Here is a 57671-nt window from a genome sequence, read left to right on the forward strand (position 1 = left end):
TTCCGGTAAAGGTTGTCTTTGGATATTTGGCTGTTTCGGCATAGCTTTCATTAAAGTGTTCTTCCATAAGCTTTACTTTGAAATGAAAGTTCTTTACAACCGAAATGGATGCTATATCCCCGGTGTCTGCATTGATTACTGCTACATTATTATCATCCTGGGCATACACATCTTCAAATAACGGTACCGATGCTTCAAAGGTTACCTTACCCGTTTTAGAGCTGTATTTCTGAGCTATAACAAGATTGCCGGATAACAGGGCAATCATTAATACTACTAATTTTTTCATTTTTTTCAATTTTAATTTTCGACAAGCCCATCAGCTTTCCATTTGATAAATAAATTAATCTGAGTCGCGGAAAGTGATCCGCCCTGTGGCATTTTCCCGGGATCTCCGTTAGGTCTCTGTATTCGATCTATTATTTTATCAATATTATTCTTCACCTGATTATAATTGGTTAGAGGCTGAAAAGAGCCCGGCCCGTTTGCAGAATGGCAACTAATACAGTTGGCATCGATAATCGGTTTTATGTCGGCTATAAACTTTACCTGTTGTGTAATAGGCGTATGATCTGAAATCTCATCATAGGTTCTGCTTTCACACGAGATCAGTAAAACGGCCGAGGATACGATGTATAATAACTTCTTCATATTAAAAAACTCTGTAAAGATTAAACCCAAAATAAATATGCCCTTTGCCCCAATTTCCCACAGCATTGGAAAGGTAGCCAATATCAGAATTAAGTTGTGAATTACTGAATACAAGCTGAAATACATGACCTCCGGTCTCTATATCCATCCCTACCGATAAAGGATTTTTATAAAAACTATGGTTATCAAAATTCACGAAATATTCAGCATTCACAGAGATTCTTTTAGAGATCTTATAACGTCCCCCAAGCCCCGTTAAGAATTGATTTTTATCTTCAATATTCTGGTCATAAAGATTTTTATGGATATAAGAAGGAGTAAGCTGAAGAGACAAACGGTCATCAAATCTTCTCGAAATCAACGCCTGAGTAAGATAAGAAAGCCTGTCACTAAAACGAAGATTTGGATAATTATCCTTATCCAAATCCGTATTCAAAGCCAAAACATTATATCCTACGACATCGACCGGAAAGTTTTCATTTTGCTTGAGAAGCTTATATTTCGCCCCAACCTCAAATGTTTTTTGGTTGGTCTCTCTTGAAAGGTTTAAAGATAGCCAATCAGTTACACCATAGATTGCTCCCAATTTTGTAGAAGCATCATCTAAGCCAAAGAAGTTTTTAAACCCGGTACTGATGTCACCGAAACGGTGCGCGACTACAATATACCATTCGTTTTTAGCAGCAAGTTTTGTGGACTGTCCTGTGACAATCTGGAGCGCCTTAAAGGCGGGTTGAGAATTTTCAGTATTTGTTTTAATGGTGTCAATGTCCTTCAACAAATCTTCCTGTGAATAGGCAAGAGTTGAAGCTAACACTGACAAAAATAGGAGAGTTTTTGTCATACAATTCTTAATAAAATATTAGTATGGCAAACTTATAGAGTTACGATTTTAAAAGTAGGTGATAAAAGTCACCTAACAAATTGTATTTATCAATTACTTTATTAAAAATAACTATTAAAAACAATTATTATTAGAATTGGCTAACATTTTCATTAACGGCAACACGTATCCCATCTTTTCCCTGCAGTATTTCTCCTTCGTTTTCAATTTTCTTAAGAACCCTGCTCACCACTTCTCTGGATGTTCCAAGATTGTTGGCAATTTCCTTATGCGTTAATTTGATAGGATGACTTCCCGTTATTGCAATTTGTTGTTTGATATAATTTAACACCCTCTTATCCAACCGATGGAAAACAGCCTCATTCACCATATTCATTACGTCAATAAACCGTTTGTCATACTCTTGATAAAAAACCCTGTTAATTGCCGGAAAACGGATTAGCCATTCGTGCATTATGGCAACAGGAATCAGCAATACTTCAGAATCTTCTTCCGTAATAGCATAAATCTTACTGATATAGTTACTGAAAATAGATGAAAAAGTCATTACGCAGCTTTCATTACGTCTTACGTAGTAGTAGATCAGTTCACGGCCATCGTTAAGGCAATATACTTTTACAGAACCTGAAATCATGAAAGGAATAAATTTGATTTTCTCCCCCTCACTGATCAGTTCAGTTTTTGCTTTGATCTTATCTGTAATACCATGTTGATGAACTTCATTTATAAAATCATTGCCTAAAAAACCGAATTTATTATTAATAAATTGATGATCTATCATATTTTATATCAAATTATATAAGAAAGCAAATATATAAAATGAATTCTTTAATAAATGTTAATTTTTTATCATTTGTATTTAAATTGTGAATAATTTACTTTATTTAAAGTCATGATAAATAAAAATTCCTTTATTGATTTAATTTAAATGAATTGGCTATTTATTTCTGAGAATCATAATCATGCGAATATTTTCACTTAAAATAAGGCATAAAAAAATGCCTCAATACATTGAGGCATCTTGTTGTTTTATGTAAGAAAAATCTTATGCTTGTACATTGTTACCACCTAATACGAAAGGCTCAACTTCTTTGATTTCTCCAAATTGCTGCTCATAGTTAGCAATGTTCTGTTGAAGAGCAGATAATACTCTTTTAGCGTGAAGTGGAGCAAGAATGATTCTTGATCTTACTTTAGCTTGCTGAACACCTGGCATTAACTGGATGAAATCCACTACAAATTCAGATGGAGAGTGGTTTACTAATGCTAAGTTAGCATAGATTCCAGCCGCTACCATTTCATTTAGTTCGATGTTGATGTTTCCGTCCTGTGGATTTTGATTTTGATTGTCCATGTTTTCTTTAAATATTTTTGTTTAAAAAGTTTCAGGCCTCTAATTTAGAATTTAAACTTGAATCCTGAAACTTTTATATACATTTTAGTTAATATCTTCGAATTCTTTTTTAGAACCTACGATAACATTCTGATACTCTTTAAGACCAGTACCTGCAGGAATTCTGTGTCCTACAATTACATTCTCTTTAAGACCGCTTAGGAAATCAATTTTCCCAGCAACTGCTGCTTCGTTAAGAACCTTAGTGGTTTCCTGGAACGATGCTGCAGACATGAATGACTTAGTTTGTAGAGCCGCTCTTGTGATCCCTTGCAATACTGGCGTAGCCGTAGCAGGAAGTGCTTCTCTTACTTCAACAAGATTTTGATCTTCACGCTTCAATTTAGAGTTTTCATCTCTCAATTCTCTCGCTGTAATCATCTGACCTGGTCTGAATTCTTTAGAATCACCAGCATCAACAACTACTTTAAGACCAAATACTCTGTTGTTTTCTTCTAAGAAATCGTATTTATGTTCTAAAGCTCCTTCAAGGAATTGAGTATCACCTCCATCAACAATAGATACTTTTGTCATCATCTGTCTAACGATAATTTCAAAGTGTTTATCATCGATTTTCACCCCTTGCAGACGGTAAACTTCCTGAATTTCATTTACAAGATATTCCTGAACCGCTGTTGGACCTTTAATTCTTAAGATATCATCTGGAGTGATTGATCCGTCAGAAAGTGGTGAACCAGCTCTCACGAAGTCATTCTCCTGAACAAGGATCTGGTTGGAAAGTTTTACTAAATAAATCTTTCTTTCTCCAGTCTTAGCCTCTACAATAAGTTCACGGTTACCTCTCTTGATTTTTCCGTAAGAAACTACTCCATCGATTTCTGTAACAACCGCTGGGTTTGAAGGGTTTCTTGCTTCGAATAATTCGGTTACCCTTGGAAGACCTCCGGTGATATCCCCTGCTTTTGCAGATTTTCTTGGGATCTTGATCAAGACTTTACCAGCCTTAATTTTCTCACCATCATTAACCATTAAGTGGGCTCCTACCGGTAAGTTATAAGCTCTTTGCTCAACACCTTTAGAATCTACCACCTTCAAGGTAGGTACGGCTTTCTTATTTCTGGATTCAGAGATTACTTTCTCTTCGAATCCTGTTTGTTCGTCAATTTCAAGTTGGAATGAAATACCCTGGATAATATCTTCATATTCTACTTTACCGGATGTTTCCGCAATGATAACCGCGTTATACGGATCCCATTTACAGATCACATCACCTTTCTTCACTTTATCACCAGGTTTTACAGCCAATACTGAACCGTAAGGTACGTTAGCAACCATTAAAGGAGTTCTGGATTCGTTGTCAGCAACCAATCTGAATTCCGTAGAACGAGATACTACAACTTCAGCTGTATTTCCGTTTTCATCTTCAGAAGTAATTGTTCTTACTTCATCCATTTCAACGATACCATCTCTTCTTGCTACGATTGATGGGTTTTCTGATACGTTACCCGCAGTACCCCCTTGGTGGAAGGTTCTCAATGTTAACTGAGTTCCCGGTTCCCCAATAGATTGTGCTGCAATTACACCTACCGCTTCACCCATGTGGATTATTTTACCTGTAGCAAGGTTTCTACCATAACATTTAGCACAGATACCTTTCTTCGCTTCACAAGTTAATGGTGAACGAACTTCAACCGCTTCCAGTCCTGCATCTTCAATTCTTCTCGCTAACTGCTCGTTGATTACCTGATCTGCTTCAGCAATTAATTCATCTGTTTCAGGATCATAGATGTTATGAAGAGAAACTCTACCTAAAATTCTTTCAGAGATTTTCTCAACGATCTCATCATTTTTCTTAAGAGCAGTAACTTCAGTACCTCTTAAAGTACCACAATCTACTTCTGTAACGATAACATCCTGAGCTACGTCTACCAATCTTCTTGTTAAGTAACCGGCATCAGCCGTTTTAAGAGCGGTATCCGCAAGACCTTTACGTGCACCGTGGGTAGAGATAAAGTACTCAAGGATCGAAAGACCTTCTTTAAAGTTTGCAAGGATCGGGTTTTCGATGATTTCCGCACCGGTAGAACCTGCTTTTTGCGGTTTTGCCATCAAACCTCTCATCCCTGATAACTGACGGATCTGTTCTTTAGAACCCCTCGCACCAGAATCAAGCATCATGTATACAGAGTTGAAACCACCTTGGTCGGTTTTCATTCTGCTCATGATCATTTCAGTTAATCCTGCGTTGGTGTTCGTCCAAACGTCAATTACCTGATTATAACGTTCTGTATCTGTGATAAGACCCATGTTATAGTTGGCTCTAATCTCATCTACAGTTCCGATTGCCTGAGCAACCATCTGCTTCTTCTCAGCAGGAACCACAATATCCCCAAGTGAGAACGAAAGACCTCCTTTAAATGCGTTAGAATAACCTAAGTCTTTCATTGCATCAAGGAATTTAACCGTTGTAGGAAAGTCTGTATCGGCAAGAATTTTACCAATAACATTTCTCAATGACTTCTTAGTTAAAAGTTCATTGATATAACCAACCTGTTTAGGTACGATCTGGTTGAATAAAATTCTACCAACAGATGTTTCAATTAATCTTGTAACCAATTCTCCATTTTCTTTAACAGGTAATCTACATCTTACCTTAGCATTTAAAGAAACTTTTCCTTCTGCATAAGCAATTTCTGCTTCCTCCGGAGAATAGAATGCTAAACCTTCACCTTTCACTTTCATATCTTCAGTAGAGCTCAATTCTTTAGTCATGAAATAAAGACCAAGAACCATGTCCTGAGAAGGTACCGTGATTGGAGAACCGTTAGCCGGGTTCAAAATATTCTGAGAACCTAACATTAATAACTGAGCTTCAAGGATTGCTTCAGGGCCTAACGGTAAATGTACCGCCATCTGGTCACCATCGAAATCGGCATTGAAGGCCGTTGTTACTAACGGGTGTAGCTGGATTGCCTTACCTTCGATCATCTTAGGTTGGAAAGCCTGGATACCCAGTCTGTGAAGCGTAGGTGCTCTGTTCAGTAGAACAGGGTGACCTTTCATCACATTTTCAAGGATATCATAAACTACAGGTTCTTTTCTATCAATAATTCTTTTTGCAGATTTTACTGTTTTTACAATCCCTCTTTCAATTAGTTTTCTAATGATAAACGGTTTGTAAAGTTCCGCAGCCATATCTTTAGGAATACCACACTCGTGAAGTTGTAAGTTTGGACCTACAACAATTACGGAACGTGCAGAGTAATCTACCCTTTTTCCTAATAAGTTCTGACGGAAACGACCTTGCTTACCTTTCAATGAATCAGAAAGTGATTTTAATGGTCTGTTTGATTCAGATTTTACCGCAGAAGATTTTCTTGTATTATCGAATAATGAATCTACTGATTCCTGAAGCATACGCTTCTCGTTTCTTAAGATTACTTCCGGAGCTTTGATCTCTAAAAGTCTCTTTAAACGGTTATTTCTGATAATAACTCTTCTATAAAGGTCATTCAAATCGGAAGTAGCGAAACGTCCACCATCCAATGGAACCAAAGGTCTTAACTCTGGTGGGATTACCGGAAGTACACGCATGATCATCCACTCAGGTCTGTTGATCATTCTTGTATTAGCACCTCTCAATGCTTCTACAACATTTAATCTTTTCAGAGCCTCAGTTCTTCTTTGCTTAGAACCTTCATTGTGAGCTTTGTGTCTCAGATCGAAAGATAATGCATCAAGATCGATTCTTTTTAATAATTCCTCAACAGCTTCAGCACCCATTTTGGCGATGAATTTGTTAGGATCGGAATCATCAAGATATTGGTTCTCAACAGGAAGGGTATCCATGATATCAAGGTATTCCTCTTCTGTTAAGAATTCCATTTTATCAAAGTCAGAACCGTCCAATTTTTTAGCAATACCCTGCTGGATTACAACATATCTTTCATAATAGATAATCATATCCAATTTCTTGGAAGGAATACCTAAAAGGTAACCGATTTTGTTTGGTAAAGAACGGAAATACCAGATGTGAGCGATAGGAACTACAAGATTAATGTGTCCAATTCTCTCTCTTCTTACTTTCTTCTCCGTAACTTCAACCCCACAACGGTCACAAACGATCCCTTTGTAACGAATTCTCTTGTATTTACCACAAGCACATTCGTAATCTTTAATAGGACCGAAGATTTTTTCACAGAACAAACCATCTCTTTCAGGCTTATGCGTTCTGTAGTTAATAGTTTCCGGTTTTAGAACCTCCCCTCTTGAATCCTGAAGAATGGATTCGGGAGAAGCTAAACCGATGGTTATTTTATTAAATCTACTTGATTTATTTTTATTTGACATAATTTTTATTTTGATTAAAAGATTAAAAGATTGAAAGATTTAAAATTACTTTCTCTCTTATCATCTCGGAGTTTATTAATTCTTTAATTTTTAGTAATTAAATCTTTAATTTACTCCTCCAATCTTACGTCTAATCCAAGACCTTGTAACTCGTGAAGCAATACATTGAATGATTCCGGAATACCTGGTTCAGGCATAGACTCACCTTTTGCAATAGCTTCATAAGTTTTTGCTCTACCAATCACGTCATCCGACTTCACAGTAAGGATCTCTCTAAGGATATTGGATGCTCCGAATGCTTCAAGAGCCCAAACCTCCATCTCTCCGAATCTCTGACCTCCGAACTGAGCTTTACCTCCTAACGGCTGCTGAGTAATCAATGAGTAAGGACCAATAGAACGAGCGTGCATTTTATCATCTACCATGTGTCCTAGTTTCAACATATAGATAACCCCAACAGTAGCAGGCTGAGTAAATCTTTCTCCGGTACCTCCGTCATAAAGGTGAGTGTTACCGAATTTAGGAAGACCTGCTTTTTCTGTGTACTCAGTAATCTGCTCAAGACTTGCTCCATCGAAGATTGGTGTAGCGAACGTCATTCCTAATTTCTGACCAGCCCATCCAAGAACTGTTTCATAAATCTGTCCGATGTTCATACGGGAAGGTACCCCAAGTGGATTCAATACGATATCTACCGGTGTTCCGTCTTCAAGGAATGGCATATCTTCTTCACGAACAATTCTGGATACAATCCCTTTATTACCGTGACGTCCTGCCATTTTATCTCCTACATTCAGTTTACGTTTTTTAGCAATATAAACTTTAGCTAACTTCATGATACCTGCAGGAAGCTCATCTCCGATAGAAATTGCAAATTTCTCACGGTTTTTAACCCCTTGGATATCATTGAACTTGATTTTATAATTATGAATCAATTGCTTGATCAATTCATTTTTATCGTTATCAACAGTCCAATCTGCTCCGCTAACGTTTACATAGTCTTCAACTGAAGTCAATAATTTATGAGTAAACTTCACTCCTTTTCCGATAATTTCTTCGTCAAGGTCATTATGAACCCCTTGAGAAGTTTTACCGCTTACAAGAGTATTTAATTTTTCAATTAAAGTATTTCTCAATTCATCAAACTTAGCCTTGTAAGTGTTTTCAATTTCTTCAAGTTTAAGTTTTTCTTCAGTTCTCTTCTTTTTATCTTTAATATTTCTTGAGAACAATTTTTTGTTGATCACAACACCTCTTAATGAAGAATCTGCTTTTAATGAAGCATCTTTTACATCACCGGCTTTGTCACCAAAAATCGCTCTAAGAAGTTTTTCTTCAGGAGTTGGGTCGGATTCACCTTTAGGTGTGATTTTACCAATCATAATATCACCAGGCTTCACTTCAGCACCAATTCTGATCATACCGTTTTCATCAAGATCCTTAGTCGCTTCTTCTGAAACGTTTGGAATATCTGCTGTTAATTCTTCCATACCTAATTTGGTATCACGAACTTCAAGAGAGTATTCGTCTACGTGGATTGATGTAAACCAGTCTTCACGAACAACTTTTTCATTGATTACGATCGCATCCTCGAAGTTATATCCTTTCCAAGGCATGAACGCAACCACCAAGTTTCTACCAAGAGCTAATTCTCCGTTTTCAGTAGCATAACCATCACAAAGTACCTGTCCTTTTTCTACTGTTTCACCTACTCTTACGTTTGGTCTCAGAGTAATCGTTGTACTTTGGTTGGTTTTTCTAAACTTAGTTAGGTTATATGTTTTAGTAGCTGATTCGAATGATACTAAATCTTCGTCATCGCTTCTTTCATATTTAATAGTGATCTTATCTGCATCTACATACTCTACAGTACCTGTACCTTCAGCGTTGATCAAAATTCTTGAGTCTCTTGCAACTTGTTGCTCAAGCCCTGTACCCACGATCGGAGCCTGTGGCTTCAATAGAGGAACAGCCTGACGCATCATGTTAGATCCCATCAATGCACGGTTCGCATCATCATGCTCCAGGAATGGAATTAATGAAGCCGAAATACCAGAGATCTGGTTTGGTGCTACGTCAATAAGATTAACCTGAGAAGGTTCAACTACCGGGTAATCTCCATCCAGTCTTGCAATAATCCTGTCTGTAACGAATTCACCGTTGTCATTCAATTCAACGTTTGCCTGAGCAATTACTTTATCTTCTTCATCTTCTGCATTAAGATAAATAGGAGCCGCATTAAGATCAATCTTACTGTCTTCTACTTTTCTATATGGAGTTTCGATGAAACCTAAATTGTTAATCTTTGCATAGATTCCCAAAGAAGAGATCAAACCAATGTTTGGTCCTTCCGGAGTTTCAATCGGACAAATTCTTCCATAGTGAGTATGGTGAACGTCACGAACCTCGAAACCTGCTCTTTCTCTTGATAAACCACCAGGCCCTAGTGCAGATAATCTTCTCTTGTGAGTAATCTCTGACAATGGGTTAGTCTGGTCCATGAACTGAGAAAGCTGGTTGGTACCAAAGAATGAATTAATTACAGAGGTTAAAGTCTTAGCATTAACAAGATCAAGCGGTGTAAAGATTTCGTTATCTCTAACGTTCATTCTTTCCTTGATTGTTCTTGCAATTCTTGAAAGACCAACACCGAACTGACCTGCTAATTGCTCACCAACAGTTTTAATTCTTCTGTTTGATAAGTGGTCGATATCATCAACTTCTGCTTTAGAATTTACCAATTCGATCAAATGTCTTACAATCGCAATGATATCTTCTTTAGTAAGAACTTCAGTTGTAGTAGGAATATTAAGACCTAACTTTTTGTTCAATCTGTAACGTCCTACTTCTCCTAATGAGTATCTCTGCTCAGAGAAGAATAATTTTTCAATAATTCCTCTAGCGGTCTCCTCATCTGGCGGATCTGCATTTCTTAACTGACGATAGATGTATTCTACCGCTTCTTTTTCAGAGTTGGTAGGGTCTTTTTGTAATGTATTCTGGATGATAGAGAATTCATTGCTGTTTTCTTTGTGAATCAAAATAGATTTCACACCAGCATCAAGAATAAGATCTAAATGTTCTTTTTCAAGAATAGTCTCTCTGTCCAGGATGATTTCGTTTCTCTCAATAGAAACAACTTCACCCGTATCCTCATCTACGAAATCTTCGAACCATGTGTTCAATACTCTCGCAGCTAATGTTCTTCCTTCTACTTTTTTAAGAGCAGCTTTAGATACTTTCACTTCTTCCGCAAGGTCGAAAATCTGAAGAATATCCTTATCAGATTCAAATCCGATAGCTCTAAGTAGAGTAGTTAATGGTAATTTTTTCTTACGGTCGATATACGCATACATTACGCTATTGATATCCGTAGTAAATTCCATCCAAGATCCTTTAAAAGGAATAATTCTTGAATAATACAGTTTGGTTCCGTTTGCGTGGTAAGTTTGCCCGAAGAATACACCAGGAGAACGGTGTAACTGGGTAACAATAACTCTCTCAGCACCATTGATGATGAAAGAACCACTAGGCGTCATATAAGGAACCGGCCCTAAATATACATCCTGAACTACTGTTTGGAAATCCTCATGCTCAGGATCTGTACAATACAACTTAAGTCTCGCTTTAAGAGGAACTGAATACGTTAAACCTCTTTCCACACACTCGTCGATTGAATAACGTGGAGAATCTACCAGATAGTCTAAGAATTCCAATACGAATTGGTTTCTTGAATCTGTAATTGGGAAATTTTCCTGGAAAGTCTTGTGAAGACCTTCTTTTTTCCTGTCTTCAGGAAGGGTATCAAGCTGAAAAAACTCCTTAAAAGACTCTAATTGGATATCCAAGAAGTCTGGAGTGATAATTTTTCCTTTTGCTGATGAGAAATTAATTCTCTGATTCCCCCTAATTGATGCTGCTGTTTTACTCATAAAACTTTTAAGAAGGGTTAAAAAATATTTTGATTTATAAAAAAATATCAGAAGAAGACAAAAAGAGAGAAGAGGTAAGAGCAAGAATAAGTGTGAAAATTTTGGCGCAATTATCGGTCTTTATTCTTTGTTCTTTATTCTAAAAGTCTTTAATCCAACTTCTAACTGCAACACTGGTATATCTTTTCACAGCGTAATGCAAAATATTTTTAATACTTTTGAGGCAGAAACGCCGCAATATCTATAAACATAAAATCCCTTTCATTACCATGAAAGAGTTGATTTACAATATTTTATAGATTTACAAACAATTATTAGCGCCAAAAGAGGAGCAAAGATACAAAAAGTTATCCACATTCACAACATTTATTCTATAATATATTAACACAAACTATATTACAGATGTCCTCAATGTAAATAAGCAGTAACAATTAGTACTCAAATCTACTCAATACTGCTTACAATAACCAGTAGATCAATCTATCTACTTGATGATTCTATTCCATAAAAAAACCCGGACCGAGGTCCAGGTTTATATTTGTAAGGTAAATTGAATTATTTCAATTCTACTTCAGCACCAGCTTCTTCTAATTGCTTCTTAAGAGCTTCAGCCTCGTCTTTAGAGATACCAGTTTTGATTGGAGCAGGAGCACCATCTACGATATCTTTAGCTTCTTTAAGACCAGCACCAGTTAAATCTTTTACTAATTTAACGATAGCTAATTTAGAAGCACCTGCAGACTTAAGAATTACGTCGAATTCAGTTTTTTCTTCAGCAGCTTCACCTGCACCTCCACCTGCAACTACTACTGCAGCAGCAGCTGGCTCAATTCCGTACTCATCCTTAAGGATAGCAGCTAATTCATTTACGTCTTTTACTGTTAAGTTTACTAGCGTTTCAGCTAAATTTTTTAAATCTGACATTGTTGTAATGTTTTTTGTTGATTATTTTATTTAATTTTTTGAGTCTAATTATTCAGCACTTGGAGTTTCTTCAGTGCTTTCTGCAGCAGGAGCTTCAGGAGCTGCCTCAGCAGGAGTTTCTTCTACAGCAGGTGCAGCAGCTTCTTCAGCTTTAGCTTCTACTGTTTCAGGTTTGTTTTGAAGAGCAGAAACAACTCTTTGAATTGGAGATTGAAGTAATCCGATGATTTCTCCGATCATTTCTTCTCTAGACTTGATATTAGCAAGTGTACCTAGATTTTCGTCTCCAACATAGAAAGTTTCCTGAAGATAAGCAGATTTTAAAGCCGGCTTTTCTTCTTTCTTTCTGAATCCTTGGATTAATTTTGCAGGAGCATTTGCTGTTTCAGCAATCATAATCGCAGAATTCCCTTTGAAAGTAGGGAACATTTCAGAGTAATCTACTCCGTCAATCTGCTCCATTGCTTTTTGTAAAAGTGTATTTTTTACCACTTTTACTTTGATATTTTGTTTGAAAGCCTGTCTTCTGAAATCTGAAGACTTAGCAGCGTTCAACCCTTCTAAATCTGCTACGTATACTACTTTTGCATCCTGAAGCAAATCTTTGATCTCTTGTATTGCTACAACTTTTTGGTCTTTTGTCATTGTCTTAAGGATTTATATTAGTTTACAGATTTTGTATCAATTGCAATACCCGGGCTCATTGTAGAAGACAAATAAATGCTTTTTACATATGTACCTTTAGCAGCAGTTGGCTTCATTTTGATCAATGTCTGGATTAATTCCTGAGCATTTTCTTTGATTTTAGCAGCATCGAAAGATACTTTACCAATACCTGCATGGATAATACCATATTTATCTACTTTGAAATCAATCTTACCTGATTTTACTTCAGTTACTGCTTTACCAATTTCCATTGTTACAGTTCCTGACTTAGGGTTTGGCATAAGACCTCTTGGTCCTAATACTCTACCTAAAGGTCCTAATTTACCCATAACAGCTGGCATAGTAACGATCACGTCAACATCAGTCCAACCATCTTTGATTTTTTGTAAATATTCGTCAAGACCTACATAATCAGCTCCAGCTTCTTTAGCTTCAGCTTCTTTATCTGGTGTTACAAGAGCTAATACTTTAACATCTTTACCAGTTCCGTGAGGAAGAGATACTACACCTCTAACCATTTGGTTTGCTTTTCTTGGATCTACACCCAATCTTACAGCGATATCTACAGAAGCATCAAACTTTGCAGTGTTTACTTCTTTCACAAGAGCAGAACCTTCTTCAAGATTGTAAGCTCTTCCTTTTTCTACTTTGCTTAAAGCTTCCTTTTGCTTTTTTGTTAATTTTGCCATTTCTCTAAGTTTTAAGCGTTAGTTGGTTTAGCTCCTGTTACTCTCAATCCCATAGATCTAGCAGTACCTGCAACCATAGAAAGAGCAGAGTCCAATGTAAAACAGTTAAGGTCTACCATTTTGTCTTCTGCGATTTTCTTTACCTGATCCCAAGATACAGAACCTACTTTGTTTCTGTTTGGTTCTCCGGAACCTCCTTTAATTTTTGCAGCATCCATTAACTGAATTGCAGCTGGAGGAGTTTTAATTACGAATTCAAAAGATTTGTCTTCGTATACAGTAATTACTACTGGCAAAACTTGCCCAGGCTTATCCTGAGTTCTTCCGTTAAATTGTTTACAAAACTCCATGATGTTTACACCGGCAGAACCTAATGCAGGACCTACTGGTGGAGACGGGTTTGCAGCCCCTCCCTTCACCTGAAGCTTTACCATTTTAAAGACTTTTTTAGCCATTTTTTGTTTTTTAAATTTGAATAATTAATGAGTTTGGAAGCATTTATTATTCAGCAGGTTACCGCACTCACATATAGTAAACCTACTTTTCGGACTGCAAAATTATAAAATATTTTTGAAATAGCAAATGGAATCGATTGATTTTTAGAAAGTTTTTACAGAACTTTCAAGAATAAAAAATTTTATTTCTGACTGTAACCCATATCAATAGAAGAAAAAAACCATATCCTTTACTAGAATATGGTTTCTTATTTTAAAATTATTTTTTTCTAAAACCCTGATGGTTTATTAATTGTTTGTGCAGATCCATTTGTTCCGCCAAGATCAGTATTAATATCGCCGATATTCTGCTTAGTGATCAATCGCTTATAAACCATTAAATAAAACTCTACAGTAAAGTTATTATAAGTTCTGGAAGGATTAGCTGATGTAAAAGCAATTAACTTGCTGTCTGTAAATCCGGCCTTCAAATGCCATGTACCATTGCTTTTAAATGCAACCACATTAGGAGACCCCTGTGCATTATCATTAATACCATTATCTTTATAATCCAAAGCAACACTGGTTGTTCCGTCATTAAGCTTAAATGAATAGTTGTGAGGAACCAAAAGGAAGTTATCGGCATCGATCTTTGTATCATAATCCGTAATTCCTGCACCTGGTACCCCTGTAAGGGTAAGTTTAATATAATTAAACAACCCGCTGCTCTCCAGATTAGGATCATATATCTGCAATGAATTTTGAGAAGTAGCCAGAAAGTGACCTCCCGTAGTGGTTGGTTCCCCCGGATTTCTCATATATAAGGAATTTGTAAAGGAATCCCCGTTTACGTCCAGTGTTTCCGTTGGAGTTGTTGTTTTGATTCCTACATTTCCGGTTTGTGCATGCATGATTATTCCCATGCAAGCCATACTGATGATATACAATTTCTTTTTCATAAGTTTTTTATTGAAGTCCTGCTGGGGTGTTAGTTGATACTCCTGAATATCCTGGTGAAGCCGAAGCTGAAACCGATCCGGTAAATGTGCCCCAGTCTTTAATCAATGATCTTTCGTATACATTCAAAGTTAGTGTCCATGTTCCATTTTTAGAAGACACAGTTCCTGCACCTTTAAAAGAAAGGTTAATGCCGTGATAAGTATTGGCTCCGCTCACAACCTTAGTTATCTCTGTAGAATAGGCTCCATATGATTTTGGAGTTGTGGAAGTATTTGCTGCTGAAACAGCGTCACTAAATACGGCACCAGTAATAGCGACTACATATTTACTAGCATCCAATCCTGTATTCAGGTTAACAACTTCATCTTGTTTCACATTTTTCAGGATAACATTGTATGTGTTTACGGGAGCTACATCTCTCAGTGAAATATCAAGCATCTTAACTTTACCAACAGGCGTGGTATCCTTTGACCTTGTAAGAAGAAAATAATTTCCTGTCGCAGGAGAATTCGTGGTATCTATAATGTAAGATTCAACCAATGTTCCTCCTACAACATCTAAAGTTCCCTGAGGATTGCTTGTATTGATTCCCACCTGAGCTTTGGTAGCCATGAAGGCATAAGCCATAAAAAAAAGTATGGTGATTTTTTTCATTATGTAAATGTTTTTATTGGATTAAAGGAGATGATGCAGATCCTGTAGTGGAAGCACCCATCGCTTGTGTTTTATTGATTTCTTTAGCATAAGCTCTGTCGAATACCAGTAAGTTAAGAGTCCACTCTCCTGCCGGCAAATTGGAAGCGGGAGCAAAACCTTGGTAGTCTGCCTTTAATTTCCACGTTCCATTATTATAGTAAGCATATATCTGGGGGACCGGAGTTATCCAGTCCGGACTGTTGGTTCGTACCGGCTGCGTAAAACCAAAAGAAGAGATAACCACCAGAAACTTATCTGAATTGATCTTCGTATCATACTGGTTAACCCAATCCTTATCTCTCGGATCACAGGCTATCTTATACTGGATAAGATTAATTGGTGCCGGTGAATTGGGTACAAAAGAATCATTGTATGCGGTAATCTTGTTTTCAGGAGCGGGAGACTTAATGATAAAAGTATAGTTTTCAGTGGCTCCTAATTTCTCTATCGGATCTTTAAAAAACATTCCGGATGTTTTCATTGTTCCGTTTACAGATAGTTCTTTTTCGGGCGTTTTAGTATTAATACCCACTTTTCCTGTAGCCTGTGCATTCATCAGTACAATGGTACTTGTACAAAGTACCATCGAAATAATTTTCGTCATTGAATTAGTGTTTAAATTAGTGTTAAAAAAACAATCCAGGAATTCAGAACAATGACCCTAACCTAGTATAAGGTTAAAAATCACCACATTAGAAAGCCATTTATGTTTTTCGGAGATATACTTCACAATAAGTATGCCACACAATTTATTTTTTAATCTAAACATTTAGTTTTAATTAAATAACTATGTGAAACACGCCTGGATAAAGCATAAAATAAACAACAAACTTATTTTAACTTAAAACAACATTATTTCTGAGAATCTATAAATACCTGAAATAAATAAAAAAAGCCACTCTAGATCTAGAGTGGCTTATATATTATAAGTATTTACTATACTTTTTCTACTTGCATGTAGCTAAGTTCCATTGGAGTTTTTCTACCGAAGATTAAAACAGAAACTTCAATTTTCTTTTTATCTTCCAGAATTTTTTCAACTGTTCCATTGAATCCGTTGAAAGGTCCGTCAATTACTTTTACGTTCTCTCCAACTACATATGGAATTTCAAGGTCCGTAGCAAATTCTGATAGCTCATCCATTCTTCCAAGCATTCTGTTAACTTCAGACTTTCTCATTGGAACAGGGTCTCCCCCTTTAGTTAAGCTTAAGAATGATATTACCCCTGGAATATTCTTAATAATGTGAGGTATTTCCCCCATTAAATCTGCTTCAACCATTAAGTAACCAGGATAGTAAGGTCTTTCTTTAGGAACCTTTTTTCCATTCCTAAGTTGAATAACCTTTTCCATAGGAATTACTACCTGAGTAACGTACTGCTCAAAGCCTAAGCGTTTGATTTCTGTCTCAATGTAGTTTTTCACTTTATTTTCCTGTCCGCTGATTGCTTTCAGCACATACCATTTCAATTCGCTCATTATGGGAAAATACTTTTTTAGTTGAACACGTTAATTAGCATTCCTATTATGTTGCTTATTGCTTTTGAAAACAATTCGTCAACTCCAAAGGTAAATAATGCCAGAATAACTGTTGCAATAGTAACTACAATTGTAGATGATTGCAGATCAGCCCATTTTGGCCATTCAACTTTATGTCTGAATTCGTTATAAGAACCTTTTAAAAAATCGATAAATGAACTCATAATTATTATTTGCACGGGCACAAGGATTCGAACCCTGATCAACGGTTTTGGAGACCGGTATCCTACCATTGGACGATGCCCGTAGATTAAAGCTCCGTAAAGAAATTCCTTACGGAAGCTTTATTTATTTAAGATATTAATCTAAGATTTCAGTAACCTGACCAGCACCAACTGTTCTACCTCCTTCTCTGATCGCAAATCTAAGACCTACGTTAAGAGCGATTGGTTGTAACAATTCTACAGTGATTGTTAAGTTATCACCAGGCATTACCATTTCTACACCTTCTGGTAAGAAGATCTCACCTGTAACGTCAGTAGTTCTTACGTAGAACTGAGGACGGTATTTGTTGTGGAATGGAGTGTGACGTCCACCTTCTTCTTTAGAAAGGATATAAACCTCAGCTTTGAATTTTTTGTGTGGCTTAACAGAGTCTTTCTTAGCGATAACCATACCTCTCTTGATGTCAGTTTTTTCAATACCTCTCAACAATAGACCTACGTTATCACCAGCTTCACCTCTATCTAGGATTTTTCTGAACATCTCAACCCCTGTAATTGTAGAAGTTAATTTTTCATCACCCATACCAACGATATCTACAGGATCACCTGTGTTGATAACACCAGCCTCGATTCTACCAGTTGCTACAGTACCTCTACCTGTAATAGAGAATACATCTTCAATTGGCATCAAGAATGGCTTATCCTGATCTCTTACAGGAAGCTCGATCCAAGTATCAACAGCATCCATTAATTCTTCTACAGTTTTGAACCACTGATCATCAGTTTGAGGAGTAGCAGCTGTAGCAGCAGTAAGAGCACCAAGAGCAGAACCTTGGATTACTGGAGAGTTATCTCCGTCATATTCGTAAGTAGATAATAGATCTCTAAGTTCAAGCTCAACAAGCTCTAATAACTCAGCATCATCCACCATATCAACTTTGTTCATGAACACAACAATTCTAGGTACGTTTACCTGACGGCAAAGTAGGATGTGTTCTCTTGTTTGAGGCATTGGTCCATCAGTTGCAGCACATACTAAGATAGCTCCATCCATCTGAGCAGCACCAGTTACCATGTTCTTTACGTAATCCGCGTGACCTGGACAGTCAACGTGAGCATAGTGTCTGTTTGCAGTTTCGTATTCGATGTGAGCAGTATTAATAGTGATACCTCTTTCTTTTTCTTCTGGAGCAGAGTCAATTGCAGAGAAGTCTTTTTTCTCAGCAAGACCTTTACTAGCCAATACAGCACTGATCGCTGCAGTAAGAGTAGTTTTACCATGGTCAACGTGACCAATAGTACCAATGTTCAAGTGTGGTTTGTTACGATTAAACGTTTCCTTTGCCATGATTTAAATTATTTATTTATTGTTTATTCAAATTTTCGGTGTGCAAATATAATGAATTTTTAAATACTAAAATCTTTTTTCTCAAAAATTTTAATATTCAAATCCAAAGAATTACAAACCTAACTATACTTCGATGTATTGAAGTGCAAATTTACACAAATTTCTCGATTGAAAAAATCCTCACAACCGTTTTCTTTAAAATCTCAACTATCTGATTAATTCTGAATATTATAGCAGATTAAAAATAATGAATAGGCGAGTAAATAAGAAAAAGATTTCATATAATTTTAGATTCTGGTTGGTGAAAAAATCACTGAAGAATATCGTAAAAAAGATTCTTATCGATTTATTGACAATAAGAAATCCCGGAAGGTTCATTCCGGGATTTTTTAAATTTTATGTAAAACCTGAAAAATATTATCCTTTGTAACCTTTTTTATCAGATATACTTCTCAACGACCGGATAAAAAGATATCCCCCAAAAAGGAAAGATCCTCCCAAAATAATTAAAGATGAAGCATAAGCAGACCCAAACAGGCTAAAGAATTGATTAAAAATGTAATTGATCGCATTACAATCAAAAAAGACAATAAGTAAAAAGTATAGAATCACAAATGCAATTCCCAACAAACTGTACTTAGGCAGGAATACAGCCTGCAAAAAGTTTTTGATTTTCATTTTAAATGTTGAAGGTAATACCCTTGTGGGAATAAACAATGCATAGAATCCTACAGCATAGGTAAATGCTATATTAAACATCAAAAGAACATTTAAATGAAAAAACAGAGTTATTAATATCATCAATCTGAAAAACTTCGGCTTTAAAAAAGCAATAATAAAAACAGATTCAAAAATTACAGTACTATAGTCCAGAAATTCCCAGAAAAACCGGGAGTTGATCTTATCAAACGTATCAGACATCAAATCATGCCACCCTACTCCATATCGGTATTGATAGAAAAAAATCTGTGTGCTCTGTATATCCGTATTAAGCCAGCCTCCTAAAATTTTAGCAAGGCCAGCCGTAAAAATTCCAAATCCCAAAAACATACTAAGCAGAAACATTGGCCAGGATCTCGAAAGTATATCGGTTTCTTTTTCAGGCTCCGGAAAAAAACTATAAGTAGTATTCCATGGTGAAAAAGCCATCACAACAATAGGTAGGGCATAAACAAAAGTATGGTCAATTTTACCAAAAGAAAAAGCGTAATTACTGGTTATAAGGTAAACGACCATATAAGTTATGGCAAATCCCCTTGGCTTAAAGCCTATTAAAATAAGTAACAGGCACAGATACATGCCGTAATAACAAACCGTAAAAAGCCATGACGCGGGAACAGTATCCGTAAAAGATAAAATGCTTATTGGTGGCTGCATCGCACTAGCAGGAATATAAGATACCCAATCCGCATTGGAAATCCCCATCCATAATAAGTACAAAGAGAAAAAAATTCTGTAAAAAGCTAAAAATTCGTAGCTAGGCTTATAGCTTGTAAAGACCAGTTTTTTAATTTTTTCAATCATTATGTTTGTTAGAACTTGAAGTTGATCAATGTGTCTTTTGTTATCCGGTTAGTAAGCTGTTTCGTCGCAATGTCAAAATCCTTGTTTTCATTGGTAACGAGGATCTCCGTGACCTCTTTATCCGGAAAATTTTCTTTCAATTTTTTGATAACAAAAGCCTTACTTTCTTCCAAATTAACTTTTTTAATATTTCTGTTAAGAATAGATTTTTTGAGTAAATACAATTCCTTTTTATAAGCTGGTAAAGAATTGATTCGTGCATCAAGTATCGGATATTCTTTGGGAAAAAGCAGATTTTTAATCAATGTAACCTGGATGGTTCTTGGAATTTTCTCTCCCAGATAACTATTTTTTACTAAAACAGTATTCGTTCCGTCTTTAAAAAAAACCTGAGCAGTGGTTTTTGTAAATGTAATATATCTTTCTTCTTTAACCGGAAGAGAAGCAAACCCAGGAAAGTTAAATGACGGATAGGGTTCTTCCAGACTTATTTTAAAAAATAATTGAAGAGGTAGAAGTATACCAAAGAATCCAAACAACAGGAGTATATTATTCTGATAACGTTTCATCAAGGGGATTATCGTGTTTTAATGAGGGAATGTGTTTATTATGTTTGCAAATATAATTTTTTTTTCAATTCGTCGAAGTAAATTGAAGCCTGTAAAACATATGTTTTACAGGCTTCAAATATTTTTCATCATATTCAGCAGTCAATTAAATTGACGTTGATTTTTTAGTTCTGTTGAAAATCCAGAAAATAATTGGAAAAATAAGTAAAGTAAGTACCGTAGCTGTAATTAATCCTCCAATAATAACAATCGCCAGTGGTTTCTGAGATTCAGAACCAATACCTGTAGATAAAGCTGCAGGTAAAAGACCTATAGAAGCCATCAAAGCGGTCATGATGACTGGTCTTGTCCTGGATTTCACTCCGGTCATTATTGCTTCATCCAATGCCAGACCATTTTTAATATTTTGGTGGAATTCACTAATAAGGATTACTCCATTCTGTATACAAATTCCCAAAAGTGCAATCATACCCACACCTGCAGAGATCCCAAAGTTCATTCTCGTTACATGAAGTGCTATGATTCCACCGATTAATGCAAACGGTACATTAGCAAGTACCAAAAGAGAATCTTTTATGTTTCCGAAGAGTATAAACAACAGGAAGAAAATCATGAGGATACTCACAGGAACTACCTGTGCCAGGCGATGAGAGGCTCTTTGCTGATTTTCAAACTGCCCGGTCCATCCTATAGAATATCCTTCTGGAAGCTCTATTTTAGCTACCTTTTTCTGAGCATCGGCAATTGTGCTTCCCAGGTCACGGTCACGGATAGAGAATTTTACACCAATGTATCGTTTGATATCATCTCTGTAAATGAATGCTGCCCCATTATTCTTAACAATATTACTTATTTCCTTTAGCGGTATTTTTGCCCCATCTTGTGTAGGAACCATCAATGAAGCAATATCATTTTCATCTTTTCTATACTCCTGGGAATATCTCAATCTTATTGGAAATTTACGCTCTCCATCAAACATTTCGGAAGCTGTTTTACCTCCAAAAGCCATCTCAAGAACAGCCTGTGCGTCAGCAGGCATTACACCGTAGGCTGCCATTTTATCTCTATCCAACACCACACTTACCTCCGGCTGGCCTATATTCTTTATGATTCCCGGATCTTTTACTCCATCTACATTTTTTATTTCTTTCAGAACCTCTTCAGCCAATCGATCCAAAGTCTGAAGATTATCCCCATAAATCTTGATCCCGTTTTCGGCTTTGAAGCCGGCTACCGCCTCAGCAACATTATCAGAAATAGGCTGTGAATAATTAAATGTGATTCCCTGATAATTTCTTAGTTTATTATCAATCTCTTTGATCAGTTCATCGTATGAAATTTTCCGCTTCCATTCTTCCCGGGGTTTCAAATTTACAGCGAATTGAACAAAACCAAATCCATTAGGATCTGTTCCGTCATTACTTCTCCCAGTTTGTGCAAGAACATCCGTAACTTCCGAAAAGCTCATAATATCTTTCTTCAAAAGATCTGCGGTCTTTAAGGATTCTTTCAGAGAAGAGCTCATTGGCATTTCGGCGGTGATCCATAAAGATCCTTCATTAAGCTGTGGCAAAAATTCAGTTCCCAGAAATTTCCCCGAAAACAAAGTAACGACCAAAAATGAAATGGCAACGATTAAGCTCATCTTCTTATGTTTAAAAGTATAACGAAATCCTTTTAAAACAATCCGGTCCCAGAAGTTCACAAAAGGATTATTTTTTTCTTTTACATTCTTATTTAAAAGGATATGGGTAAGAACGGGTACTAATGTTAAAGTAAATATTAATGCTCCTGTCAAAGCAAATCCCAATGTAAATGCCAGAGGTGAAAACATCTTACCTTCCACTTTCTGGAATGAGAAAATAGGGATCAAAGAGGTAATGATAATAAGCTTGGAAAAGAATATCGCTTTACCCAAGCCTGTTCCTGTTTGTTTTATCCATCCTCCTTTAGCCAGTTTATTGAACTTCTCCATTCCATATTTATGGGCTTTATGATCAAGCATTACAAAAATACCTTCTACCATGACGACGGCTCCATCAATAATAATCCCAAAATCCACAGCACCTAATGAAAGAAGGTTCGCACTCATTCCCGCAAGCTTCAGACATAAAAACGCAAATAATAATGACAATGGAATAATAATAGAAACAATCAACGTAGTTCTCCAATCTGCCATAAAAATCAGAACCATTACAGTAACAAGCACAATTCCTTCGATAAGGTTATGCATTACGGTACGGGTTGTGAAATCCATCAGGTTATCCCTGTCATAGAATGTAACCATCTTCACATCTTTCGGAAGAATTTTCTCATTAAGCTCTTTGATCTTGGCTTTTACACCTACCAAAACTTCACGCGGATTTTCCCCTTTTCTCATTACGACAATACCTTCCACCGTGTCTTCGTGGTTATTCAGTCCTGCCTGTCCTACTCTTGGCATTGAGCTTTCATGAACATCAGCAACATTTTTTACCAAAACAGGGTTACCGCTATCATTTTCAATCGTAATATTTCCAATATCAGCTACCGATTTAACCAAACCGATTCCCCGTACTACATAAGCCTGTCCGTTCTTTTCAATAACATCTCCTCCCACATTCAAATTGCTCTTTGTGACAGCATCGTAGACCTGAAGCGGGGTCAGGTTGTATTTATCCAATGCCCTCGGATCAATACTTAATTCAAAAACTTTATCCTGTCCACCAAAAACATTAATATCAGCCACACCTGGTACTCCTCTTAAAGCACGATCCACTACCCAGTTTTGCAGGGTTAATAGTTCCCGGGAATCTTTATTTTTACTCTCCAGTGTGTACCTGAAAATCTCACCGGTTGGTCCGTAGGGTGGTTGTACTTCGGGATCTACCGCATCAGGAAGGCTTATAGTTCGTAGTTGGTTATTAACCTGATTTCTGGCAAAAGTATCGTCCACCCCATCATCGAACAGAATCTTTACAATCGAAAGACCAAACATGGTGGTACTTCGTACACTTGTCTTTTTCTGAACCGGACTCATTGCCAATTCTATGGGTGTCGTTACAAAACGTTCTACTTCTTCTGCGCTTCGTCCGTTCCATTGGGTGATAATCACAATCTGGGTATTGGTTACGTCCGGAAATGCTTCAATCGGCATATTTTTGAAACTGATAAAACCCGAAATGGCCAAAATTGCGACCCATATGAAGGTGAACGCTTTATTTTTAAGCGAAAAAGCAATTATATTTTTAATGAATTTATTCATAATAGTTTAAATTGATGACTCGAAAAGCCGTTTAAAAAATGACTTTGATTTAGTTATTAAGAGAACGATAAATCAGCAATTGATTCTCGGTAATTACCTGTTCCCCCTCAACTAATCCATCAGATATATATGTTGTATCGCCTACTTGCTTCAAAACCTTAACTTCTTTAACCTTAAGATTAGTTCTGGATTTAAAAACCACCACAAAACTTCTGTTATCATCAAAAATAACCGCCTTGGAAGGAACCGTTAAAGCCATATCATTTTCGGAAGTTGAAACTTTGATTGTAGCTTTACTATCAGGAATCAGCAATCCGCTTGCATTGTCCAAAACAACTCTCGCCTGCATGGCGTTGGTTTGAGGATCGATAATTTTAAATATTTTATCAATTTTCCCATAAAACACCTTGTCAGGATATGACAATGTAGAAACTTCAGCCTTCATTCCAAGACTTATTTTATCAATATCCGATTCATTAACGTTCATAATTGCCCATACATTGGTTGTATTGGCTACGTCAAAAATATTATCACTCCTATCTGTTCTAAGCTGCATATCCTTATTGATATTTTTTTGAACAATGTATCCACTGATAGGAGCTAAAACATTATAGATATTTCCTTTTTTCACATTATAAACCGTACTTATCGCACTCGCTCTCTGCAGTTGGTCCTGTGCCTTTTGCAGCTGGCTCTTGGCTTCCAGAACATCTCTTTCAGTATTAAGCTTACCTTCGTACATTTCCTTGGCAACACGAAGATTGTTCTGAGCAACGACCAGATCCGTTTTTGCATCACTTACATCTTTCTGTACCTCAGCAAGCTCAGTACTCCTGATTGTCGCCAAAACCTGCCCCTTCGTTACATGATCACCCAATTCCACATTGACACTTAAAACATTTCCTCCTACCAAAGGATATACATCGATGTAACTGTTTTGATCTGCGGATATTTTACCGTAAAAATTATAATTATCTTCAATATACTTCTTCTCAACTTTTGCAAGGACGATCGATTTAAGCATAGTATTGCTTAGTTCAAAACCTTTCGGCATTGTCACTTTCTGTTCTTCTTTTTTTGAGCAGGACAATAATGCAATGGCTACCAATAATACAATTATATATTTTTTCATTTTTTTAATAGAAGATTTTAGTTTGTACTAGCTGATTAAGTTGTTCAGCCGATTGGATAATATCGTTTTTCATATCATAGATCTGAAGGGCCGTTTGTCTGTAACTTTCCATAAAGTCAGTAAACTCAATAAGGCTTACATTTCCCTTTCTGAAATTGTTTAACATCCCATTATAAACAAGATCCAGATTATTGAGATCTGTTGCTTTAATTTCTGCTAATTGATCATATTGATTTTTCCATGTCCTGTACAAGGATTGTACTTTTGTTTCCAAATTGAGTTTTTGATACTCTGCATTTTTTTGGTTCTGTTGGATAGCGTAATTTGCTTTTTCAACATTTCCCTGATTGCTTTTCCATAAGGGTAATGGAATTCCTACCATTAAGTTGATCTCATTTCTGAATGTTCCTCCATTCTGATCCCATCCGGCTCCCACATTAATATCCGGAACATTTAAAGATTTCTGCCATTGAGCATAGAGTTTGCTATTATCAATTAACTTCATGTTATATTGATAATCTGCATTATTCTCCAATGCTTTTCGCTTCAGATCTTCTTCATCTCCGATGGGTTGGGTAGCCAAAATTTCCCTGGCCTCAGCCTCAGAAAGCTCAGGTTCTATATCTTCCGTAATTCCGGTTAAAACTTTTAAATTTTGTTCAACATCCAGAATATTTTTATTGATTTCTACTTTGTCGTTATTTAGCTGAATTACAATACTCTGCAGCCTCACCTCATCTTTAAGTGATACATTTCCCTTTGCAGACTGGACCTTATAAGCGCTTAAAAGCTCTTTCATATAACCCAATTGCTTGTTGATATTTTCCAGTTTTAATTTTTGGAAGTAGAGATTGTAATAAGTAGTATGCAATTGTGTTTTGAGGTCAACGAGAAGTTGGGAAAATTGAAGTTGAGCCAGTTCTTTATTAGATTTTGCAAATGCAATCTCATTTTTCTTTTTTCCACCCATATGAATGAGCTGGGTAACCTGTGCTCCCTTTGCGTGTCCAACATCAAACATTTTCTTACCTTCAGGATTATAAGCATTGATCTGCCCGCTCAATTGTGGAAGATCCCAGATCTTAGCCTGTAAAATATCAGCATCGGCCATGTTGATATTATACTGCTGGGCGAGCAGCTGAAGGTTGTTCGTCTGGAAAGCTTTTTCACAATCCAGAAGAGACATTTGCTGTTGTGCTGTCATGAATGAGGAAATGACAACAAACAATCCTGCAATTTTGTTCATTCTTTCAATTTTATGAAAACAAAAGTGCTAAGACATGATTAAAACGAACTTAAATGAGCCTTAAAAAAAAATTAAATTTTAGAAAATATCACACTAAACTTGTTAATATTTTCCGATGGCGAAGAGTAAATAATATCTGCACCATGGTATTCTAAAATTCTTTTTACAATCCGAAGTCCCAATCCGGAACCCGAAATATTCTGTGCATTATTCCCCCTCATAAAAGCCTCAAATAATTTCGACTGTTCATTCTCAGAAATTGTACTTCCCTGAGAAATAACATCCACAATCAGTTTTGAAGCAGTTTCAGTAATGAGAACATCTACTTCAATATTATCCGAATAAACCGCCGCATTTTTGAACAGGTTAATAAATACGATGTCCAGCAATGATTGTATTCCTTTTATAGTTAATAATGCTTGTTCTGAAGTTTCTTCAGAAATTAAAAAATCCATTTTCAGATCCGGATAACTTTTTTCTACTGTTTCGAAGGAACTGAATATAACTTCATCAATCCTTACTTCTTCATATAAACTTTGAATGTTCTCTTTGTCAAATTTAGTCAGAAGCAGCAGGGAATTAGTCAGGTCAGATAATTGATAAACATCTTTCTGAATCTGCTTTAATGAAGATAAGGTCTCCGGAGAATGCTGTTCGAACTTGATCAGATTCTCCAACTGGAATGCCATTCTTGTAATAGGCGTTCGGATCTCATGCGAGGCACTCGCCGTGAAATCTTTTTGCGATTGAAAAACATCGTTCAACCGTACAATCATGGTGTTAAATGATTGTGCTAATATACTAATTTCATCTTGTGATTGTTGTACGGGCACTTGTGTAGTTAATTTATGTGCGGTAACCTCTGAAATCTCTTTATTAAGATCTTCCAGGGGACGTAAAAACTGCCCCATAAAATAATAACTGAAAAGCCCAATGAGAAGCGTACTCATTACATAAGCCGTAACAAGCAAATATTTTAAATAAGATAATTTGGATTTCCCATTGCTGTCGTAGGCACTGGTTAGAATATAGTAGTTTTCTCCTTTTATATTTTTAAGTGCAGCATATATTTCGGGAATGGTTTTCTCGGTGTATATCGTTTTTCTTTGATCCAGCTCTTTTAATAAGGCAGCATCCCAGGTAACATTCCGGTCTTTTATTGTACTATAGATTAATTCTTTGTCTGCATTAAAAATCAAGATTTTCTCATTGAGAAGGATATTATCTGCATTTTCATTGAAAAAAAGAGGAGCTTCAGCTTCGAAGTTTTTAGATTCGGAGATAAAATGAGAGGTAAACTCGAGTCTTTGGCGAAACCTTTCTTTAAATTCATCTCTTCTAAAATCATTAAAAGACATATATATAATCATCATCACTATACCAAAAAGTAGTGAGAAGGCAATACTTAAATTTAAAGCAATCTTCCTTTTTAATGACATTTATAGTGGACTTAAATAATATCCAAAGCCTGATCGGGTATGAATAAGTTTAACTTTAAAATCTTTATCGATTTTCTTTCTTAGAAAATTAATATATACCTCAACAGTATTTGTATTTGTATTAAAATTGTGTTCCCATACATTCTCCGTAATCTGTTGTTTGGATACCGTTCTTCCTTGGGCTTCTGCCAGGTAAGCTAACAATTGAAATTCTTTCAGAGTTAGGGTAATTTCGTTTCCTCCTCTATAGACTTTTTGTTCAGTCTTATTAATGATGAGATCATCAATTCTTATGATTTCCTGATCTGAAGTATCTACCGGCATTTTTCTCCTCAAAAGAGAATTTACCCTTAAAAGCAGTTCTTCAAACTGAAAAGGCTTGACAAGATAATCGTCAGCAAGTCTTGTAAAGGCATCTTTCTTATCAGAAAGATCTCCATATGCCGAAATAATGATGATAGGTGTATTTTTATCGAATGAACGAATGGTTTGGCAAACATCCAATCCGTTTATTTTGGGAACATTAATATCCAGTAAATAGAGATCGTACGAATTATTTTTTATCTGACGAAGAAAAGTCTCACCATCATAAATCTTATCACATGAAAAATTGTTTGATTCCAAAAACTTACAAAGTTCCGCGGAAAGAATGAGGTCGTCTTCTAATAAAAGTATATTCATCAAAAAATATTTATACGAATTTAACGAAAATTTTTATGATTTTTAAGGAAAATCATCTGCAGATGATTGAAATGAAAAGCATCAGAAAAAAGAATATATTTTATTAACAGAAAATACATTAAACAAAAAAATCCCGAAACAATTCGGGATTAAAGCCAGAGCCAACTACGGGACTTGAACCCGTGACCTCTTCCTTACCAAGGAAGCACTCTACCGCTGAGCTAAGTCGGCATTAAGCAAAAAAATCACACTTTAATAGCATGATTTTTTTTGAGCGGAAGACGGGGGTCGAACCCGCGACATTCAGCTTGGAAGGCTGACGCTCTACCAACTGAGCTACTTCCGCAATTTTGTTTCCAAAACTATTGGTAAACGCTGTGCAAACTTATAAAAAACCTTTTAAATCTGCAAGTTTTTTTTCAAATATAAAATGTGGGAAGAGCAGGATTCGAACCTGCGAAGCCGAAGCAACTGAGTTACAGTCAGTCCCATTTAGCCACTCTGGAATCTTCCCTCATGTTTATATTAAATTGAGCCTCCAGAGGGATTCGAACCCACGACCCCGAGATTACAAATCACGTGCTCTGGCCAACTGAGCTATGGAGGCAATTTAAACTGTCTGAGGCTATCCGAAGGCAATCTATCTTAAGCTGTATCAGGTTTAAAAAAAATCACGCCTTGTGGTGTGATTTTACTGAGCGGAAGACGGGGGTCGAACCCGCGACATTCAGCTTGGAAGGCTGACGCTCTACCAACTGAGCTACTTCCGCAATTTTGTTTCCAAAACTATTGGTAAACGCTGTGCAAATCTATAAAAAACCTTTTAAATCTGCAAGTTTTTTTTCAAATATAAACAGTGGGAAGAGCAGGATTCGAACCTGCGAAGCCGAAGCAACTGAGTTACAGTCAGTCCCATTTAGCCACTCTGGAATCTTCCCTAGTTTATATTAAATGAGCCTCCAGAGGGATTCGAACCCACGACCCCGAGATTACAAATCACGTGCTCTGGCCAACTGAGCTATGGAGGCAATTAAAAAAAGAATTCAAAAGATCACTGTTCCCTTTTTGCGAGTGCAAATATAGAACGGATTTTTTGAATTCTCAAATTTTTACGCGATTATTTTAAACTTTTTTTCTAAGCCGTTTCTTTTTTCTTGATTAATAGCTTCTTAGCAGTATCAACACAAAGATCCAAACTCTCTTCAAAACTTACAGCCGTCTTTTTTACTACGATATCATCACCTGGAACCGCCAAAATAAGTTCAGCAGTTTTGTTTGATTTATCCGAATTATTTTCAACCTTCAGAAAGATTTTGCACTCGTGAATTTTGTCATAAAACGTTTCAAGTTTGCTTACTTTTTTTTCGATGTGTGATTCCAATGGTTCGTGTGGAGTTAAACCAATTGATTGTACTGTGATCTTCATAATTCTTCTTTTTTAGACGCTCTAGGATGAGCCTGATTAAACACTTTTTTCAATTGTTCTATATTAGCATTCGTATACACCTGCGTACTGGCCAGACTGGAATGTCCTAATATTTTTTTTACTTTTGAGATCTCCGCCCCATTATCCAAAACATGTGTAGCAAAGCTATGTCTTAGAATATGAGGACTTCTTTTTTGCTTCGAAGTTATAAGACTAAGGTACTTATTTACGACTACATAAACAAATTTTTCCGTGAGTTTTTTCCCCTTCTTATTAACGAAAAAACAGTTCTGAAACTCATCGAGAGGTCTTCTTAATGTTAAATAACTTCTTAATAAAACAGTCAAATCTTCAGATATGGGAACATATCTTTCTTTGTTCCCTTTACCTATAATTTTCAACTCATTTCCATCTAAGTTTACATTCTCAAATATCAAGCCACAAAGTTCGGACTTACGGATTCCCGTCTGGTACAGAACTTCTATGATACACTGATCAAGAACATCATGCGGCTCTTCAAAAATGGTATTATTAAGGACCTCCATTTCTTCTTGTGAAATAGGAATTTGTTTTTCGGCATAAAACTTAAGAGAAGAAATACTTTCAGTGGGCGAAACAGTTATTTCACCGATCTTTAAAAGAAAAAAATAAAAACTTCGAAGAGAGGAAAGCTTTCGGTTAATACTCCTCTTGGATATATTATTTTCACTTAGTGCCACTATGAAATTCCTGACTACCCTTTTATCGGCTTTGGAAATATCATCGGAAGATTCTGTTTTGAGAAAAAAATAAGAAAAATCTTCCAGGTCTTTTTTATAGCTTGTAATAGTATGAGGTGAATACCTCTTTTCGAATTGTAAATATTCTAAAAATTTATTCAGCATCATGGATTACATATAATATAAAAAATTCACTCCTCAAATATAAGTATATTTAAGAAGTGAATTTAATATTTGTTTAAGAAAAATTTCTTAAGCTTGCTCCTCTTTGCTTAACGCTCTTTGTTTATAAGCCGCTTTTAATCTAGCTTGTCTCAAAGTTACAGAAGGCTTAACAAACTGTTGTCTCGATCTTAATTGACGAACTGTTCCAGTTTTATCAAATTTTCTTTTATATTTTTTTAGTGCTCTATCGATGGATTCACCATCTTTTACAGGAATTATTAACATACTTTACATCTCATTTTGGATTGCAAAAGTAGATATTTTTTTATTAATATGCAAAATTTATTTCTTTTAATTTAAAATAACTCTTGTTTCAGAATTGCATACATTTTTCATACCTTTGGGATATACGATTTTAAAAACACAGTTTAAATAACAAAAAACATGAAAAATTATCTATCCTTAAAAGCTTTGCCTTTAGTTTTTGCTTTGACATTTCCTGTAATAACCCTTGCACAGGTTGGCATTAATACAACAAATCCCAATACTAATGCCGTATTGGATGTAAATTCGGCAAGCAAAGGACTTTTACCTCCGCGGGTTGCTTTAACAGCCACCTCCCAGCCCGCTCCTCTTACTGCACATGTAGCCGGAATGGTAGTTTATAATACAGCTTCTGTAAACGGACTATCTCCTGGCCTCTATTTAAATGACGGAACAAAATGGGGACAATTGAATGTGGTTTCAGAAACGGAAGGTACCGTATTGACTAAAGTAAAATACAGAGGTCGAAATCTTGACACCAATGGATATGATAAACCAACACTCAAGGTTCCTTCTATGAATATGGAGTTCAGATTTGCAACAACTTCCGGATCTACTTATCTTGAAGTAAGATTACTGTCAGCACCTGCAGCTACAATCACCTACTATGCAAATGAGCTATGGTTTGGAAACAGTACAAATGGAGGCAAACAATCGGTTACCTTTACTACAACAAACTGGGATACGTGGTCCAGAAGCCTTTCCAATGGAGTTTGGAATAATTCATGGGGGTACCAATATCAGATCTCCACAGGCAGTGGCGTAGTACCGGGAAGCAATGACTTACTAGCAGGAAATTTTTATGGCTTTAATAATTATGCAAATGGTGCAGGCCCGGATAATGAGATGTATGTACTCGCATTTGAACAGTATTAATCTCATAACATTATTAAAATACAACAATGCCGGAAAAATTTCCCGGCATTTCTCATACAATAGAGTTTATGTAATATGAACTTTATTTAAACAAAAAGTAGTATCTTTGCACTCACTTTATTCATGGGGTTGACTGGTTTCGACAGCAAGATCAATGGGTAAGTAAGCATGCAGAGAACCGTAGCGCGATCTCTATAATCCCTTGCTACAAAATTTTAACTGGCAACGAAGAGTTCGCTCTTGCAGCTTAATATCGAAGTTTAGTAGATTCAAGCGCTTTCCCGAAGATTTTAGTAGGGAAGCAAGATATTCCACAAATGCTCTGTTCTGCGGCGTTTGATCCTGGGATATAGGAATGCAGAAATAAGGTTTTAGATGCTTCGGCTAAAACTCGAAAACCTCAGAAGATAAGCTGGAAGTTGGGTGTCTGCTCTCTGCCTCCAGTCGAAAACCAATAGTAGAATAAGCATGTAGAAAGCTTATGTATTGCTTGTTTGGACGAGGGTTCGAATCCCTCCAACTCCACATTTTAAACTAAAGAGAATTTGTAAATTATTGAAATTTAAATAATTACATTTTCTCTTTTTTGTTTTTGTACCCAAAATTGTACCCAAATCTTTGAAATGTACTTTTTTAAACCTGTTTGAATTTAATTAAACCTTTCTGAACTTTAGAAAGCACAAAAGAGTTTATAATGATACAAATATACTAAGATCTAAAATAATACCCATCACTACTGTAATAATCATACATCACATTTCTAGCTGTAGACTCCCAATCAATACAAATGTAGGGAGGAAGATTTTCAGGTATATCTCCACATTCTTCTAAAAGCAACTGTACGAAAGTTTCATCATCAGAATACTCACCAACATACCTATCCATTACACCTTCATAAACACCTTGAAAATCCATTTTTCCGACACAATCAATATAAGCTTCAAAAACTTCTAAATCATAGCCAGAAGAGCTTATTTGATCCATTATTTCGAATATCTCTTTTGATATATAACTTTCATTTATTAATCCAAGTTTTTCAAATAAGTCACAGTGTTCATAGTCTTGAAACATAAACTCTGGATCATCTTCATCATTATGAAGTTTATACATTGCTTCTAACAGTTCGTCATAATCTAAATAATCTGAAAAATTGAGCCATTTGCCATAAAGACTTCCGTTGTTATACTTGTAATAAGTACCACAGTAGACAGCACAGTTTTGTAGACAATTTTGTAAATTTGCCATGTTGATAAGTTTTAGGTATGTTAAAATTTATTGATTTTCGCCAAGTGGTACTCCAATACTACTTGGCTTCTTTTTTTATATATTATTGTAAAAATCTATGTAGAAAAAAGAACTTGAAACAGTTCTTTGACATACTAACAAAGTCAACATTCATGCCACTTAACAAAGATTTTAATTAAAAAATTAAAGTTTTTAGAATATTTTTAAACCCAAACCGCAACAAACAAAAACTGTCATAAAAGCTAATAATAAAACATACAGTTTGAAGAGTAGTACCAGTACAAAAGAGTAAGTGGAAAATAAAACTACATCAGCAAAAACTACTAATAACAAAACAACTGTATGAAATTTTGTTTTGCAGTTGGTAGGGGTATTGAAAAAAAAGCCTCGACAGGGTATCACCTTGGTCTTAGTAGGTTGTGTCATTACACTTATAATGAATATATTGGTGTAAAATTGTCACAAAGTCTTCTATAACGGGAGTTAATTTTTCTGAGATGTTTGGATGGGGGTACATTTGAGAATTGAGGTTAACCATTGTATTTTTTCACTCGAATAATAATGTAGTATAGCTTTTTGACAGTTTGTTTATTTTTATATTTGTAGCAAACTATAATTATGAAGAGAAATAATCTATCTATTTGGGCGTTTGGCATCTTGTCCATCTGTTTTATTTGTTCAGTACTACTATTCACATTTATTATATTTATTAATGAGGACGATTATGATAAGAGAGGAACTTTTGGTGATATGTTTGGAGGAGCCAATGCTTTATTTACAGGTTTGTCTTTTGTAGCTCTTATCGTAACAATATTATTACAACGAAAAGATTTAAATACACAGCGAGAAGAACTATCTAAACAAACAAATTCAATTCATGTACAAAATTTTGAAAACACTTTCTTTCAAATGTTAAATCTTTTTCATGGAATTGTAGATTCTTTGGAAATAAAAGAAAAAGGTGAAATAATAAAAGGTAGAAGGGTATTTGCTTTTCTAAATGAAAAAATAAAAGACCTGTTATATGAATTCACTTTAACAGAAGAATATCAAGACAGATGCGATTATGAAATCGAAGATATAATAAGATATACTTTTATCCAAAAAGAAGATGCTATTAAAGTGTATGATGAACTTTATAGTCAATATAGTGATGTTTTAGGACATTATTTTAGGGCTTTATATCACATAGTTAAGTTTACTGATAAATATCCTGACATAGATAGACAAAAGTATATTTCAATAGCAAGATCCCATCTATCAAATTCTGAACAGGTTTTACTTTATTACAATTGCCTACATTCAAATGGGGTATTGAAATTTAAACCACTAGTAGAAAAATATGCCCTTTTAAATAACATAGATTGGACATATTTTCCTGAAACAATTTTTAGTTTGTTTTACAATATTGATGCATATGTAAATAGAACATCACCTTAATTGGACTTAAATTATTCCTAAAAATAATGTTTGTTAAATTTTTAAATTCAAATAACAATACAGACACTTGTTTGAGTATAACATTGTGTAGAAATCATCCCACACCCATCAATATTAAACCAACTGTCATAGTGTTTTCAAAATATATCATTTCAATCAGCCTTATAACAGCTATTCTTTATCTCAAGTGCTTTCTCACATTATCCAAAAGTTAAAAATTTATCTAGAGCATCCCACATCTATACGTATTACATTTACTGCTCTTGTTGGTGGAGTTGTAGGAGTAGTTCTTATTGCTCTTATTATTAATTCTTCTAAGAATATAATACTCTTCAACTATTTCTCCAAGGTAGCCACCATTCCTCTACCTTACTTCATTGTTATCTATCCAACCTATATAATTTGAGTTCTGTCAAACAAACAACCATTATGATACAATCCAAAGCATTGTCCGTTTGATCCAAATATTTTAGTATTCATTTTATCTTATAAAATTTTAATTGTTAACAGTAATTTTAGCAGGTTATTTTTTTCAGATCTCACAACTAAACCACTTAATTAATTATTTTGAAAAGTTTAAATATTCTTTTCTCACCCAACCAGTCATAGCTGTATTAGTTTTTATAACTAAACACCACTTTACATTATCTTTTAAAACTTCTACTTGATCGTTTTCTTGTAAAACAAACATTTCTTTAGAAGAATTCCTAGGATAATTTCTCATTGAAGATGGTCTAATAACTTTTGCTATGACATTCTTATCGCCATAGTAATTATTAGTAACTTGAACTGCAATGGGGGTGATTTCATTTTCTCCTTTAATTTTTTCCAATATTATAGGAACAAGAATTTGCTGAATAACAAATAGGATAAATATCGCTGAATACTTTACTGACGGATTAGCCGTTATATAATTTTTAATTGTTGCTATTAAATTATTAAATATTTCGAGTGACGTCCTATCTAATTCTTCAAGATCTAAATTAATACTTTCATTATTGATTCCTAATTCTGCAGTAAGCATTCCAATTTCCCTATTCCCTCCTGATGCCTCAACAGCTTCATATAATGATATATTTGCAACCTGTCCCCAATAACCAATAGAGTTAATTTTTTCAATCAATTCATTGTCAAAAATCTGCAAATTAATATCCTGAATCATTTTAATATGAGGATTATTTAAGCTTTCCAAATCCCTGATCATTTGTGAAACATCCGGGTGTACAAGTCCATCTTTTATTCTCTGATTAAATTCATTAAAAAAATTATATGATTCACTAATTGCACTGACTTGTTTCGCCATCCCCAAAAAGGGTGAAGGTAATAAACTATTAATTCTTTCTGATAAAGATTTGAGCTTGTCAAGGTTATTTAATTTTTCCATATTAAAAAGATCATTTTCGAATATATTAAATTTATCTTAAAATATAACACAATAATATATCTCTTATAACATAGTTAATAACTATTAGTTTCTTCTAGTTTGATATGAGGAATACTTGTTTAAGTTCGTCTAAAATGATTTTCATATCAACAATGAAAAAAACAACCATACATAAACAATCATTGTAATTGTGAGAGTAAATATTCTGAGTATAGTAGTAGAGGAGTATATTATATTGATTTTTTCCATCATTTATACAAACTAATCCACTAATGCTATACCAGTTAAATAAACTGTATTTAAACTTTTCCAAAGCAGTATAATGATTTGTGAACTGCATCTGTTAGGTCAATTATGTATTAAACAGACATTTAGTAGCATCAATTTTGATATTATAAAATTTCGATTTAAATTCGACTTCCTCTAGTTACAACTAAATACAAAAGATATTTCGATCAATGAAGCTTCCTCCAGAATTAGAAGATAGTTATGTAAAAGAAGTTCTTTACAATAAATCTTTAGAAAACCTTCCTGATGAACAGTGGAAACTGATTGAAGGTTTTGAGAACTATGCAATTTCAAACTATGGACGGGTAAAGAGCCTTGAAAGAGACGCTCCTTCATTATTCGGTAGGGAAAGGACATTGCCAGAAATGATTTTGAAACCAGTTTTTACTAAACATTTTAACAAGTACCTTAATCGTTATTTTTATAATGTCAATGCTAGACTATCACTGGATGGAAAAAAGACTGAAAAACCTATATCCCGTCTGGTATATTATCATTTTGTGGAAAAATTTGATATGAATGATCAGCATATTTATATAGAAACTATGGATGATAACAGGCTTCATGTGAATAGTAGTAATTTAAAGATGATTTCTGCCAGTGAAAGGAGTTTAAAAACTTTTCGAACAAACAAAGCTAAAAATCGACATGTCTTTTATTTGCAACCTATTAGTCAATATACACTCGAAGGTGATCATATTGCTGATTTTGATAGCTTTTACGATGCTGAAAAGGCATTTGGTATTGATGTAACTGCTATTTATTCAGCAATCACTAAAAAAGCTTTAATTGCAGGAGCATACAGGTGGTTCTTACAAAGTGATCCTCCACAAAAAGATGATCTTTTTTTTCCCGACCAGCTACTTAATGAGAAACTATGGCAAAGGCTTGGCAAACCTAAAATCGATAAGAAAAATCCGCCTCCTTGTATGAATTTATCGATTAAAAACCTTATTGATGAAAATTGGAAGGCCTTACCTGGTTTTGAAGAACGTTTTTCTATTTCTAATAAGGGAAGGATAAAAAGAATGGGTAGTTGGAATACTGTCGGAAGAAAGATCTATACGAAAGAACATATTGTTCCACAAATTATAGAATTTAAGGATGATACTTTGTATACCATGCGTGTTATATTAGATGATCTAAAGGAGAGAAAAAGAAAAACTAGTATAGAAATTAGTAGACTGCTTTATTATTGTTTTATAGAACAATTTGACCTAAATAATAAAAGGCTTGTTATTGTAAGTAAAAATCATCCACAATGGAAGATAGACCTTTCAAAACTTGAACTACGATATATTAAAGATATTCCTAAGAATAAAAGATTAAAGTCGATTCGAATAGTGAATACTTCAAGAGAAGTATTTAATGATGTCCTTTGGGAAAAGTTAGGCAAACCTACAATTGATAAAAAGAATCCACCAGCCATTATGAATCTATCTTTGAAAGATCTTCAGAATGAACGCTGGAAACCATTAACAGGTTATAAAGAAAAATATGCCATTTCTAACAAAGGACGTGTAAAACGATTGAGTGGCTGGAAAGCAGGGAATATGTTTTTTGAAGAAGAACAAATATTAAATATCAATTTGATGAAGGTAAAAAATGCTTTTTATCTTTGTTTTAGATTACATGAACGGTTACGCAGAAGTTCCATAGTACTTCCCCGTATTCTTTATTATTCTTTTGTAGAGGAATTTGATCTAAATGATAAAACACTTATTGTGGTAAATGAAAATGAGCCAATGTGGGATATAGATTCCTCAAAACTTTCATTGCAGTCTTCTCAATCTGTTTTTAGAAGAAAAACTTATTAAATTTAAGAGTTTTATTGGCCTCCATAAAAGATTGTAACTGATCACAAAACAGGAAAGAACAAATTTCTTACTACAGAATTTAGTTCAGAAATAAAGATTCTATTAATATTTTGTTAAAAGAAATATAATTATATATTTTGCTTGCTTGAGGCTAAATTTGGTAATTGATTTGCAAGCAATAATTAAATATATAGTTATGAGCGAAAATAATGTCAAAAGTCTAATTGACTCATTTAAACCCCGCCCTTTTATATACATGGAATTGCCACTTGAGGTAATAGAAGGCGATCCAAATCAACCTCGCAAAGCTTTTGGTTTAGGTGTCGGTGGCGATTATGATCGTCTCCTGAAATCAATTCGGCATTATGGTATCGAAGATCCTATAAAAGTAAGTGAAGTTGAAGAAGGGCGTTTTTTAATCATGGATGGTCATAGAAGGTTTGGTTGCGCAAAAGAACTTAAACTCAAAACAGTCCCTTGTCGAGTATATCCGAAAATGAGTGATGGAGAGTTCGAAGCTCGTAGATACGAAATGCAGAATAATCGCAGAAGCTGGAAGCCAATGGAAAAAGCGAACGCAATACATAAGATAAAAGCAGAATATAGCCATGCAAGTAAAAAGGAAATAGCCGATTTAATAGGGATATCCCAAGTTCATTTGTTTCACTTTATTGAGTTACGGGATATGAGAATGGAGTATCTAGAATTAATGTCCGAGTATAATATGAAAGAGTACCAACGTATAGCTTTTATGCAGTTGCTTCCTAAATTACGAAAGATTAAAGAATATGAAATTGATGATATTGTAAAAGTTCTCTTTAAGAAAATAAGTGATAATGTAACTTATAGAGCAAGTGATTTCAAAGACTTGTCTAAAATATTCGTAAATGCATCTTTACATGAAGAAGAGATCTTATATTTTCTAACAGAGCCTTTAATGACTGTTACTGAATTGTGTGAAAGTGCAAAATTGTCTGGATTTTCAAGTCACATCAAAATTTTAATAAAAGAATTTAGTACAAAAAAAAATTCAAATATTAAACTGACAGAAAAAGAACATGAATTATTTGAGGATTTATACAATCTTATGAAAACATTTGAATAGTTAATGTTAATTAGTTCTCAGCAAATCACTAAAACAGCGATCGCATATTATCGACATTCTGCTGAAGACAAACAAGAGAATTCAGTTGCAATTCAACGTGGACATGTTGAAAAATTTGCAAATAAGCACCATATTGAAATAATACATGAGGAGGTTGACGAGGGAGTAAGTGGACTTCTTGCTAATAGGCCTGGTTTTGAACGGCTATTTACTAACTGGATAAAAAAAACTAATTCTCCTCGTATTGATTATGTTTTAGTCTATGATGTTTCACGATGGGGACGATTTCAAGATCAAGATCAAGCAGGATATTATACTTACTTGTGCAAGGAGCATGGGATAGAGGTAGTATATGTTTCTAGAGGTTTTACTGATACAAATAATCAATTATTGTCAAATTTAGAAATCAATATTCAAAGGTATATGGCGGCAGAATATAGTCGCCAATTAAGTGAAAAAGTGTTTCATGGATGTGTAAAAGTCTCACAACAGGGCTATTCAGCAGGAGGTGCACCTGTTTATGGAATGGCAAGGCAGTTACTTGATGTAAACAAAGAACCTATTCGTATTCTAGGAACTGGCGAACATAAGCAAATTGCTAATGAGCGAATTTCCTTTACACCAAAAAATGACGAAACAACTGAAACAGTAAAAAATATATTCAACTTGTTTGTTAAAGAAAGAAATTCATTATCAAAGATTGTATTAGATCTAAATCAAAAGGGTGTATTATCTGCAAATAATAAACAGTGGGATAGAACAAAAATTGTAAAGATCTTAACTAATGAAACTTATGTTGGTACTAGATTATATAATAAAACATGGAAGAGGCTGAAGCAAAAATCATATCGGAATCCCCGTTCAGAATGGGTAATAGTACCTAATGCTTTTGATGGAATAGTTGATAAACTGCTTTTTGAAGAGGCACAGAAAAGATTATATTGGTTATTTCCCAGTAATTGGCGCAAAGGAATTAATGCAATAAAGCGAGCTAGGAAAAATATTAATAATGATCTGCGAAGATGGCTTATAAATAAGGGTGCAACGGAATTTGAAGCCGATGAAATAATATTCAAATTACCTATTGTTTTTAGTATTAAACTTGAAATTAAAACCAATTCACATTGGTGTTTTCTGATTTCTGATAAAATGCGAAATAGTGATAATGTTTTAGGTATAGGCATTATTCCAGGCTCGCAGAATATAATTAATGATTTTTTCTTGCTTTCAGTAAAGGATTTTACGTGTACAAATTTTCTTATTTTATCTGAAAATAGTCTACTATATCAAAAGAGCAAAGTTGAAACTAATAATTTAGAAGCAACTATTGTTTATATAATTAAACAGATCAAAAAATCTAAGCAATGGTATAAAAGTAAATACATTTTTATAGATAGATTGTAATTATAGATTTACCTTTTAAAATTAAACATTAATTCACGGTTTTTTTCTTTCCTACTTTGAATTGGCTTTTCTATTCTGGCATCAATTCTGTAGGAGCTGTTTTTAAGATATTCTCAGATTTTTTTACCAAAGTTTAAGCCTTTGCATGGTACCGGTGGTTTAAATATAGAATTATAACAGAATTTGACAAAATTTTCTAAAGCCTGCTTAAACCTAAAAATTAAGAAAAAATAGCTTCCAATTTTTAATTAATAATTATTATTTGTAAATTTATATTAACCAAAAAAACAAATAATTATGGCAAAAAGATACAGAGATGCAGAATCTGGCGAGTACGTTACAAAAGAATATGCAGAAAAGCATAAGAAAACTACAGTTCAAGAAACTGACAAGTCTAAAACTAAAACAATTCCTAAAAAATCACCTCCTAAGAAAAAGTAATGTTTTCATCATCTATGTTTTTTAAGTCTCTCTTTTATGAGACACTTTTTGTATAATTGGTAAAAAAAACCTTAGCAAAATCGATAAGGTTTTTTTTTGATTCCTAATTAATCATAATTTTAATTATTTATAAGGAGTATGCCAAGTATTTTTGTTGGTATTGCGTTATTGTTTTGTTAACACAATTTCTTCAGGTAAGGCTTTTGGAAAAGGAGTAGTATTGTAATATTGGCAATCTGTAGTAATCATATTACTTCCTTTGTTAAACTTCCAGTTAAGTTTAGTTTTACTTGAATCTGTAAAATTGATAATAATATTTCCAGAAGTATTACATAAATCAGAGTCTATATAAACAAGAGAGTACTTAGTATTATATTTTCTAAAATTCACACCGTTAATTTTAGTTTTATCATCTGATAAATTCATATTATCATACATAACTCCTCCACTAGCATTTAATATTTTAAATTTTCCAATTAAATAATCTTTATAATATTTAAATACATTATCGTAGGCATTTGTTATTTTTTTGAAAGTTACAAAAATAGTCTTGCCATCCCAGGTTCCTTTCCAGGTTCCTTCGTAGGCGGGAAGCTCATTATTTGTATCTTTTTGATAAGAGTTTTCAGGAAGCTGAATTTCTGAAGGCCTTAATGAATAGATTTGTTGTGCCTGACAAGACATTGAAATATAAAAAAGAATGGCAAAAAATATATTTTTCATAATGTAATTTTTTTTATTTAGGGACATGGTGTTGGATTTACTGGTTTATCTTTTCCGTCAAATTTAAGTTTAGTTGTGTTACCCGTGGCTTTGTCACTTTTATAAAATTCTAAACCATTTATTTTTACTTTTTCTTCTAAAAATTGGGTGAATATTTTTTCCACAATACCTGAGTTAGCTAATTCGCTTTCTTTAAGGTTACTATATTCTTTTTCATACCATGACTGCCAATTAGCTAGTGTATTCGGTCCTATACCAAAGCTACCATCTCCTGAATATTTTAGAATATAGTTACCCTGTGACGTTATCACCATGCCAAAAGCATCTACCATTAATCCTTTATCTTGAGCGTTTCTAACACATGATGTAAGGAAAGTAAAAAGATCTGCTGGTGAAAAAATTTTTACAACACCTTCTTTATCAAGATGAACATGCATAAAACCAAAATATTTATTTCCAGGTGGGAGCTTTAAGTTATCGTTATCCGTATTTGCTAAAGATTCATAATTTATTTGAGGACCATAAGCAACAGCATATCCCGTTTCTTGTGTCTTCTTAAAAATCTCTGGCTTATCAAGTTCTGTAACTTTATTTTTAAAGTCTACACTTGAATTCTGTGTTTTCATTTTATCACATGGAGTTTCAGGGGTATCTGGATATGGATAGCCTGTACCACCTCCACCACCAGTACCCATGTCACACAGCCCTGTTACAGGATCTACTATACCTAAACAATCAGAAATTTCTATTGGAGCGTCTATAACTCTACATGTAGTAACACGGCTAGATACCCATTCCCCATCTCCTCCATCTGGATCAGGATTGGATTCATTATTAGGCAACCATACAGAAATAGTCTTGGTTGAACAGACTAATCCACCTTTATTACTATTTGATTCAGTATTTATAGCTTTTTTAACTCTTGGAGAAATATAGTTCTGAAAAAAACTAATATCATTTTGTGACTGTTTGTATATAAAATAAATTTTACTTCCGTGTCTGGGAACTTGAAGTACAGAAAGAACTTTTCCATTATCTACTACAGGAACCATCAAAAAACTTTCATCAAAGCTATCCATGGTTGTAGCATAATCCCAAAGAGGTGTTCCATTTCCTTTTTTGATTTCAGATTCATTTTCCTGATAGACTTTCATTACATTTTTAATATACTTTTCGTCTTCTTTCCAGAGGCTTTTGTTAGTATATTCTTTAGAACTAGGGTCAGATGCCGAAGTAACTTCATCATGAATACAGGAATACAGTGAGATGCTGAAGACTACTAATAGCAGTAGTTTAAGAATAATTTTGTTTTCCATTTAATGTTTATAATTTTTAGGTTACTAATATAAAGATATTTTTTAGTTCACAGTTTAGGGTTTTCCGTATTGTTTTGAATAACATTTTTCATATACAAAATACTTTTAGTAAATGACAAAATTTGTCGTATTATAAATTTTTATACCTGTCAGTAAACTCAGTATAATTGCTTGATGTGTGTATTAAGTGAAAATACCTTTGAACAAACTTGTTCTTATCTTTTATATAATCACTATAACTTATTATTTCATCCACAAGTCCTGTAAGTGCCAAAAAAAATAATATTGGAAAAGCTGGAATTAGTAATATACACCACCAATACTTTTTCAAAATTGCTGCATAAAGGTTCTCAGGAATTGGAGGAAGGGTTTTCTTTAAAAGGAAATATTCATTTTCGGATACAAGTTTATAAGGCTTATTAAAATAATACCTGTATTGTTTGACTTTGTGAATTGCCATAATAGTTCTATTATTTAATAACAGCATAGATAATTCTTGGTAGATACTTTCTTCGAAATCATTAGGTTTGATAATGACTGCCCTCGAAAATGTTCCTTTGTCAAAATTGGCATTATATTCATTTTCCATCACCTCAATAATTGTGGTGTCCTGAAAACCTGGATTAATAATATGATTATCTTTCAAAAATCGGTGAATTCTAATAAGTACGATTTTTGATCTACAACAAGTAGGTTGTGATTTTAATCTATGAATTCTTGTCTTTCAAAATATTCAGTGAAATTCTTAGAGTAGATTTTCTAAGTTAGAAAAATGCTATTTGAAATGAAAAAGTAATTTTTTTCATCATTTGTGTTTTTTAATTCTCTCTTTTATGAGAGGCTTTTAATAAAAGTTGAAATAAAAAAACCTTGACCAAATTTGGTAAAGGTTGAATTGTAGTTTTATATTAAGTAAGAAATTTATATAATTAAAACAGGAAAGCATAATGGATTAATTCATATAAATTAAGATATGTAATGTTGAATATAATTTATTTTATTCTTGTCTGTCAAATATTTGAATATGATATCCCGCATCAGAAGGATAATATAATTCTAACTTTTTATCCTTGAGTATAAAGTGATGGTCACCTCCAATTCCACGGCACTCACTAGCCTCCAATCTGAAAACTTTGTCTGGATTTCGTTTCTTTTTAAAATAGTATTTTCCTACTGACTTATTTTCTATCGTTTCTTTCCAATTACCAGTACATAAATCACGATTAGATATAAAAGTTCCATCTTTTTTTAGAGTTAGAAACATATTGCTTTCAACTTTTTGTGGAATTAAAGAGGAACGCATAGCATAAGCATCATCACTATTTACCACACTCATAAGTTTCCAATTTCCTGTTACTGAATTTCTATAAGATTTACAATTTATTAATGATAAAAGAATAAATATTAAAAATAAATATTTCATAAGATAATTATTTAAATTTAATCCATTTTTTAAAAAAACAAAAAATAACCCACGAAGAGCTTAATATAATTAGAATTGCTCTAACTATATTATCAATTCTTTCATTTCGTGCTGTAAAAAACTCTGCAGATAAATAAAATATAATTACACATAATAAAACAAAAATGTAATTAAATCGAATAATTTTATTTTTAAATAAATAAAAAATAATAATTAAGTAAATGAATACGTATATGAACAAATAAATTATAAGAATGGCAAAAAGCCAATAGATACTTATAAAAACATCCATTATATCATTATGTATAATGTTAAAATCTATATTAAAAATTACTACTAGCAATATGAGTAAAATAGATAATAAAGCAACTTTTAATATTTCCTTAATTATTTGCATCCTAATGAACTTAATGATTTATTTCCTTTTATATAATCCTTTATCTTAACCCAATCTGGTCTGTATGTTTTTGGTGACATGATTGTAGCTCCATTTTCTCCACCTCCATTATCTTTTACAAATTTCTTTAGCTTAGTTTGCATTCCCTTCCAAAGTTCATCAGCTCCATTAAAAGCAGGATTCTTTTCTGGTGGAAATGCATTAAAAATAGGTAAATTTACTCTATCAACACCTCTTGTGTAAATATACATATCTTGACCTGACATATAATAACTAAAGAATCTATTACCAGACACTGGATGTTCACTATCCCATGGACTTGTAATTGTTGTAAATACCCACGCATTAGTACTCACTCCAGAGCATATTACTGTCCCGTTATTATGACCTACTATTACTGGAATATAAATACTGATGAGTGCATTTAAAGGATTTGCTGAATTCCACAATGCAGTATCATTAACTCCTAAGTTTGTATCTACAACAGGCGTGAACTTTTCCGCGAAATCATTAAGATGTAGCCTGAAATAATCAAAAAATTCCTTTGGTGTAAATTTTTGAGTAGTACCAGGCTTATTGGGTAAATTAGATATTTTAACAGAAAATAAGTCCATATTTAATGATTTACCCTTTGCATTATCTAAATTTTGTATTATTAAATCATCTTGATACCAATGGGTTTTTGTGTTTATACTTTTTAATTTATCCTTAACACTTTGGGGTATTTGGTGATCTGCAACATTTTTCCAATCATCTAATTCACCACAAGGGATATCAACTAATAAATTGGGATTCAGTGTTAAGGCATTATCCAAATCCTTTAATCTTGTAATAAGCTGGTCATAAGTTGTATCAGGATTTTGAATAAGAAACTCAAGTGCCCAACTTACAAATTTATCTTTCTCTATGCCAGACATGGATGCATTTGCCGGATCTCTGTACCAACCTGCCAGTTGATTCAGCTTTTCAGTAAGAAAAGAATCACCACCGTTAATTTTAAAATAGCCTTTTATTGTTAAAAAAGTGTAAAGATAAGCACTCAGCATACTCACTTTTGGATTTAAGGTCAGTAGGTAAGCTTGAAGCTGAATATTAAGCTGTCTATTTTCTTGACATTGAACATCATTAGCTTCACATACGTTATATGCTTCTCCAAAATTTTGAAATATAAATGTGTTATAAAGATTTTCAGGAAGCGTGGTATTTCCTCCTCCCGTAATTCCACCTCCTCCAGAACCACCTCCTCCATTAGAGCCGCCAGGACTTGTTCCAGGATTTGAACCTCCTGGAACTGTTCCTGATGGAACACAATGGGTATCATCTACAGACATTACAATAATCTGGGGTGCTGATGCTCCTGTTAGTTCACATTGACTTGGATTAGTATGATGGTCAGAACTTACACAAGGAATAACTTCATAATTTACAACTAAACATCCTATATATTCAGAGTAAGTGTATCCACTTCCTTTATTTGAATTATTTGAGCCAATATTAAGATTATTAATTTTGTAAATACTTACTTTCCCCTTAATATCTTCAGGTTTAGTAGCATTTTGGAAATTTTGTACTTCCTGCTTTGAAAGATGATATTGAATAAGGAAACCAGAATAACTTCCATCAGTTTTTTTTCTTATTACAAGGTTTTCAATATCCTGAGAAGGGGAGATTCTATTAACCTCGAATGTGTATGTAGTAGTGCCACTTTTTTCTATCACTCCAGCATAATCTGTCATAATAACTGCTCCATCTAAAATAGGATCATTATTTTTGTTTTTAGGATTAGCTCCAAAAAGTTGCGTTTGTATTCCTGAAAGTTTTGACCAGAGCACTTCATCTTTTTTTATTTCTCCACCATTAATGACATAATTCTTAGAAGTATTGTTTTGAGATTCCTGATCAACATACAGACTTTCCTGTCTACATCCAAAGAATAAAAATACTGAAACTATCAGTAATAGAAATTTGATTTTTTTCATCCGTTTTAATTATTAATTTTAAAATCTTGCAAATTTAACATTTTTTAGCATTTAAATTCACTTTAAAAAGATTTAAATGAATTACATCATGATTTTAGTCGCTAATTTTCAAATTTTTACATTTTATATAATACAAATATATTATAGCGTAGCGACGGAACTTGTCGTGTTAAATTTATAATTCAAATAATACAATAGAGGCCGGAAATCTTTGCTATATGAATAGTGTTTTGACAGATTCTGATTATAATGGCGAGGCTTTTTAGTAATGCAACGGGAAAGGTGTCAAGTTTAATACCTGATATTAACAGATTAGATAATTCTTTGTATTTTCCTTATAATTATTCCAAATATTTAATTAATTTTATAGTTATTTATATTTTGAATTATTAAAATTAATTTAATAAAGATTTTCATTTTTTTATTTCCACAAAGCTAATAAAACCGAAACATCATAAAATTAAACATATAAATTATGAAAATTAAACAATTATTTTATCTGGGAATCTTTATGCTTTCCATTTCCCTGGGGAAAGCACAGGATTTTTTTACTACTATTAGTGAAAGATCCATTAAAGCAGATCCTAAAAGCAGAACGGTACAACCTGAAAAGTTCCTTACGTACAGCCTGGATGTCAATGGCATAAAGAGCTATTTCAGTACTGTTCCTGAACTAAAAGACAATGACCCTAAAGACAAAGCACCTATCATTGTCCTTCCAATGCCAGATGGTACAAAAGCAAAATTTAAAATCTGGAAATCTTCAGTGATGGCTCCCGAACTTGCTCAGAAGTTTCCACAGTTGGTTACCTTTACAGGGCAAGGAGTTGACGATCAATACGCTACTATAAAGCTGGATTTTACAGAGCTTGGATTTCATGCTCAGATAAAATCGATTGTAAATGGAGATACTTACATTGATCCTTACGCAAAAAACAACATCAACAATTATATCATTTATAAAAAAAGTGATCTGATTGACAGAAAACCAAGAACTTGTGCAACCAAAGACGAAGATATTGTTCCTGAAAAAAAAAGCGTACAAAAAAGCGTTACTCCAAGCGTAGGTACTCAAATTAGAATTTTCAGATTTGCAGTAGCCTGTACCGGTGAGTATGCCCAAGCTGCAACAGGATTAACATCTCCCACGGTTGCTCAAACTCTTTCAGCTATTGTTACCTCAGTAAACAGGGTAAACGGAGTATACGAACAAGAGGTTGCGGTAAGGCTCATATTAATTCCCAATGAAACTAATATCATCTTTACAAATCCAACAACAGATCCTTTTACAGGTAATGATGACGCATATACTTTGATTGATGAAAGCCAGGCTCAGATTGATGCATTAATAGGCAATGCCAATTATGATATAGGACATACTTTCAGTACCGGAGGTGGTGGACTTGCCGGATTAGGAGTAATATGCAGTACAGGAAATAAAGGAAGCGGAATTACCGGATCTTCTAATCCCGTAGGAGATCCGTATGATATAGACTATGTTGCTCACGAAGTAGGACATCAGTTTGGAGGGCCACATACATTCAATGCAACAACAGGAAATTGCGCGGGTAATCGAAGCGCTTCCAATGCTGTTGAACCAGGAAGTGGTGTTACCATCATGGCTTATGCCGGTATTTGTGGGGCAACCAATAATCTGGCACCTAATAGTATTCCTACTTTTCATACCAAATCATTTCAATCAATCACTACAAAAGTTCAATCGACAAGCTGTCAGGTAACAACTCCGGTTACCAACACAGCACCTGTTGTGAATGCAGGGAACGATTACACAATTCCCAAAGGAACTCCGTTTAAATTAACAGGTTCTGCTACAGACGCGCAGAATAACGCACTTGCTTATTCATGGGAACAAAATGATGTAGGACCGGCAGGAAACTGGAATGCACCAACAGGTAATGCTGCTATATTCAGATCATTTTTACCGGTAACAGTTCCATACAGATACTTTCCAAAACTTACAGACGTAATCAACAACGTTACCACCAAAGGGGAAATCCTGCCTTCGTATGGAAGAACTATGGAATTCAGATTAACAGTAAGGGATAATAACGCAGGCTGTGCCGGAGTTGCTAATGATGACGCCATTATAACAGTAGATGGAAATTCTGGTCCGTTCACTGTTACAGCACCTATGACAGCCGTAAACTGGACAGGTAATTCCACTCAGACCATTACCTGGAACGTAGCAAATACGACCGCTGCTCCCGTTAGCTGCGCTAATGTGAGTATTTTACTTTCAACAGACGGAGGTCTTACTTACCCAACGACGATCGTTGCTTCTACCGCTAACGACGGTACAGAAACAATTACTATTCCTAATGTAAATACAACACAAGCGAGAATTATGGTTGCGGGCCAAGGTAATGTATTTTATAATATCAATCCCGTAAACTTTACCATTACTCAGAATCTGGCTGTCAATGAAGTAAATGGAACCAAAGATGCATTTGTAGTGTATCCTAATCCAAGTAAAGGAATTCTAAATATCAGGTTTACCAACTCTAATGAAAATTATGACATCATGATATATGATACGAGTGGAAGACTGGCATTCAGTCAATTGAACAATACATTAAATGCTGGTAAAATCGGCACTTTCAATTTAACTCACCTGATGACAGGAGATTATCTTATTAAGATTAAAACCAAAAACATAGAGAAAACCGTGAAATGGGTTAAAGAATAAAAAAGAGCTTACTCTGAATTTAGTATAAAAGGTTGTTTTCATTGTAAAACAACCTTTTGCATTAAAAAAATAACTGGTATTTAATTCCGGTGATTACTAACTAAAAAAAGGCCTGAGTCAATTAGACTCAGGCTTTCTATTTTAAAATCCGCCAATTTTACTCGGTGATAATCCATACTGTTTTTTAAATGCAAATGAGAAGTGAGAAAGATCTTCAAAACCGAGATCCATATAGATATCCGAAGCCATTCTTCCTTTTTCAGCAAGAAGATAATGTGCTTCCTGAAGTCTTTTTTGCAAGAGCCATTTTCCAGGAGTTTTTCCAAATATTTTTTCAAAATCCCGCTTAAAGGTAGCCAGGCTTCGTCCCGTGAGATAAGCAAAGCGGTCGAGATTTACATTAAAATGATAATTTTTACTCATGAACGCTTCAATATCTATTTTTCCAGGCTCATTAAAATCAAATAGAACATCTTTTAATTCTGGATTTTCCTGAAGCAACAGAAGAATTGCTTCTTTAATTTTGAGTTCGACCATTCGTGGATCTGAAAGCTGCCCGGACTTCTGATACATCATCAGAGTATCCATATATGTTTTCAGTTGAGGGCTGGAGTCAAACACAACTAAAGAGTTCGTAGAACATTTTTTTTCAGAAGCCACATCATAAGCAAGACTGAAATCCTGCAAGGTCTGCTGGTCCAGATGAATGGATAATGATTGGAATTCACCACCGGGAGGGGGTTGTTTCGTAAACTTTAAAAGTTGATTGCGCTTCAGAAAACGTATGGAACCTTTTTCGGATCGGTAGTCATTGACCCCATCACTTAAAATTAAATCTCCGGCAACCTGATAGCTGATTACATGATCGGATACAAAATGCTCTCCCTGCCTGCTCAACTGAACATAACAGGAATACACAATATTTCCGTAATCTTGTCTTGTGGTTTTCATTTGATTACAAATATAATAAAGGATCTTCAGAATAAATTAATAAATAAGTGCAAGTATTTCTCTTGCACTTATTGAAGATTTGGACATTAATCCAAACGAATTCCTTTTTTAGCTAAAAACTGTTTCCCTTCTTCCGAATGCAACACATTTACCGCTTCATCATGATCGGTTGAAATACTTACATCGCGCCATTGCTCAAATTCTTTCTTCCTGTTTTGATCTGCACTTTGAAGGATAGCTGCAGCTTCACTTCCTAAAACCAAATGCATGGGTGGTGAAGGATGATCAACCAGGTCAACCATTACTTTTGCAGCCTTTGCCGGATCACCCATCGGAAGAAATTTTCCGGAAGTTAAATATTCTTTGATGCTGCCTACTGTTTCTTCATAACCCTCCACATCTTTAGCAAAACTCATAGAAGCTCCGGCCCAATCAGTTCTGAATCCTCCGGGCTCAATAGAAGTCACTTTAATTCCTAAAGGCAAAACTTCCTTGCTTAGAGACTCTGAAAAACCAGCGAGACCAAATTTTGCCGCCTGGTAAATAGACAAGCCAGCATTCCCTACTCTTCCTCCTACTGAGCTTATTTGCAAAATATGTCCGGATCGTTGCTTACGCATATAAGGCAATACTGCTCTTGTCACCTCAATAGGTGCAAATAAGTTAACTTCCAGCTGGCTTCTCACCTGCTCATCGGTAAACGCTTCTGCAGCTCCTGTAATTCCAAAACCGGCATTATTCACTAAAACATCAATTCTTCCAAAATGATCAACCGCTTCCTTAACCGCTGAATGAATCTGCTCCTTTACCTGAACATCAAGTTTTACTAATAATAACTGTGAAGAGTATTCCTCTAATAAACCTTTTAATATTTCGGGGTTTCTGGCTGTAGCCACCACGTAATCTCCATGTAATAATACTGCTTCCAAAAGACTTTTTCCAAGACCTTTTGAACTTCCTGTTATAAACCAAACTTTTTTCATTGTCTTTTATTTTAAATTTTATTGAGACAAAGTTCCGCCAAACCGATAACATTCATTTTGTTAAAAAGCTCAAATGCACTTTGTTAAAACAATCATTTATTCCCATTCCCATTGCATGTATTTTTGTGCTATTATTCAGCTGAAATGAGCTAGTTATCTACACCTCCCCTCAATAAATTTGTATCCTTAAATAATGTAAATACAAAATCATGAGTAAAACAATTTTTATTACAGGAGCATCCAAAGGGTTTGGAAAATTATGGGCACAAGCACTTTTAGAACGCGGAGATAATGTGGCAGCCACTGCCAGGAATATTTCTGCCTTGGATGATCTTAAAAAAAAATATGGAGATCAGATTCTCCCATTAAAACTGGACGTAAACAACCGTCAGGATGTTTTTGATACTGTAAATACTATAGAAAAACACTTCGGAAGTATTGACGTTCTGATCAACAATGCCGGCTTTGGATTATTTGGGACAGTAGAAGAAACTACAGAACAACAAGCCAGAGAACAAATGGAGACTAATTTCTTCGGTTCACTATGGGTAACCCAGGCTGTATTACCAGTAATGAGAAAACAGAAAAGTGGTCACATCATTCAGATTTCCAGCTTCCTAGGCTTGACTACATTACCTTTACTGGGTCTCTATAATGCTTCTAAATTCGCAATTGAAGGATTAACTGAAACTATAGGAACGGAAACAGCCCATCTGGGAATCAAAACGACATTAATAGAGCCCAACGGATATGCTACAGACTGGGCAGGAGCTTCGGCGTTACAAACTCCATCTGATATTTTCGATTACAACCCTGTAAGAGAAGAATTCGCCAAATCCGGAGATAATCCTGACATCTGGGGAAAACCAGAAGCTACAATACAACCTATAGTAGATATTATTGATTCCGTAAACCCACCAAAACGTTTACTGCTTGGCAAAATAGCATACCACACAATGAATCAGGTATACAGAGACCGCCTTGAAGATATTGAAAACTGGAAAGAAGTAAGCGTTAGGGCACACGGCTACTAATAATATATTGTACCTCTTAATTGACAAATTCAATAATCTGCAGATAGATCCTGTCTGCAGATTATTGTAAATTAGTTTTTTGAAATCTGATGAAACATTATAATACTCTTACCGAACTTCATTCAGAAAGCAACTGGGAAGCTCCACAGCACCCTCTTTTGGGCATCGTGGGATGCTTATCCGGATGCACGATGGGAAACCGGGAGTTCACCACAGACTGTTACATGGTCGCCTTCAAGAAAATCAAATCCGGAATTTTTATGTACGGACGTACACCTTATGATCATGACAATGGCTGTCTTTTTTTTACAAAACCAAGGCAGGTCATTGAGATGAGAGACCTGGAGTTCGAGGAACAAGGATTCATGTTGCTCATCCATGAAGACTATCTTAAAGGACATGAGCTGCATAAAGCTATTGAACAATACAGCTACTTTGATTACGAAGTTACTGAAGCTCTTCACCTTTCTCCAAAGGAAGAGCAAAATATCATTGAACTTCATGATAAGATTAGTAATGAATATAGAAACAACCCTGATGAATACAGCAGGGAGATTATATTAAGCCACCTTTCAACAATTCTGAAATACGCACAACGGTATTATAAAAGACAGTTTATAGAACGGGAACAGATCACCGGAAAAATGGCATCAAGATTTAATGATGCTCTTAAAAATTACATCCATAATGGCCATTTAAAAAAGGATAGCGGACTACCCAATGTCACCCAATTGGCCAGCCAGCTTTCTGTTTCCCCCAGATATCTCAGTGATCTTCTAAAACAGGAAACAGGTAAAACAGCCATGGAACTAATCCACATCTTTTTGATTTCAGAAGCCAAAAACCTTTTAAGACTGGGTGAAAAAGGCGTTTCAGAAATTGCCTATGAATTAGGATTTGAAAATGCATCTTATTTTACCCGCCTTTTTAAAAAGCAAACCGGAATGAAGCCTTTAGAATTTAAAAAACTGCAGATTAATTAATCTCAGCTATTCTATAAACTTCAGTCTCTCAGAATAACAATAAAAGCTGAATATACAGCATCAAAAGAACGGAATTCCATACCTGGATAAATGCATAAGTTTCAAAACCATGTTGTTCACTCTATGATTAATTTCATCTTCTGCTGAGCATACTAATTATAAACACCTGAAAACGAAAACACTATATCCCCTCCTGATAAAATACGGATAGTCTATCCACAAAAAAGACTAAAAAAATGTTTTATCGTAAAGAATTTTATATATTTGCACCATCTAACAATTAAAAAAATAATTTACTATGTCAGACATTGCATCAAGAGTAAAAGCTATCATCGCTGATAAGCTTGACGTTGAAGAAACAGAGGTAACTCCTGAAGCTAGCTTCACTAACGATTTAGGAGCTGATTCACTGGATACAGTTGAACTTATCATGGAATTTGAAAAAGAATTCAATATTCAAATCCCTGATGATCAAGCTGAAAAAATTACTACTGTAGGGCACGCTATCGCTTATATCGAAGAAGTAGTAAATAAATAATATTCTTCAACAAAAGAAAATTTAAAAAGTTTATGGAATTAAAAAGAGTAGTTGTAACCGGTTTTGGAGCAATAACACCGATTGGAAATAATGCGAAGGAATACTGGGGAAATCTTGTTAAAGGTGAGAGCGGTGCAGCTCCGATTACTCTTTTTGATGCCACAAACTTCAAGACAAAATTCGCTTGCGAAGTCAAGAATTTCGATCCGTTGCAACATTTCGATAAGAAAGAAGCAAAAAAAATGGACCGAAATACCCAGCTTGGGCTTGTAGCTGCAAGAGAAGCTGTAGAACATTCCAGAATTATCGAAGATTCTGTTGATAAAAACAGAGTTGGTGTAATCTGGGGCTCCGGGATCGGTGGTTTGGAAACTTTTGAAACAGAAGTTTTAGGATGGGCGAATACGGATATTCCAAGATTCAACCCCTTCTTTATTCCAAAGATGATCGCGGATATTACGCCTGGACACATCTCTATTGAGTATGGTTTCCACGGACCTAATTATACTACTGTATCTGCGTGTGCTTCTTCTGCAAATGCACTAATCGACGCTAAAATGCTAATCCAATTAGGGAAAGCAGATGTTATTGTATGTGGTGGCTCTGAAGCCGCTGTTACAGCGAGTGGTGTGGGCGGATTTAATGCTATGATGGCACTTTCAACAAGAAATGATGATCCGAAAACAGCTTCAAGACCTTTTGATAAAGACAGAGATGGCTTTGTATTGGGTGAAGGAGCAGGATGTATTATTCTTGAAGAATATGAACATGCAGTAAAAAGGGGCGCAACAATTTATGCAGAATTAAAAGGAGGCGGTCTGAGTGCAGATGCACATCACATGACAGCACCTCATCCTGAAGGTTTGGGAGCTTATCTGGTAATGAAAAGTTGCCTGGAAGATGCAGGGTTAACTGCTGATGAAGTAGACCATATCAATATGCATGGTACGTCTACTCCATTAGGAGACATTGCAGAATCCAACGCAATTTCAAGATTACTTGGAGAGCATGCTTACGACATTCAGATTAATTCTACGAAATCAATGACAGGACACCTTTTAGGGGCGGCCGGTGTAATTGAGGCTATTGCTGCTTTAGGAACTATTATTCATGGTATTGTTCCTCCTACCATTAATCATTTTACTGATGATGAAAATATCGACAGCAGACTTAATTTTACATTTAATGAAGCTGTGAAAAAAGATGTAAAAGTAGCCATGAGCAATACTTTTGGATTTGGTGGGCACAATGCCTGCGTTCTGTTTATGAAAATCTAAATTTACTGAATGGAGTTACAGAAATACTTTTCTAAATTCCTTCTCAAACAAAGAAAAAGAAAATTATCGGAGAGAGACTATTTCCTTAGTACCGAGCTAAATAAACTGCTGGGTTCTGAGATACAAAATGTTGCACTTTACCGGGAAGCTTTTTCTTTGAAAAATTCTTCTAAAAATCAAGACAGCAATTACGAAAGACTTGAATTCTTAGGAGATTCCGTTTTGGGTACAATTATTTCTTGTCATTTGTTCCAGACTTATCCTCAAGCGAATGAAGGATATCTTACACAAATGAAATCTAAGATTGTTAATAGGAAAAATCTTAATAAATTAGGGGAAGATTTAAAGCTTACAGACCTTTTAATTAAACAAAATTCTGTAGCTTTAGGTGAAAATATCTCCGGAAATTTATTTGAAGCATTAATCGGTGCTGTTTATTTAGACTTCCAATATGACACCTGTAAAAAGATCATTTTGGAACGTTTGCTGACGCCATCTGAAATTAATAAGCTCGAAAATAAAATTGTGAGCTATAAAGGCCTTCTTCTGGAATGGAGCCAGAAGAAAAAAGTAAATATAAAATATGAAACCTGTGAAGAAACTCAGGGGAATAAATCAATCGTTTTTCGTTGCCACGTCTGGCTCGGAGAAGAGAAGATAGCCAATGCCACTGAAACTTCAAAAAAGAAAGCCGAAGAAAAAGCAGCACAACGAGCATTTTATATTTTAAACAAAAAAGAGAACATACTTGGAAATTCAAAAACTTTATGATCACGACGATATAGAATTTGAAGATATTGCCATCGGATTGGTAAGATTAGCAAAAAATGTATTCGATCATGAATTTTTTTTCAAAATAAATCAAAATAGCGATCTTAAATTTTCAAGGATAGACGACCTCGTCTTTCACGGATCATATTATGACTATTATTTCTCAAGATTCGAGGGTTATCACAAGTTTTCAAAGACTTACTTTACTTTCATTTCCAACAAATCCTGTGAAAGTAGACAAAAAAAAATACAAACTGAGCTCTTCGCAGAAGAAGAAAATATTAAATTTTTATTAAATAATCAGGTAGATGTAGAATATATTCTGCATAGTTCGGAACAATTTCCTGATTTTTCCGTAATTTTGCTCCCTGAAAATCTTGTGTTTCCAATTCAAGATTATACATTGAGTTCTGAAGAGGAACTATATCAAATTATCCAGTATTATGAATAAGTATTTAAAGAAGACAAAAATTATTGCAACGCTTGGCCCTGCATCATCATCTAAAGAAGTCATGTTAGGACTTATGAAAGCAGGAGTAGACGTTTTTAGAATAAATTTTTCACATGCAGATTACGACTTAGTTCGAACTAATATTGATATCATTAGAGAACTTAACAAGGAACATGGCTACTCTGTAAGTATTTTAGGAGACTTACAAGGTCCTAAATTGAGAGTGGGAGTCGTAAAGGAGGGATCATATCTTAATCCTGGAGATATTTTAACGTTTACGAATGAAAAAATTGAAGGGGATTCTACAAAAGTTTATATGACTTATCAACAGTTTCCTCAGGACGTAAAAGTGGGGGAAAGAATCCTTATCGATGACGGAAAGCTTGTTCTAGAGGTTATTGAAACCAACGAAAAGGATACTGTAAAGGCCAAAACCATACAAGGGGGACCTCTGAGTTCTAAAAAAGGGGTAAACCTTCCTAATACGAATGTTTCTCTTCCTGCATTAACGGAGAAGGATATCCAGGATGCTAACTTTATGCTGGACATGGAGGTAGATTGGATTGCTTTATCTTTTGTACGTCATGCACAGGACATCATAGATCTTAAGGACCTTATTGCCAAGCATCCGAACGGTAAATTTAAAACACCGATCATAGCTAAAATCGAAAAACCTGAAGGAGTAAAAAATATTGATGAGATCTTATTGGAATGTGATGGATTAATGGTTGCACGTGGTGACTTGGGAGTAGAAGTTCCTATGGAAGAAGTTCCTGCGATCCAGAAAAACCTGGTTGAAAAAGCAAGATTCTATTCCAAACCGGTTATCATTGCCACTCAGATGATGGAAACCATGATCAATAGCTTAACACCAACAAGAGCTGAAGTAAATGACGTTGCCAACTCCGTATTGGATGGTGCTGATGCTGTAATGCTTTCAGGAGAAACTTCGGTGGGAAGATATCCCATCCAGGTAGTTGAGAACATGGCTAAAATCGTTCAGAATATAGAAAAGACAAATTTCTATCAGCACAAAAACGAGCCTATCGAAAAAGATTATAATTGTATTGATGAAAGGTTTATTACCAACAGGGTATGCCTTGCCGCAGTTAGAATTG

The 57671-nt window shown here is 34.7% G+C and carries 50 protein-coding genes, 8 tRNA genes and 1 other RNA gene (2 of these 59 only partly in view); 15 read left to right on the forward strand and 44 right to left on the reverse strand.

The features are described 5' to 3' along the window. From MTQ00_RS13030 to rpsU, 35 genes are all read right to left on the reverse strand, one after another. Positions 1-289: the 5' portion of a YceI family protein gene (locus MTQ00_RS13030; RefSeq protein WP_273649570.1), read on the reverse strand. The gene continues 257 nt to the left of window position 1, outside the view; only the first 289 of its 546 coding nucleotides appear in the window; it begins with the start codon at positions 287-289; its stop codon lies beyond the left edge, outside the window. Positions 290-300: 11 nt separating this feature from the next. Beyond that, a complete protein-coding gene (locus tag MTQ00_RS13035) occupies positions 301-651 on the reverse strand; it encodes a c-type cytochrome (RefSeq protein WP_273649573.1) in 351 nt (116 codons plus the stop codon). A gap of 1 nt (position 652) precedes the next feature. Further along, entirely contained in the window at positions 653-1495 is an 843-nt protein-coding gene (locus MTQ00_RS13040; RefSeq protein ID WP_273649575.1) for a DUF5777 family beta-barrel protein, read from the reverse strand. A 130-nt stretch (positions 1496-1625) separates the two neighbouring features. Next, positions 1626-2276, reverse strand: coding sequence for a Crp/Fnr family transcriptional regulator (locus tag MTQ00_RS13045; RefSeq protein ID WP_172280657.1), 651 nt, complete (start codon positions 2274-2276; stop codon positions 1626-1628). Between the two features lie 264 nt (positions 2277-2540). After that, positions 2541-2849, reverse strand: a complete 309-nt coding sequence (locus MTQ00_RS13050; RefSeq protein WP_089027859.1) for a DUF3467 domain-containing protein — start codon at positions 2847-2849, stop codon at positions 2541-2543. Between the two features lie 84 nt (positions 2850-2933). Continuing rightward, positions 2934-7199, reverse strand: coding sequence for a DNA-directed RNA polymerase subunit beta' (rpoC, locus tag MTQ00_RS13055; RefSeq protein WP_172280659.1), 4266 nt, complete (start codon positions 7197-7199; stop codon positions 2934-2936). Positions 7200-7309: 110 nt separating this feature from the next. Next, complete coding sequence (gene rpoB, locus MTQ00_RS13060) at positions 7310-11131, reverse strand: DNA-directed RNA polymerase subunit beta (RefSeq protein WP_172280662.1); 3822 nt, start codon at positions 11129-11131, stop codon at positions 7310-7312. 555 nt (positions 11132-11686) lie between these two features. Beyond that, on the reverse strand, positions 11687-12055 hold the full coding sequence (gene rplL, locus MTQ00_RS13065; RefSeq protein WP_143884219.1) for a 50S ribosomal protein L7/L12: 369 nt from the start codon (positions 12053-12055) through the stop codon (positions 11687-11689). A 48-nt stretch (positions 12056-12103) separates the two neighbouring features. Continuing rightward, the gene (gene rplJ, locus MTQ00_RS13070; protein WP_273649580.1) at positions 12104-12700 is read right to left on the reverse strand and encodes a 50S ribosomal protein L10; all 597 of its coding nucleotides are present in this window, start codon (positions 12698-12700) and stop codon (positions 12104-12106) included. A 17-nt stretch (positions 12701-12717) separates the two neighbouring features. Next, positions 12718-13410: a 50S ribosomal protein L1 gene (rplA, locus tag MTQ00_RS13075; protein WP_172280666.1), complete on the reverse strand. Its 693-nt coding sequence runs from the start codon at positions 13408-13410 to the stop codon at positions 12718-12720. 11 nt (positions 13411-13421) lie between these two features. Beyond that, complete coding sequence (rplK, locus tag MTQ00_RS13080) at positions 13422-13865, reverse strand: 50S ribosomal protein L11 (protein WP_089027865.1); 444 nt, start codon at positions 13863-13865, stop codon at positions 13422-13424. A 269-nt stretch (positions 13866-14134) separates the two neighbouring features. Further along, complete coding sequence (locus tag MTQ00_RS13085; RefSeq protein ID WP_273649584.1) at positions 14135-14803, reverse strand: hypothetical protein; 669 nt, start codon at positions 14801-14803, stop codon at positions 14135-14137. Positions 14804-14810: 7 nt separating this feature from the next. After that, complete coding sequence (locus MTQ00_RS13090; protein ID WP_273649586.1) at positions 14811-15458, reverse strand: hypothetical protein; 648 nt, start codon at positions 15456-15458, stop codon at positions 14811-14813. Between the two features lie 13 nt (positions 15459-15471). Further along, the gene (locus MTQ00_RS13095) at positions 15472-16104 is read right to left on the reverse strand and encodes a hypothetical protein (protein ID WP_273649588.1); all 633 of its coding nucleotides are present in this window, start codon (positions 16102-16104) and stop codon (positions 15472-15474) included. A gap of 332 nt (positions 16105-16436) precedes the next feature. Beyond that, positions 16437-16979 carry a transcription termination/antitermination protein NusG gene (nusG, locus tag MTQ00_RS13100; RefSeq protein WP_034687398.1) on the reverse strand — a complete coding sequence of 181 codons (543 nt, stop codon included), beginning with the start codon at positions 16977-16979 and terminating at the stop codon, positions 16437-16439. A 17-nt stretch (positions 16980-16996) separates the two neighbouring features. Then, positions 16997-17203 carry a preprotein translocase subunit SecE gene (gene secE, locus MTQ00_RS13105; protein ID WP_172280674.1) on the reverse strand — a complete coding sequence of 69 codons (207 nt, stop codon included), beginning with the start codon at positions 17201-17203 and terminating at the stop codon, positions 16997-16999. Positions 17204-17215: 12 nt separating this feature from the next. Further along, a tRNA-Trp gene (locus MTQ00_RS13110) sits at positions 17216-17286 on the reverse strand. Positions 17287-17339: 53 nt separating this feature from the next. Then, entirely contained in the window at positions 17340-18551 is a 1212-nt protein-coding gene (gene tuf, locus MTQ00_RS13115) for an elongation factor Tu (protein WP_172280676.1), read from the reverse strand. 417 nt (positions 18552-18968) lie between these two features. Then, positions 18969-20075 carry a hypothetical protein gene (locus tag MTQ00_RS13120; RefSeq protein ID WP_273649593.1) on the reverse strand — a complete coding sequence of 369 codons (1107 nt, stop codon included), beginning with the start codon at positions 20073-20075 and terminating at the stop codon, positions 18969-18971. 8 nt (positions 20076-20083) lie between these two features. Then, positions 20084-20644: a hypothetical protein gene (locus tag MTQ00_RS13125; RefSeq protein ID WP_273649595.1), complete on the reverse strand. Its 561-nt coding sequence runs from the start codon at positions 20642-20644 to the stop codon at positions 20084-20086. 145 nt (positions 20645-20789) lie between these two features. Continuing rightward, the gene (locus MTQ00_RS13130; protein WP_273649597.1) at positions 20790-23888 is read right to left on the reverse strand and encodes an efflux RND transporter permease subunit; all 3099 of its coding nucleotides are present in this window, start codon (positions 23886-23888) and stop codon (positions 20790-20792) included. A 49-nt stretch (positions 23889-23937) separates the two neighbouring features. Next, positions 23938-25020, reverse strand: coding sequence for an efflux RND transporter periplasmic adaptor subunit (locus MTQ00_RS13135; protein WP_273649599.1), 1083 nt, complete (start codon positions 25018-25020; stop codon positions 23938-23940). Between the two features lie 4 nt (positions 25021-25024). After that, positions 25025-26266, reverse strand: a complete 1242-nt coding sequence (locus MTQ00_RS13140) for a TolC family protein (protein ID WP_273649601.1) — start codon at positions 26264-26266, stop codon at positions 25025-25027. 71 nt (positions 26267-26337) lie between these two features. Beyond that, the gene (locus MTQ00_RS13145) at positions 26338-27705 is read right to left on the reverse strand and encodes an ATP-binding protein (protein ID WP_273649603.1); all 1368 of its coding nucleotides are present in this window, start codon (positions 27703-27705) and stop codon (positions 26338-26340) included. Beyond that, positions 27706-28386: a response regulator transcription factor gene (locus MTQ00_RS13150; protein WP_172280689.1), complete on the reverse strand. Its 681-nt coding sequence runs from the start codon at positions 28384-28386 to the stop codon at positions 27706-27708. A gap of 159 nt (positions 28387-28545) precedes the next feature. Continuing rightward, positions 28546-28617: transfer RNA gene (locus MTQ00_RS13155), tRNA-Thr, on the reverse strand. A 42-nt stretch (positions 28618-28659) separates the two neighbouring features. Beyond that, positions 28660-28732 (reverse strand) — tRNA-Gly (locus MTQ00_RS13160). 87 nt (positions 28733-28819) lie between these two features. Further along, a tRNA-Tyr gene (locus tag MTQ00_RS13165) sits at positions 28820-28900 on the reverse strand. Positions 28901-28919: 19 nt separating this feature from the next. Continuing rightward, a tRNA-Thr gene (locus MTQ00_RS13170) sits at positions 28920-28993 on the reverse strand. A 90-nt stretch (positions 28994-29083) separates the two neighbouring features. Continuing rightward, positions 29084-29156: transfer RNA gene (locus tag MTQ00_RS13175), tRNA-Gly, on the reverse strand. Positions 29157-29243: 87 nt separating this feature from the next. After that, positions 29244-29324: transfer RNA gene (locus MTQ00_RS13180), tRNA-Tyr, on the reverse strand. Between the two features lie 16 nt (positions 29325-29340). Next, positions 29341-29414 (reverse strand) — tRNA-Thr (locus MTQ00_RS13185). Between the two features lie 107 nt (positions 29415-29521). Beyond that, positions 29522-29812 (reverse strand): HPF/RaiA family ribosome-associated protein, encoded by a 291-nt coding sequence (locus tag MTQ00_RS13190; protein WP_172280691.1) that lies wholly within the window; start codon positions 29810-29812, stop codon positions 29522-29524. After that, positions 29809-30696 (reverse strand): tyrosine-type recombinase/integrase, encoded by an 888-nt coding sequence (locus MTQ00_RS13195; RefSeq protein WP_273651063.1) that lies wholly within the window; start codon positions 30694-30696, stop codon positions 29809-29811. Before MTQ00_RS13195 ends, MTQ00_RS13190 begins: the two co-directional genes overlap by 4 nt. An 87-nt stretch (positions 30697-30783) precedes the next feature. Continuing rightward, complete coding sequence (gene rpsU, locus MTQ00_RS13200) at positions 30784-30981, reverse strand: 30S ribosomal protein S21 (protein ID WP_172280693.1); 198 nt, start codon at positions 30979-30981, stop codon at positions 30784-30786. Between the two features lie 159 nt (positions 30982-31140). On the opposite strand from rpsU, the gene MTQ00_RS13205 reads away from it, so the two are divergent. Both MTQ00_RS13205 and ssrA read left to right on the forward strand, forming a co-directional pair. Beyond that, positions 31141-31896, forward strand: coding sequence for a hypothetical protein (locus MTQ00_RS13205; RefSeq protein WP_273649607.1), 756 nt, complete (start codon positions 31141-31143; stop codon positions 31894-31896). A gap of 125 nt (positions 31897-32021) precedes the next feature. Continuing rightward, positions 32022-32424, forward strand: a transfer-messenger RNA (tmRNA) gene (gene ssrA, locus MTQ00_RS13210). Positions 32425-32604: 180 nt separating this feature from the next. Here the strand turns inward: ssrA and MTQ00_RS13215 are convergent. Next, positions 32605-33141 (reverse strand): antirestriction protein ArdA, encoded by a 537-nt coding sequence (locus tag MTQ00_RS13215; protein WP_273649608.1) that lies wholly within the window; start codon positions 33139-33141, stop codon positions 32605-32607. 618 nt (positions 33142-33759) lie between these two features. Between MTQ00_RS13215 and MTQ00_RS13220 the strand changes: the two genes are divergently transcribed. After that, positions 33760-34581, forward strand: coding sequence for a putative phage abortive infection protein (locus tag MTQ00_RS13220; RefSeq protein ID WP_273649609.1), 822 nt, complete (start codon positions 33760-33762; stop codon positions 34579-34581). Positions 34582-35143: 562 nt separating this feature from the next. Here MTQ00_RS13220 and MTQ00_RS13225 read toward each other — a convergent pair. Beyond that, positions 35144-35965, reverse strand: coding sequence for an SH3 domain-containing protein (locus MTQ00_RS13225; protein WP_273649610.1), 822 nt, complete (start codon positions 35963-35965; stop codon positions 35144-35146). A 458-nt stretch (positions 35966-36423) separates the two neighbouring features. On the opposite strand from MTQ00_RS13225, the gene MTQ00_RS13230 reads away from it, so the two are divergent. From MTQ00_RS13230 to MTQ00_RS13245, 4 genes are all read left to right on the forward strand, one after another. Then, on the forward strand, positions 36424-38070 hold the full coding sequence (locus tag MTQ00_RS13230; RefSeq protein WP_273649611.1) for an NUMOD4 domain-containing protein: 1647 nt from the start codon (positions 36424-36426) through the stop codon (positions 38068-38070). 196 nt (positions 38071-38266) lie between these two features. Further along, positions 38267-39175: a ParB/RepB/Spo0J family partition protein gene (locus MTQ00_RS13235; RefSeq protein WP_273649612.1), complete on the forward strand. Its 909-nt coding sequence runs from the start codon at positions 38267-38269 to the stop codon at positions 39173-39175. Between the two features lie 3 nt (positions 39176-39178). Continuing rightward, positions 39179-40579: a recombinase family protein gene (locus tag MTQ00_RS13240; RefSeq protein WP_273649613.1), complete on the forward strand. Its 1401-nt coding sequence runs from the start codon at positions 39179-39181 to the stop codon at positions 40577-40579. 297 nt (positions 40580-40876) lie between these two features. Continuing rightward, positions 40877-41020, forward strand: coding sequence for a hypothetical protein (locus MTQ00_RS13245; protein ID WP_273649614.1), 144 nt, complete (start codon positions 40877-40879; stop codon positions 41018-41020). A 165-nt stretch (positions 41021-41185) separates the two neighbouring features. On the opposite strand, the gene MTQ00_RS13250 is transcribed toward MTQ00_RS13245, so the two are convergent. From MTQ00_RS13250 to MTQ00_RS13270, 5 genes are all read right to left on the reverse strand, one after another. Then, on the reverse strand, positions 41186-41743 hold the full coding sequence (locus tag MTQ00_RS13250; protein WP_273649615.1) for a DUF6705 family protein: 558 nt from the start codon (positions 41741-41743) through the stop codon (positions 41186-41188). A 17-nt stretch (positions 41744-41760) separates the two neighbouring features. After that, positions 41761-43059: a hypothetical protein gene (locus tag MTQ00_RS13255; RefSeq protein WP_273649616.1), complete on the reverse strand. Its 1299-nt coding sequence runs from the start codon at positions 43057-43059 to the stop codon at positions 41761-41763. 130 nt (positions 43060-43189) lie between these two features. Beyond that, positions 43190-43705, reverse strand: coding sequence for a hypothetical protein (locus MTQ00_RS13260; protein WP_273649617.1), 516 nt, complete (start codon positions 43703-43705; stop codon positions 43190-43192). 351 nt (positions 43706-44056) lie between these two features. Then, positions 44057-44482 carry a hypothetical protein gene (locus MTQ00_RS13265; RefSeq protein ID WP_273649618.1) on the reverse strand — a complete coding sequence of 142 codons (426 nt, stop codon included), beginning with the start codon at positions 44480-44482 and terminating at the stop codon, positions 44057-44059. 387 nt (positions 44483-44869) lie between these two features. Then, the gene (locus MTQ00_RS13270) at positions 44870-46858 is read right to left on the reverse strand and encodes a hypothetical protein (protein WP_273649619.1); all 1989 of its coding nucleotides are present in this window, start codon (positions 46856-46858) and stop codon (positions 44870-44872) included. Positions 46859-47333: 475 nt separating this feature from the next. Between MTQ00_RS13270 and MTQ00_RS13275 the strand changes: the two genes are divergently transcribed. After that, on the forward strand, positions 47334-49565 hold the full coding sequence (locus MTQ00_RS13275; RefSeq protein WP_273649620.1) for a zinc-dependent metalloprotease: 2232 nt from the start codon (positions 47334-47336) through the stop codon (positions 49563-49565). Positions 49566-49706: 141 nt separating this feature from the next. Here the strand turns inward: MTQ00_RS13275 and MTQ00_RS13280 are convergent, their stop codons facing one another. Continuing rightward, positions 49707-50516, reverse strand: a complete 810-nt coding sequence (locus MTQ00_RS13280) for a helix-turn-helix domain-containing protein (protein WP_273649621.1) — start codon at positions 50514-50516, stop codon at positions 49707-49709. A gap of 86 nt (positions 50517-50602) precedes the next feature. Continuing rightward, positions 50603-51499 carry an oxidoreductase gene (locus MTQ00_RS13285; RefSeq protein WP_172280701.1) on the reverse strand — a complete coding sequence of 299 codons (897 nt, stop codon included), beginning with the start codon at positions 51497-51499 and terminating at the stop codon, positions 50603-50605. A gap of 209 nt (positions 51500-51708) precedes the next feature. Here MTQ00_RS13285 and MTQ00_RS13290 point away from each other — a divergent pair, with 209 nt between their 5' ends. From MTQ00_RS13290 to pyk, 7 genes are all read left to right on the forward strand, one after another. Then, positions 51709-52533 carry an SDR family NAD(P)-dependent oxidoreductase gene (locus MTQ00_RS13290; protein ID WP_273649622.1) on the forward strand — a complete coding sequence of 275 codons (825 nt, stop codon included), beginning with the start codon at positions 51709-51711 and terminating at the stop codon, positions 52531-52533. An 89-nt stretch (positions 52534-52622) separates the two neighbouring features. Continuing rightward, the gene (locus tag MTQ00_RS13295) at positions 52623-53516 is read left to right on the forward strand and encodes a helix-turn-helix domain-containing protein (protein ID WP_273649623.1); all 894 of its coding nucleotides are present in this window, start codon (positions 52623-52625) and stop codon (positions 53514-53516) included. Positions 53517-53814: 298 nt separating this feature from the next. After that, positions 53815-54054, forward strand: a complete 240-nt coding sequence (locus MTQ00_RS13300; protein WP_002976354.1) for an acyl carrier protein — start codon at positions 53815-53817, stop codon at positions 54052-54054. 32 nt (positions 54055-54086) lie between these two features. Further along, positions 54087-55331, forward strand: coding sequence for a beta-ketoacyl-ACP synthase II (fabF, locus tag MTQ00_RS13305; RefSeq protein WP_172280707.1), 1245 nt, complete (start codon positions 54087-54089; stop codon positions 55329-55331). Between the two features lie 9 nt (positions 55332-55340). Beyond that, entirely contained in the window at positions 55341-56102 is a 762-nt protein-coding gene (rnc, locus tag MTQ00_RS13310) for a ribonuclease III (protein ID WP_172280708.1), read from the forward strand. Next, positions 56080-56553: an IPExxxVDY family protein gene (locus MTQ00_RS13315; RefSeq protein ID WP_273649624.1), complete on the forward strand. Its 474-nt coding sequence runs from the start codon at positions 56080-56082 to the stop codon at positions 56551-56553. Before rnc ends, MTQ00_RS13315 begins: the two co-directional genes overlap by 23 nt. Then, on the forward strand, positions 56546-57671 hold the 5' portion of the coding sequence (pyk, locus tag MTQ00_RS13320) for a pyruvate kinase (RefSeq protein WP_172280712.1). 320 nt of this gene lie beyond the right edge of the window; 1126 of the gene's 1446 nt are visible here — the first part of the coding sequence; it begins with the start codon at positions 56546-56548; the stop codon falls past the right edge of the window. Before MTQ00_RS13315 ends, pyk begins: the two co-directional genes overlap by 8 nt.

This window comes from Chryseobacterium sp. B21-037 (assembly GCF_028570785.1).
Lineage (GTDB): Bacteria > Bacteroidota > Bacteroidia > Flavobacteriales > Weeksellaceae > Chryseobacterium > Chryseobacterium proteolyticum.

Coding starts and splice junctions, on each gene's coding strand:
- MTQ00_RS13300 (WP_002976354.1), top strand. CDS start 53,815: ATGTCAGACATTGCATCAAGAGTAAAAGCTATCATCGCTGATAAGCTT.
- MTQ00_RS13085 (WP_273649584.1), bottom strand. CDS start 14,803: ATGAAAAAGAAATTGTATATCATCAGTATGGCTTGCATGGGAATAATC.
- MTQ00_RS13280 (WP_273649621.1), bottom strand. CDS start 50,516: ATGAAAACCACAAGACAAGATTACGGAAATATTGTGTATTCCTGTTAT.
- MTQ00_RS13270 (WP_273649619.1), bottom strand. CDS start 46,858: ATGAAAAAAATCAAATTTCTATTACTGATAGTTTCAGTATTTTTATTC.
- secE (WP_172280674.1), bottom strand. CDS start 17,203: ATGAGTTCATTTATCGATTTTTTAAAAGGTTCTTATAACGAATTCAGA.
- nusG (WP_034687398.1), bottom strand. CDS start 16,979: ATGAGCGAATTGAAATGGTATGTGCTGAAAGCAATCAGCGGACAGGAA.
- rplA (WP_172280666.1), bottom strand. CDS start 13,410: ATGGCAAAATTAACAAAAAAGCAAAAGGAAGCTTTAAGCAAAGTAGAA.
- MTQ00_RS13090 (WP_273649586.1), bottom strand. CDS start 15,458: ATGAAAAAAATCACCATACTTTTTTTTATGGCTTATGCCTTCATGGCT.
- MTQ00_RS13045 (WP_172280657.1), bottom strand. CDS start 2,276: ATGATAGATCATCAATTTATTAATAATAAATTCGGTTTTTTAGGCAAT.
- rplJ (WP_273649580.1), bottom strand. CDS start 12,700: ATGACAAAAGACCAAAAAGTTGTAGCAATACAAGAGATCAAAGATTTG.
- MTQ00_RS13130 (WP_273649597.1), bottom strand. CDS start 23,888: ATGAATAAATTCATTAAAAATATAATTGCTTTTTCGCTTAAAAATAAA.
- MTQ00_RS13235 (WP_273649612.1), top strand. CDS start 38,267: ATGAGCGAAAATAATGTCAAAAGTCTAATTGACTCATTTAAACCCCGC.
- rpoB (WP_172280662.1), bottom strand. CDS start 11,131: ATGAGTAAAACAGCAGCATCAATTAGGGGGAATCAGAGAATTAATTTC.
- MTQ00_RS13140 (WP_273649601.1), bottom strand. CDS start 26,266: ATGAACAAAATTGCAGGATTGTTTGTTGTCATTTCCTCATTCATGACA.
- MTQ00_RS13240 (WP_273649613.1), top strand. CDS start 39,179: ATGTTAATTAGTTCTCAGCAAATCACTAAAACAGCGATCGCATATTAT.
- MTQ00_RS13040 (WP_273649575.1), bottom strand. CDS start 1,495: ATGACAAAAACTCTCCTATTTTTGTCAGTGTTAGCTTCAACTCTTGCC.
- MTQ00_RS13035 (WP_273649573.1), bottom strand. CDS start 651: ATGAAGAAGTTATTATACATCGTATCCTCGGCCGTTTTACTGATCTCG.
- fabF (WP_172280707.1), top strand. CDS start 54,087: ATGGAATTAAAAAGAGTAGTTGTAACCGGTTTTGGAGCAATAACACCG.
- MTQ00_RS13250 (WP_273649615.1), bottom strand. CDS start 41,743: ATGAAAAATATATTTTTTGCCATTCTTTTTTATATTTCAATGTCTTGT.
- MTQ00_RS13255 (WP_273649616.1), bottom strand. CDS start 43,059: ATGGAAAACAAAATTATTCTTAAACTACTGCTATTAGTAGTCTTCAGC.
- rplL (WP_143884219.1), bottom strand. CDS start 12,055: ATGTCAGATTTAAAAAATTTAGCTGAAACGCTAGTAAACTTAACAGTA.
- MTQ00_RS13135 (WP_273649599.1), bottom strand. CDS start 25,020: ATGAAAAAATATATAATTGTATTATTGGTAGCCATTGCATTATTGTCC.
- rplK (WP_089027865.1), bottom strand. CDS start 13,865: ATGGCTAAAAAAGTCTTTAAAATGGTAAAGCTTCAGGTGAAGGGAGGG.
- rnc (WP_172280708.1), top strand. CDS start 55,341: ATGGAGTTACAGAAATACTTTTCTAAATTCCTTCTCAAACAAAGAAAA.
- MTQ00_RS13220 (WP_273649609.1), top strand. CDS start 33,760: ATGAAGAGAAATAATCTATCTATTTGGGCGTTTGGCATCTTGTCCATC.
- MTQ00_RS13145 (WP_273649603.1), bottom strand. CDS start 27,705: ATGTCATTAAAAAGGAAGATTGCTTTAAATTTAAGTATTGCCTTCTCA.
- MTQ00_RS13205 (WP_273649607.1), top strand. CDS start 31,141: ATGAAAAATTATCTATCCTTAAAAGCTTTGCCTTTAGTTTTTGCTTTG.
- MTQ00_RS13095 (WP_273649588.1), bottom strand. CDS start 16,104: ATGACGAAAATTATTTCGATGGTACTTTGTACAAGTACCATTGTACTG.
- MTQ00_RS13265 (WP_273649618.1), bottom strand. CDS start 44,482: ATGAAATATTTATTTTTAATATTTATTCTTTTATCATTAATAAATTGT.
- MTQ00_RS13225 (WP_273649610.1), bottom strand. CDS start 35,965: ATGGAAAAATTAAATAACCTTGACAAGCTCAAATCTTTATCAGAAAGA.
- rpsU (WP_172280693.1), bottom strand. CDS start 30,981: ATGTTAATAATTCCTGTAAAAGATGGTGAATCCATCGATAGAGCACTA.
- MTQ00_RS13230 (WP_273649611.1), top strand. CDS start 36,424: ATGAAGCTTCCTCCAGAATTAGAAGATAGTTATGTAAAAGAAGTTCTT.
- MTQ00_RS13295 (WP_273649623.1), top strand. CDS start 52,623: ATGAAACATTATAATACTCTTACCGAACTTCATTCAGAAAGCAACTGG.
- MTQ00_RS13290 (WP_273649622.1), top strand. CDS start 51,709: ATGAGTAAAACAATTTTTATTACAGGAGCATCCAAAGGGTTTGGAAAA.
- MTQ00_RS13275 (WP_273649620.1), top strand. CDS start 47,334: ATGAAAATTAAACAATTATTTTATCTGGGAATCTTTATGCTTTCCATT.
- tuf (WP_172280676.1), bottom strand. CDS start 18,551: ATGGCAAAGGAAACGTTTAATCGTAACAAACCACACTTGAACATTGGT.
- MTQ00_RS13285 (WP_172280701.1), bottom strand. CDS start 51,499: ATGAAAAAAGTTTGGTTTATAACAGGAAGTTCAAAAGGTCTTGGAAAA.
- MTQ00_RS13190 (WP_172280691.1), bottom strand. CDS start 29,812: ATGAAGATCACAGTACAATCAATTGGTTTAACTCCACACGAACCATTG.
- rpoC (WP_172280659.1), bottom strand. CDS start 7,199: ATGTCAAATAAAAATAAATCAAGTAGATTTAATAAAATAACCATCGGT.
- MTQ00_RS13245 (WP_273649614.1), top strand. CDS start 40,877: ATGGCAAAAAGATACAGAGATGCAGAATCTGGCGAGTACGTTACAAAA.
- MTQ00_RS13050 (WP_089027859.1), bottom strand. CDS start 2,849: ATGGACAATCAAAATCAAAATCCACAGGACGGAAACATCAACATCGAA.
- MTQ00_RS13195 (WP_273651063.1), bottom strand. CDS start 30,696: ATGCTGAATAAATTTTTAGAATATTTACAATTCGAAAAGAGGTATTCA.
- MTQ00_RS13125 (WP_273649595.1), bottom strand. CDS start 20,644: ATGAAACGTTATCAGAATAATATACTCCTGTTGTTTGGATTCTTTGGT.
- MTQ00_RS13150 (WP_172280689.1), bottom strand. CDS start 28,386: ATGAATATACTTTTATTAGAAGACGACCTCATTCTTTCCGCGGAACTT.
- MTQ00_RS13120 (WP_273649593.1), bottom strand. CDS start 20,075: ATGATTGAAAAAATTAAAAAACTGGTCTTTACAAGCTATAAGCCTAGC.
- MTQ00_RS13215 (WP_273649608.1), bottom strand. CDS start 33,141: ATGGCAAATTTACAAAATTGTCTACAAAACTGTGCTGTCTACTGTGGT.